We start from the raw sequence: 57311 nt of genomic DNA, 5'->3' as shown, positions 1-57311 counted from the left end.
CCATCGGGCGTCGACCACCGGGGCGCAACCCGACGAAGGTGGGGTCGTCCTCGATCCGTGCGGCCTCGTAGCCCTTGAAGACCGCTGGTGCCCGCGAGCCCGGCGGGCGGGCCTGCCACAGGTCGTGGCGGAGCGCGGCGAGGTCCGCCGCGGCGGCGTGCGCGTCGGGGAAGCGCAGCACTGTGTCGGCGCCGACCGCGCCGGCGGCGGTGTTGACCACGGCGGAGCCGATCGGCAGGGCCGCGGCGGCGTCGTTGAGCTGGTCGAGCACCCCACCACCGCCGGGCAGCGCCACCCGCAACGCGAACTGCCCGAAGATCGCCTCGGCCCGCCCGTAGAGGGCTTCGATGCCGGTCATGCTCTGGCTGGCCAGCACCAGGTGGATGCCGTACGAGCGGCCCTTGCGGGCCAGCTCCTCCAGCAGGTCGACGGACTCACGGGCAAGCGCGTCGTTGCCGGCGAGCAGCACGTGGAACTCGTCGATGACGGTCACGATGCGCGGCAGCGGATTGTCCCGGGGCAGGTCGGCGAGCTTGGTGACGCCGTGCCGTTTGAGTGCGGTGGCCCGGCGCTGCGCCTCCCGGCGCAGCTCGCGCAGCACGGCGAGGCCGTACTCGCGGTCGGACTCGATGCCGACGGCACGGGCGTGCGGGAGCCAGGACGGGTCCCGGCCGGTGGGCACGAACTCGGTGAAGCTCACGCCCTCCTTGAAGTCGAGCAGGTAGAGCTGCAACTCGGCCGGCGAGTAGCGGGCGGCCAGCCCGTAGAGGACGTCGAGCAGGAAGACGGTCTTGCCGGCGCCGGTGCGCCCGCCGACCAGCCAGTGCGGGGTGGCGTCGTCGAAGGCGAGCGTCAGCGCGGTGTCGAAGGAGGCACCGCCGCCGGCCCGGCCGATCACCGTCCGCAGACCGTTGCCGGCGGACTCGGCCCAGCGCCGTTCGGGCAGCAGGTCGGTGAAGGGCAACGCGTCGGCGCGACGGGTGGCGGTGCCGAGGTGCTCGGCGAGCGCGCGTACCGAGGCGGGCGGCGGGTCGCCGTCGAGCAGGACGGGTGCGGCGAGCCCGCTGCCGTCGGCGCTGAACGGGGTGCCGGGTGGGTCACCGACGTGCGCGTACCCCTGGTGGAGCCGGACCTCGGTGGTGCCGCCCAACGGCGGCACGGTCTCGCCGGGCTGCCGGGTCGGGTGGCCGGCGAGCAGCACGCACACGGCGGCGGCCGGGCCGGCGTGGGTGAGCGCGGCGAGCCGGGCCAGCTCGCGCGGCGGCGGCGCGGCGGTGGCGACCACCACCAGCAGGCGCCGGGCGGCGGGCTGACCGTGCTGTGCGGCGCGGGCGTGCTGCTCGGCGGCGTCCAGCAGCGCGGCCACCTCGGCCTCGCCGGTGGCCGGCGGATCGAGCACCCCGGCGTCGAGCAGTGGGCGCAGCGGGCCGAAGGTGGCGCCGAGCGCGGCGGTGTCGATGCCGGCGACGCGGACCTGACCCGGCGGCGCGGTGGCGACCAGCCGCAGCACCAGCGCCCGCAGCAGCCCGGCGACCTGCGGGTCCCGGGCGTCGGTGTCCAGGGCCAGGTGGTGGCCGCCGCCGAGCGGGACCAGCACCGGGAAGCTGCCGTCCGAGATGGACGCCTCGCCGATCCGCACCGTGGTCGGCTCGTCGGTCAGCGGTGTGACGCCCGGGGCGGGGGTGGCCAGGGCAGCGCCGAGGCGGGCGAGGCGGGTTACCAGGTCGTCGCCGCCGAGCGGCGCGGCGGCGGTCGGTGCCGCCCCCAGTGCGCTGCGGGCGGTGTCCAGATGCGCCCGAGCCGCCCGGTGGGAGTTGACCGCCTGCCCGTACGCCGACGCGAGCCTGCCCACCCTCTGCCCCCAACGCCACGGCCGCCTGGTCCCAGGAACCCTAACGGACACGACGGCACCCGGACAGTCCTGCGAGGACGTGTCACGCCGGACCGGTCAGGCGGGGCCGCACGCCGCCGGGCCGGTCGCGTCGGCCGCCCCGCAGCGGAACACCTCCACCGGCGCCCTCGCCACGTCGGGCACCTGCTCCACCCGCATCAGGGCCAGCCGCTTGTCGACCGGCTCCCCCGAGTCGGGCGTGAACCGGATCAGCCCGGCCACCCCCGGGTAGCCCTGCCCGGCGTTCTGCCGCAGCACCTCCGCGTGCACGCCCACCGGGTTGACCGAATCCGGCTCCCAGCGTTGCCGGGGGTCGGCGTGGTGCAGCCGGGCGGCGAGGCTCTCCACCGCACGGACCAGCATCATCGACGCGTCGTAGGCGAGGCTGACCCGCTCGCCGACCTGCTCCTCGGAGCCCGGTCGGCAGCGCGGCGGGTCGAGCAGGTCGTCGGCCTGGATCCAGGACAGGAAGCTGGCCCGCGCGTCGTCGCGCCGGTCCTGGGCGGCCCGCAGCGCCGCGCAGGTGGCCAGGGACGCCTTCGAGACGTACGTGACGGGCAGGTTGCCGGGGGCGGCGGCGCGCAGCCCCGGGTTGGCCATGTACCGGTTGGCCGAGTCGTCGGCGACGAGGTGTCGGGGCGGGTTGCCGCCGCACTCGCGCAGCGCCCGCAGGAAACCGTCGAACTCCGACCACCGACCGGCGTAGAAGAGCAGCCCGGAGTAGCCGCACTCGTCGGTCAGCCGCTGCCCGGTGCGCCACTCGTCGAGGCGGGTGATCCGGGGGCCGAACTGTTGTCGGAGCCCGTCGACGAGGGTGCCCACGTAGAGGTCCTCGGTGAGCGAGCTGCCCTCCAGGGTGGTGTAGAAGACGTGCGCCTCGTCTACCTTCAGCACCTGCTTGGCGTACGCGTCGACAAGCTTCACCTGATCCTTGTTCGGCGCGGAGATCTGAAGGTAGAGGCGGGAGTTGGCGTCCATCTTGTCGGCGGAGAGGGTGGGCGCCAGCACCGGCAGCCCGACCTGGTTCAGCTCACGCAGCGCGCTGGCGGTGCTGCTCCGGCTCTCCACCAGCCCGACCACCCCGAGCACCGTGGGGTCGTCCCGGGCCAGCTCGGCCAGCATCGCCACGGCCCGGTCGGCGTAGATCATCTGCCGGCCGCCGTTGGCCACCACTATCCGCAGCAGCGCGGCGCCGTCGGCGCCGGCCGACTCCTTCAGCAACGCGTACTGGGCGGTGGCCATGCCTTCGAGCTCCTCGCGCTCGGAGACGTACGACTCCTCGTCCGCGCGGGTCCGGTTGCCGGTGAGGGTGCCAAGGTAGACCAGGGTGAGGAAGGGCCGTCGTCGGTCGCTGCGCTGCCAGACCTCCTCGGCGGCGCGGTTCTGCGCGAAGATGCGCTCTTGGACGGTGCGCAGTCGATCCTGACCCGGGTCGTTGTTGAACACCTGCGCCGCGCTTTCGCTGTAGCCGACACACTCGCCGCTGCCGACCACCTCGACCGAGACCTGGCCGGTGAGCGAGGGGTGACAGCCCGGCCCCCAACGACTGGCCACCCACAGGCCGAGCGCCGCCACCAGCACCAGACACAGCGCCGCCGGCAGGAAGCGCCGCGACCACCACGGCGGGTCGGGCGCGGAGAACGGCCGCAGCCCGCCACGTGACGGTGGGCCGGTGTCGGTCTCGTCGGGACGCAACGCCACCAGCCAGGTGGCCGGGCGACGCAGCCGCCGCATCTCCGGCAGCGCAGCGGCCCACTCGTCGTACGCCTCGTCGGCCTCGGTCAACGGGTGCGGCTCGGGCAGGTCGGGTGGGGGTTGCCCGCCGGACGCGACGATCAGCAGCGGGTCGTTGCGGCCGGTCTCGGTGCGGACGTCGCCGATCAGGCGGACCAGTTCCCCGCCGACGTTGCCGGGGGCGACGTTGTCGATCAGCAGTGCCGGGTACGCGGTGCGCCGCCAGTCCGACGGACGCCACGCCCGACGCCGGTACGCCTGCCGCAGGTCCTCCAGGAACGCGTGCAGCAGCAGTTTGTTGACCTGGTCGGGTTGCTCCCCGTCACGCCAGCCCGCGGTGAGCCGCTCGGCGAAGCCGAGGAAGGTGACCGACTGCCGGGGCGCCAGGTACTGCTGGCGCATGAACCAGTTGTAGTGCCGCCCGAGCACCGGCACCCGACCGGAGACGGCAGCCCGGAAGACCACCCCCGGCACGGCGCGACGGACCAGCCAGAGCAGCACCTGCGAGACGATGCTGACCGCGTCGCCGCCGGAGGGCAACGCCTCCGGCGTACGCGGGCCCTTGCGGTCGCGCAGCCGGCGGACCAGGGCCGCGCGGCTGTCGTCGGCGTCGATGCCCAGGCTGAGGCTCTGCTGCATCAGCCAGTCGGCGAGCGGATAGTGCCGGAAGCGCAGTCGGGCGGCGCCGAAGGCCTCCAGGGAGAGCTGCCGGTGCAGCTCGCGTAGCAGTGCCGGCACGTCGCCGGCACCGGGTGGCGCGTCGGCGTCCAGCACGGCGTGCGGAACCCGCCGCCGGGGGCCCTGGCCGAGGAACCGGCGCAGCGGCACCATCAGATCCGCGGTGTCGGAGCGGACCAGCCACAGCAGCGGCAGCCGGCGGTCGCCGCGACGGGGGCGCCGCAGCAGCCGGGCGAGCAGCGCGAACAACTCCAACCCGCCGGGCGGCAGGCGTTCCCGGCCCGCGGTCGACTGCCGTTGGCCGATCAGCTCCCGCTTGGGCAACTCCGAGCGCCGCACGCGTCACCTCCGATCAACACAGTGTGACCTTGCGGCGCAAGGGGCGCCAGAGGCCAGCGACCGACCATGGGTGTGGCGGGCCGGCGACGTTCACAGTTGTCGATTAGGTTGGCGTTGCGAACACCCGATGGAGGGAGTCCACCCCGTGCGACGAGTCCTCACGGCGGCCACCACCGCCCTGACCCTCACCACCGCCGGCACCATGCTCGCCGGCACCCCCGGCCAGGCCGCCCCGGCGGCCTGGGGCCGTCCCGTCGTCTCCGCCGCGCCGCAACCCGGCGCGCCCGGACTCGGCGACAGCTACTTCCCCGACTACGGCAACGGCGGCTACGACGTCCAGCACTACGACGTCCGGCTGCGCTACGAACCGGCCACCGACCTACTCACCGGCACCACCACCATCCTCGCCACCGCCACCCAGGACCTCTCGACGTTCAACCTGGACTTCCTGCTCGACGTCGAGTCGGTCCGGGTAAACGGCTGGGCGGCGAGCACCAGCACCGCGGGGGCGCACGAGCTGGTGGTCACCCCGGCCCGCACGGTGACCCGGGGTCAGCAGCTCACCATCGTCGTGCGCTACTCCGGCGTTCCATCGGAGGCCCTGGTCAACGGCTACACCGGCTGGACGCGCACCGACGACGGCGCCCTCGCCGTCAACGAGCCCGAGTCGGCGTGGTGGTGGTTCCCGAGCAACGACCACCCGCTGGACAAGGCCACCTACGACATCTCGGTGTCGGTGCCCACCGGCGTCGAGGTGATCAGCAACGGCGTGCAGCCGAGGCCACCGATCGCCGAGGCCGGCAACCGCACCCGGTGGATCTGGCGGACCACCTCCCCCACGGCCACCTACCTGGCCTTCATGGCCATCGGCCAGTACGACATCGTCACCGACACCGCGCCGAGCGGCCAGCCGGTGATCAACGCGTACAGCACCTCGCTGGGCGCACTCGGTCCGGCGGCGCGGGCCAGCATCGAGCGGACCGCCGAGATCATCGACTGGGAGAGCGGGATCTTCGGCCCGTACCCGTTCGAGGCGCAGGGCGGCGTGGCCGGGCCGGTGGACGGCATCAGCTTCGCCCTGGAGACGCAGACCCGACCGGTCTACGGGCCGGGCTTCTGGCGACGCGGCGCCAACACGTACGTGGTGACGCACGAGCTGGCCCACCAGTGGTTCGGCGACTCGGTCTCGGTGGCCGACTGGCGCAACATCTGGCTCAACGAGGGCTTCGCCTCGTACGCCGAGTGGCTCTGGTCGGAGGAGCAGGGCGAGGGCACCGCCCAGGAGGTCTTCGACTTCACCTACGCCAGCTACCCGGCCGACGACGAGTTCTGGCAGGTGCTGCCCGGCGATCCGGGTGCCGCTCGGGTCTTCGACAACGCCGTCTACGACCGGGGGGCGATGACCCTGCACCAGCTGCGGCTGGCCGTCGGCGACGACGCGTTCTTCGAGATCCTGCCGACCTGGACCGCCGAGCACCGGTACGGCAACGGCACCATCGAGCAGTTCCAGGCCCTGGCCGAACGGATCTCCGGGCTGGACCTGGACGACCTCTTCACCACCTGGCTGTTCACCGCCGGCCGGCCCGACGTGGCCAGCGCCGCCCGTAAGGCCGCCCCGCCGACCGAGCCCAAGTCCTGGGCGAAGATCCGCGAGTCGCACCACCTGATGTCGCACTAGACCGCACCAACCCGCCTCCGCCCCCGCTTAGGTCGATCATGGAGTTGTGGTGCCTCGCACATCGGGCACTGGTGGACATTCCGCCCACCACAACTCCATGATCGACGGGGCCGGGCCCGGGGGGTCAGCGGTTCGCCGCCGGGGCGGCGGTGGCCAACTCCCTGAGCCGGACGCCGCCCGACCGGACCCCACCGGCCTCGGCGGGCGCGATGACACAGACCGCCCCGGTGGGCCGGACGATGCGGGCGGCCCGGAACGCCGCTCGTCGTACCGGATGGCGGGGCCGCGGCACGACCAGCGCGAGGGTCACCGCGCGGCTACCCTGCCGGTCCAGGGCGACGCCGGCCGCCGTCGTGGCGATCGCCGCGGTGGCTCCGGCGAGGACGAGCGTCTGCCGGGGGCCGGCGTGTTCGGCGAGCCAGCCGAGCAGCGGGGCACCGACCGCGGCGGAAACCGAGCCGGTGACCGCCAGGGCGGCGAGCACCCGGCCCCGCATCGCGCTGTCGGTGTCGAGTTGGGCGCGGGTGCCGACGGTGGTGTCGATGACCACCGCGGCGGCGGCGATCGGCAGGATCACCGCGGCGAAGCTCCAGGCGCCCGGTGCGAGGCCGGCGACGATCTGCAACCCGCTGGCGAGCAGGCCCGCGACGACGAGCGTCCGGTAGCCGAGGGAACGCCGCCGGGCCGCGACGAGCGCACCCACCACCGTTCCGACCGCGAACACGGTCGACAGCAGGCCGTACCCGGAGGCGCCGGCGTTCAGTGGGCCGTCGCTCATGGCGGCCATGGTCACCTGGTAGTTGCGGCCCAGGCTGCCGAGCACGAACGACAGGGCCAGCGCGAGGAGCAGCACCGGCTGCCCCCGCAGGTAGGCGAACCCGGCCCGGACACCGCCTCGGATCCGGCCGGCGTCCGGCACCGGGAGGCCGGGCACGGCCTGCGGGCGTACGGCGAACAGCGCCACCACCACGGCGGCGAAGCTGGCCGCGTTGATGCCGAACAGCAGGGCGGGGCCGACGGCGGCCACCACCACGGCACCGAGGCTCATGCCGAGGATGCGGCCGGCGGAGTTGGTGAGCGAACCGAGCGCTAGGGCGTTGCCCAGCGTCTCCCGGTCGACGAGGCTGGCGGTCCAGCGCCCCAGCACCGGGCCTTCGATCGCTGAGACGGCACCGGCGGCCAGGGAGATCGCGAAGATCACCGGCAGGCCGCCGACCCCGGTCAGGGCGACCGCCGCCAGTCCGGCGGCGAGCGCCGCGTGGGCACCCTGGGCGGCGATCAGCAACGGACGGGCCGGCAGCCGGTCGGCCAGCACACCGCCCCAGACGCTGAGCAGCAACGTGGGTGCCGCCTGGAGCAGCACGGCGAAGCCCATGGACGTCGCCGAACCGGTCTCCTTCAGGACGTACCAGTTGACCCCGAGGACCTGCATCCAGGTGCCGATGACGGAGACGAAGCCGGCGATCGCCCAGATCCGGTAGTCACGGTGGCGCAGCGCGGCGAAGGTGGCGCCTCTGGCCACGACGAACCTCCAGCGATCGGCAGCATGCTCATTCACACCGATCGCGGCGCGGTTCGGCAGCCGGCAAGTCTTGCCGGCCTAAACCTGTTTGCCCAGTTTTGTGAGTGGCTTCACCAGCGGGAATGTCCGGTCGGTGCGGCAGCAGACCTGCCCCACCGACCGGACGCCCGCACCTCAGCGAGCGGCGAGGGCCTGCGCGCCCGGGCCCACCGGGGCCGGCAACGTGCCGACACCGCCCAGATAGCCGTGAATGGCAGCGGCGGCCGCCCGCCCCTCGGCGATGGCCCAGACGATCAGCGACGCGCCCCGGTGCATGTCACCGGCCACGAACACGCCGTCCGCGTCGGTCTGCCAGTCGTCGCGGGCGTCGATGGCGCCCCGAGGGTTGCGGGCCACGCCGAACTGGGCCAACAGCGGCTGCTGCTCGGTGCCCTCGAAGCCGATCGCCAACAGCACCAGATCGGCCGGCAACTCCCGCTCGGAGCCCGGTACCACGGTGACGACCCGCCGGCCGTCGCGCTTCTCCACGGTCACCTCGGCGATCCGCACCGCCCGTACCTGGCCGGTGCCGTCGTCCACGAACTCCTGCACCGCCACGGCGAAGACCCGCTCGCCACCCTCCTCGTGCGCCGGGTAGCTACGCAGGACCCACGGCCAGGTCGGCCACGGGTCCCGTGCCTCGTCGCGCTCCTGCGGCGGCTGCGGGTACAGGTCGAGCTGGTGCACGCCCGCGGCGCCCTGGCGGTGCGCCACGCCGAGACAGTCAGCCGCCGTGTCACCGCCACCGATGATCACCACGTGCTTACCGGCCGCGTCGATCGGGGTGCCGTCCGGCAACACCGCCCGCGCCAGCCGACGCTCGCCGGTGGCCACCACGCCGGCCTGGTCGGTGGCCGCGGTGGCGACCGCGCGATTCGCCGCGACCAGGTGCGCCATCGCCTGGTGTACGCCCCGAAGCGCCCGCCCCGGGGTCTCCGGGGTGTCCCGGCCCTGCAACGCCCCAGCGGCCAGCAGCACCGCGTCGTGCTCGGCGCGCAACTGTTCGGCGGTGACGTCCACCCCGACGTTCACGCCGGTGCGGAAGCGCACCCCCTCGGCGGTGAGCTGCGCCAACCGGGCGTCGATGTGCCGCTTCTCCAACTTGAAGTCGGGGATGCCGTACCGGAGCAGGCCACCGATCGCGTCGTCGCGTTCGTACACCGTCACCGCGTGACCGGCGCGGGCCAGCTGCTGGGCGGCGGCGAGGCCGGCGGGCCCGGAGCCGACGACGGCGACCGAGCGGCCCGACGGCGCCGGCACCGGGCGGGGGGTGAACCCCCGCGCCGCGGCGGCGTCGGCGATCTCCACCTCGACCTGCTTGATGGTCACGGGTTGACCGCCGGAGATGCCGAGCACGCAGGCCGCCTCGCAGGGCGCCGGGCAGAGCCGGCCGGTGAACTCCGGGAAGTTGTTGGTGGCGTGCAGCGACTCCACCGCGGCGTCCCAGTTGCCGGTCCGCACCAGGTCGTTCCAGTCCGGGATGCGGTTGCCCAGCGGGCAGCCGTCGTGGCAGAACGGGATGCCGCAGTCCATGCATCGGGTGGCCTGCTCACGGACCAACTCCTCGCCGGCCGGCGGGTACACCTCCCGCCAGTCGCTGATCCGCACCGGCACCGGGCGGCGGGCCGGCAACCGCCGGTCGTAGCGCAGGAAACCGTTCGGGTCAGGCACGTGCCACCTCCTGGGCAGCCACCCGCGGGGCGGGCGGCACCGGCATCGCCGGCACAGCGGGCGCGGTCAGTTCTGTCATGACCGCGTCGTCGACGTCGCGGCCGGCTGCTTCGGCGGCCCGCATGATCTCCAGCACCCGGCGGTAGTCGCGGGGTACCACCGCGGTGAACTCGGCCACCGCCTCCGGCCACCGCTTGAGCAGCTCCTCGGCGACCGCCGACCCGGTCTCGGCCACGTGCCGTTGGACCAGCTCGTGCAACAGCGACTGCTCCTGCTCGCCCAGCGGCAACAGGTCGACCAGTTCCGCGTTGACCCGGGTCCGGTCCAGGTGGTGCACGTACGCCGTGCCGCCGGACATGCCGGCCGCGAAGTTCCGGCCGGTCGCGCCGAGCACCACCACCGTGCCGCCGGTCATGTACTCGCAGCCGTGGTCGCCGACACCCTCGACCACGGCGACCGCGCCGGAGTTACGCACCGCGAACCGCTCGCCCACCCGGCCGCGCAGGAAGACCTCGCCCGCCGTGGCCCCGTACAGGATGGTGTTGCCGGCGATGATCTGATCCTCGGCCCGCTGACCCGGCTCGGCGTCCGGGTCGAGGAACGGCGCGGCGGCGTCAGGGCGGACGATGAGCCGACCTCCGGAGAGGCCCTTGCCCACGTAGTCGTTGGCGTCGCCGTGCAGGCGCAGGGTAACCCCGCGCGGCAGGAACGCGCCGAACGACTGCCCAGCCGTGCCGTGCAGCACGAACTCGATGGTGTCCTCGGGAAGGCCGGCGCCACCGAAGCGACGGGTCACCTCACCGCCGAGCATCGCACCGACGCTGCGGTGCTCGTTGCGCACCGCCACCTCGACCCGCACCGGCGCCCCGTCCTCCAGAGCCGGACGGGCCAGTGCGATCAGCTCGTTGTCGAGTGCCTGCTCCAGGCCGTGATCCTGGGCGCGGACCCCGCGTCGGGCCGCGCCGGCGGGCAGCTCCGGCAGGTGCAGGACGGGCGCCAGGTCCAACCCGTTCGCCTTCCAGTGCGTCACCGCCGGGGCCACGTCGAGCAGCTCGGACTGCCCGATCGCCTCCTCGATCGACCGGAAGCCCAACTCGGCCAGGTAACCCCGGACCTCCTCGGCGAGGAAGAGGAAGAAGTTCTCCACGAACTCCGGCTTGCCGGTGAAGCGCTCCCGCAGCACCGGGTTCTGGGTGGCGATGCCGACCGGGCAGGTGTCCAGGTGGCAGACGCGCATCATCACGCAGCCCTCGACGATCAGCGGTGCGGTCGCGAAGCCGAACTCCTCCGCGCCGAGCAGCGCCGCGACCAGCACGTCCCGGCCGGTCTTGAGCTGGCCGTCGACCTGCACCGTGACCCGGTCGCGCAGCTTATTGAGCAACAGCGTCTGCTGCGCCTCGGCCAGCCCCAGCTCCCAGGGGGTGCCGGCGTGCTTGAGCGAGTTCAGCGGGGAGGCGCCCGTACCGCCGTCGTGGCCGGAGATCAGGATGACGTCCGCCTTGAGCTTCGCCACCCCGGCGGCGACGGTGCCGACGCCGACCTCGCTGACCAGCTTGACGTGCACCCGGGCCGCCGGGTTGACGCACTTCAGGTCGTGCACCAACTGGGCGAGGTCCTCGATGGAGTAGATGTCGTGGTGCGGCGGCGGGGAGATCAGACCCACGCCGGGGGTGGCGTGCCGGGTCCGGGCGATCCACGGCCAGACCTTGTTGCCGGGCAGCTGACCACCCTCGCCAGGCTTGGCACCCTGGGCCATCTTGATCTGGAGGTCGTCGGCGTTGACCAGGTATTCGCTTGTCACACCGAAGCGGCCGCTGGCGATCTGCTTGACCGCCGAACGACGGGCCGGGTCATGCAGCCGCTCGACGTCCTCGCCCCCCTCACCGGTGTTGGACTTGCCACCGAGGCGGTTCATGGCGATGGCGAGCGTCTCGTGCGCCTCCGCCGAGATCGACCCGTACGACATGGCGCCGGTGGCGAACCGCTTGACGATCTCGGTGGCCGGCTCGACCTCCTCGATCGGCACCGCCGGACGGACCCCGGTGCGCAGGGTGAACAGCCCGCGCAGCGAGCCGGCCTGCGCGGCGAGCGCGTCGACCTTGGCGGTGTACTGCCGGAAGACGTCGTACTGCCGGCTGCGGGTGGCGTGTTGCAGCAGGAAGACCGTCTCCGGGTTGAACAGGTGCAGCTCACCCTCGCGACGCCACTGGTACTCGCCACCGACCTCCAGCCGGTCGGAGGCGGCGGTGCCGGCCGGAGGCCAGGCCAGCGCGTGCCGGGCGGCCACCTCGGTGTGCACACCCGCGAGACCCACTCCGCCGATGCGGCTGGGGGTGCCCCGGAAGTAGCGCTCGACCAGCCGGCTGTCCAGGCCGACCGCCTCGAAGACCTGCGCACCGCAGTACGAGGAAACCGTCGAGATGCCCATCTTGGACATGATCTTCAGGACGCCCTTGCCGAGCGCCTTCGCGTAGTTGCGCACCGCCGCGGCGGGCTCCACCCCCGCCAACGTGCCCGTGGCGACCATGTCCTCGACCGACTCGAACGCCAGGTACGGGTTGACCGCCGCCGCGCCGTAGCCGATCAGCACCGCCGCGTGGTGCACCTCCCGGCAGTCGCCGGACTCCACGATCAACGCCGCCTGCGTACGCGTCTGCTCGCGGACCAGGTGCTGGTGCACGGCGGCGGTGAGCAGCAGCGACGGGATCGGCGCCAGGTCGGCGTTGGAGTCCCGGTCGGAGAGCACCAGGATCCGTACGCCGTCCTCGATCGCCTCGGAGACGTGCCGGCAGATCTCGGTCAGCCGTGCCTTGATCCCGGCGGCGCCCTCCCGGATCCGGTACAGCCCGGAGACCCGGACAGCCTTGAAGCCGGGCAGGTCGCCGTCCTCGTCGATGGAGAGGATCTTCGCCAGCTCGTCGTTGTCGATGATCGGGTGCGGGAGCACGATCTGCCGGCAGCTCGCGGCCCCCGGGTCGAGCAGGTTGCCCTCCGGCCCGATGGTCGACGCCAGGCTGGTCACCAACTCCTCGCGGATGGCGTCCAGTGGCGGGTTGGTGACCTGGGCGAAGAGTTGGTGGAAGTAGTCGTACAGCAGCCGCGGCCGGGTGGACAGCGGCGCGATCGGGGTGTCCGTACCCATCGAGCCGAGCGGCTCGGCGCCGGTGCGGGCCATCGGCCCGAGCAGGATCTTCAGCTCCTCCTGGGTGTAGCCGAAGGTCTGCTGCCGACGGCGCACCGAGTCGTGCGTGTAGACGGTGTGCTCGCGCGCCGGCAGGTCGTTCAGCTCGATCAGCCCGGCGTGCAGCCACTCGCCGTACGGCTGGGCGGCGGCCAACTCGGACTTGATCTCCTCGTCGTGCACGATCCGCCCGGCCACCGTGTCGACCAGGAACATCCGGCCCGGCTGGAGGCGCCCCTTGGCCACCACGTGCGCCGGGTCGAGGTCGAGCACGCCCGCCTCGGAGCCGAGCACCACGAGCCCGTCGTCGGTCTGCCACCAGCGCCCCGGACGCAGCCCGTTGCGGTCCAGCACCGCGCCGACGATCTCGCCGTCGGTGAAGGCCACCGACGCCGGACCGTCCCACGGCTCCATGAGACTGGCGTGGAAGCGGTAGAAGGCACGCTTCGCCGGGTCCATCCCCGGGTCGTTCTCCCAGGCCTCCGGGATCATCATGAGCACCGCGTGCGGCAGGCTCCGCCCGGCCAGGTGCAGCAACTCCAGGACCTCGTCGAAGTTCGCCGAGTCGGAGGCCGCGGGGGTGCAGACCGGGAAGACCCGCCGGATGTTGCCCGGCACGTTCGGCGAGCGCAGCAGCGCCTCGCGGGCCTGCATCCAGTTGCGGTTGCCCCGGATCGTGTTGATCTCGCCGTTGTGCGCGATGAACCGGTACGGGTGCGCCAGCGGCCAGGACGGGAAGGTGTTGGTGGAGAAGCGGGAGTGCACCAGCGCGATGGCGCTGTCCACCCGCTCGTCGCGCAGGTCCGGGTAGAACGCCGGCAACTGGTCGGGCGTGAGCATGCCCTTGTAGACCATGGTGCGGCTGGACAGCGACGGGAAGTACGCCGGAACACCCCGCTCGGCGGTCTCCCGTTCGGCCTGCTTACGCAGGCAGAACGCCACCCGGTCCAGCTCGATCCCGCGCAGCGGGGAGCCGGCCGGCCCGTCGGGTGCGTCGGTCAGTCGGTGCGCGGCCAGGAAGAGTTGCCGGACCCGGGGCATCGCCGCCAGGGCGGTCTCGCCCAGGTCACTCGGGTCGATCGGCACGTCCCGCCAGCCGAGCAGGTCGGCGCCCTCGACCAGCGCGTACTTCTCGATGACCCGTCGGGCACGCGCCTCGGCGGCATCGTCGTCCGGAAGGAAGACCAGCCCCGTGGCGTACTCGCCGGCCGGGGGAAGCGCGACGTCGGCTACCGCGCGCAGGAATGCGTCGGGCACCTGGATCATGATGCCGGCGCCGTCGCCGGTGTTCGGCTCCGCACCACGGGCGCCCCGGTGGTCCAGCCGACAGAGCGCGCCGAGCCCATTGGCGACGACCGAGTGCGAACGCCGGCCGTGCAGGTCCGCCACGAAGGCCACGCCGCAGGCGTCGTGCTCCTGCGCTGGGTCGTAGAGGCCCTGGGCGGACGGACGGGTGTGGGGCGTCGGGGACGCCTGCGGGCTGTGCGGGTGCGGCTGTTCTGTGTCCGCGTACGGCTGAGCCACCGGGCCTCCTGTCGTCACTCAGGTTGGATCATGGTGGGGACGACGTCGGCCCGTGGGTCTATTGAGTCTACGTTAGGGCCGGGGTCGCAGGGCCACCCGAGATTGATCACACCGTCCACTGGCTGGGACGTGTAGTCTCGCGCGGTGGATCCGCGACACAAGCACGTCTTCGACCGGTTGGAACGCTTCTACGACGCGGTGCCCCGCGACGTCGCCGGTGCGGAGGATCATGGCGGACTGGTGCTGTTCGTCCGCGAAGGCGCTGGCTGGCCGTTCTACGCCCGCCCCCGGATCGACGCCACCGAGCCGCCGTCGCTGGCCGACGTGACCTCGGTCCGCGAGCGCCAACGAAAGCTGGGCCTGCCGGAAGCCTTCGAGTGGGTGCACGAGACGACGCCAGAGCTGCTGGCGGTGGCCCGCTCGGCGGGGCTCAGCGTGCTGGAGGCGCCGCTGATGGTGCTCGACCCGAGCGCGCTGCCCGACCCGGCGACGCTCTCCGACGCGGCGGTGCGGGTGCTGGCAGCGGACTCCCCCGGCTTCGCCGCCGATGTCGCCGCCCGCCGTGCGGTGGCAGCGGTGTCGTTCGCCGCCGCCGGCACCGCGCCCGGCGAGGCCGGCCCGGCCGAACGCGACGCCGCCGTCACCGAACTCGAACTGGCCGCGCTCGACGAGGAGCGCGCCCGGATCGCCGACGGCCGACGGATCTCCGCGCTGGCCGGCACCCCGACCGAGGGCGCGCTGGCCAGCGGCATGGCGATGCGGGTGGACGACGTCGCGGAGATCGCCGGGGTGGCCACCCTGCCGTCCGCCCGGCGACGCGGGCTGGGCGCCGCGCTCACCGCCACCCTGGCCCGGGAGCTGCTGGCCGCCGGCACCGAGCTGGTCTTCCTCTCCGCGGGCAGCGAGGAGATCGCGCGGGTCTACCTGCGGGTCGGCTTCCGCCGGGTCGGCACCGCCTGCATCGCCGAACCCGCCGCCCTCATCCCCTGACCTGCCTCACTCCCCTCACCTGCCCCGGGGACCGGGGTCAGGTCGGGGGGCGCCACTGGGCGGCGGAGGCGACGGCGCTGGAGAGCAGTCGCGAGTTGATCGTGCCCAGTGCGGCGTCTCGGGCCCGCAGCGCCAACCGGCCCCGGGTCTGGAGCACCGCCGACATCCGCCGGGTCTGCCGGACCACGGTCGCGGCCCGGGGACGGCGCACCCGGTCGTACGCCTGGACGGCGTCGGGCAGCCGGGCCTCCCGCAGCAACGACGCGAGCGTGGCGGCGTCCTCGAACGCGAGGCAGGCGCCCTGCCCGAGGTGCGGCGGCATGGCGTGCGCCGCGTCACCGAGCAGCACCACCCCACCGGGCCCGACCGGAAAGCCGTACGCGCGGGGCAGCGGGCGTAGCTCGCGAACCTCCTGTTGGACCAGGTCGGTCGGGTCGGTGGCGTCGAGCAGCGCGCCGACCGGGGCGGGCCAGCCCGCGTACCAGCGGCGCAGCAGGGCGAGCTGGGTCTCCGGAGGCTCGGGGCGGGGCGCACCGGCGGCGGTGGCCACCCAGTAGATGCCACCCCGGGTGGACCCGCCCGAGGAACCGCGCTCGCCCAGCGACGCGGCCACGAACCGGTAACCCGCGCCGAGGATCTCGCCGGCCATTGGCTGGTCGTCGGGGAGTCGAGGCGCCTGGTACCAGGGAATGACAGCCCGCCAGGCGGCGCACCCGGAGCTGACCACCCGGGACTCGGGAGCGAGTTGGCGGCGGATGCCGCTGTCCGTGCCGTCGGCGGCGACCACCAGATCGGCCTCGATGGTGTGCCGCCCGTCGCTGACTCCCGGTCGCTCGCCCGGCTCGACGCGGACGTGGCGCACGGTCACTCCGGTACGCAGCTCGACCCGGTCACCGAGGCCGGCGATCAGCGCGTCGTGCAGATCCTCCCGGTGCACCACCACCGGCATCCGGTCGGCCGGGATGGGCCGGGGCTGCACGAGCCAGTGCCCGTCCGGGCGACGGACCCCGCCATCGGGCAACGGGGTGGCGATGGCGGCCAAGCCGGCGCCGAGGCCGAGGGCCTGTAGCGCGCGGACGCCGTTGGGCCAGAGCACCACGGCGGTCGGCTCGGGTCGGACCCGTTCGGCGCGTTCCAACAGGGTGACCTGCCAGCCGGAACGGGCCAGCGCGCCGGCCACCGCGAGGCCACCGACCCCTGCGCCGACCACCACCGCGCTTCGCATCGGTGCCGCCCCCGCTCAGCTGTCCCGGTCGGCGGGACGCACGCCGGTGGCGTCGGCCCGTTCGGTGCGAGCGGCGGACGGGTCGTCCGCAGGCTCGTCGTCGCTCGACGCGGGGTCGGTGGCTGCCACCTCGCCGGACTGCTCGCCGTCGGCCGGCCGGGTGTCGTCGTCGGGCGCCGGCGGTACGACGCCGGTGTCCTGCCAGGCGGCGTACTGCTCCTCGCTCACCACCCGGTAGCCCTCCGGCGCGGCGGCCCGCGCCGGGGTCTCCCGCTCGGAGAGGTCGACCTGGGACAGGTCGGACGTGGGCGGCGGAGTCGTCGTCGCCGCCGGGCCGAGCGGGATCAGGTAGTCCCGAGGGCCACGCACCCGGACGAAGTAGATGAGGGCGCCGAGGAAGACCAGGGCGGCGGTCCAGACGTTGAGACGGACGCCGAGGATCTGGTTGGCCTCGTCGGTGCGCATCAGCTCGATCCAGAACCGGCCGACGGTGTAACCCATCACGTAGAGCGCGAACGCACGGCCCCGGCCGAGCTTGAGCCGGCGGTCGACGATGAGCACCAGGGCCACGACGCCGAGGTTCCACAGCGCCTCGTAGAGGAAGGTGGGCTGGTAGAGACCCGGTTCGAGGATCGGCTGCCCGGCGTCGTCCCGGAGCGCGTGCCCGGGGTTGTCCGGGTCCATCCGGTGGATCTCCAGGCCCCACGGCAGGGTGGTCCGGCCACCGAAGAGTTCGTTGTTGAACCAGTTGCCGATGCGGCCGACCGCCTGGGCCAGCGGCAGCCCGGGGGCCAGCGCGTCGGCCACCACGCCGAACGGAATGCCGAGCTGTCGGGCCGCGATCCAGGCACCGACCGCGCCGCCGGCGACCGCGCCCCAGATGCCGAGACCGCCCTCCCAGATGGCGAACGCCTTCATCGGGTCCCCACCGGCGCCGAAGTACTTCTCCGGTGAGGTGACCACGTGGTAGATCCGGGCGCCGATGATGCCCGCGGGCACCGCCCAGACGGCGATGTCGAGCACCGCGCCCGGTGCGACGCCGCGCTGCCGCAGCCGGCGCTCCGTCACCCAGCAGGCCAGCACAATGCCGGCGATGATGCAGAGCGCGTAGGCCCGGATCGGCACCGGCCCGAGTTGCCAGACCGCGGTGCTGGGACTGGGCAGGGCCGCCTGGGGGGAGAGCGAGGCGAGGGTCACGGGTGCACACGCTACCGCTGCACACCCCCGCAGCGGCACCCCGGGCCGCTGGAGCGCGCATCCCGGTGACTTCTGGTTTGCACCGCCGTAGGCTCTTTGTCCATGAGCGCGCTCACCTGGGCGGTCGCCGCGGTCGTCACCGACGACACCGGTCGGGTGCTGCTCTGCCAGCAGGGCCGGGGTGCGCGCCGCTACGCGTTGCCCGGTGGGCGGTTGCGTCCGGCCGAGGGCCCGGTGCGGGCGGCCCTACGAGACATCCGCGCGGAGACAGGCTGGGACATCGAGCTGATCGACCTGGTCGGCGTCTACCACCTGAGTGGCCCTTCCGGGGAGGCCGCGGCCGGACGGGCCGGGCCGCTGCCCGACGTCCTCGTGCACGTGTTCCGGGCCCGCGCGGCCGGGGTCCGACCCGTCACCGACCCGCCGCCGGGCTGCCGGTTGTCCTGGCACTTCCCCGACACGCTGCCCGAGGTGGTCACCCCGCTCACCCGTGCCGCCGTCACCGACGCGACCGCCGGCCGCTCCGGCGTGCTCCGCGACGTCCCCCGGACGCCCGGCACCGCCGCCACCGCGCCACTGCCGGTGGCCCGCCCAGCCGGGGACGGCCGGCCGACGACCGCCCAGGACGCGCGGCGGCCGGGGACCAGTCACGACGGGCAGCGACCCACGGCCGGCCACGACACGCAGCGACCGCGAACCAGCCACGACGGGCAGCGGCCCGCGACCGGCCAGGACGGGCATCCGGGGGCGGGGCAGCCTCCGGAGCAACGCGGCGAGGCCGCTGATCCGTCCCTACACCCCTGACAGGCCGCAACCGTCCCGAGGTCCGTCGGGTGGTCTCGGACAGCCCTCGCCTGCCAAGCCACATGCGGTTAAGCGGTATGACTGTGAGTCATATTTATGACTCACAGTCATACCGCTCACCAGACATACATGTCCCGCGCGCTGCGCGGTGTTCGGCTCGGCCGGCCGCTGCGCCGGCACGAGCGCCGAGGGGTGAGCCGGCCGGGCCGGCGAGGACAGGGCCAGCGAGGACACGGCCGGCGGGCCGGACGCGGCGGACCGGACCCGGCGGGGACAGGATCGGCGGGGACGGGCTCAGCGGGTGGGGTTGCGGACGCCCTCGGCCAACTCGGCGCTGAGCGTGCGCAGGGCGGCCAGCCCGTCGGCCTCGGTGGACGCGTCGAGCACGCACCGGACCAGCGCGCTGCCCACGATCACCCCGTCGGCGTAACCGGCGACGGTGCCGGCCTGCGCGCCGGTGCCCACACCCAGGCCGACACCGATCGGCAAATCGGTGACCGCGCGGGCCCGGGAGACCAGCGTCGGGGCGGCGTCCGAGGTACGCGCCCGGGCACCGGTCACCCCCATCACGGCGGTCGCGTAGACGAAGCCGCGGCAGTGCCCCACCGTCATCGCCAGCCGGGCGTCGGTGGACGACGGCGAGACCAGGAACGTGCGGTCCAGCCCGTGCGCGTCCGAGGCGGCCAGCCACTCGTCGGCCTCCTCGGGGATGAGGTCCGGGGTGATCAGGCCGGTGCCGCCTGCGGAGGCGAGGTCACGGGCGAAGACGTCCACGCCGTACCGCTCGACCGGGTTCCAGTAGGTCATGGTGACCACCGGAGCGCCGGTGGCCGCCACCGCCTCGATGATGCGCATCGTGTCCGCGGTGCGTACGCCCCCGGCCAGCGCGATGTCACTGGCCCGCTGGATCACCGGCCCGTCCATCACCGGGTCGGAGTAGGGGATCTCCACCTCGATGACGTCGACACCGGCCTCGACCATGGCGGTCATCGCGGCGATGCTGCCCTCGACGGTGGGGAAACCGGCCGGCATGCAGCCGACCAGCAGTGCCCGTCCGTCGGCGCGGGCCTTGTCGAAGGCCACCCCGATCCGGCTCATCTCACCGCTCCTTGTCGAGGATGCCGAAGTAGTCGCCGGCGGTGTGCACGTCCTTGTCGCCCCGCCCGGAGAGGTTGACCACGATGGTGGGCTCCCGGCCCAGCTCCGCGGCGAGCTTCGGGGCCAGCGCGACGGTGCCGGCGAGCGCGTGTGCGCTCTCGATCGCCGGGATGATGCCCTCGGTGCGGCACAGCAACTCGAAGGCGGCCATCGCCTCGGCGTCGGTGACCGGCAGGTAGTTCGCCCGGCCGGTGTCGTGCAGCCACGCGTGCTCGGGCCCGACGCCGGGGTAGTCCAGGCCGGCCGAGATCGAGTGCGACTCCAGGGTCTGCCCGTCGGCGTCCTGGAGCACGAAGGTGCGGGTGCCGTGCAGCACACCGGCGGACCCGCCGGTGATGCTCGCCGCGTGCCGGCCGGTGGCCACCCCGTCGCCACCGGCTTCGAAGCCGTACAAACGCACGGCCTCGTCGCCCACGAACGCGTGGAAGATGCCGAGCGCGTTGGAGCCGCCGCCGACGCAGGCGGTGACGGCGTCCGGCAGCCCGCCGGTGAGGTCCAGGCACTGCTGGCGGGCCTCGTCACCGATGCCCCGGACGAAGTCGCGCACCATCGCCGGGAACGGGTGCGGGCCCGCGGCGGTGCCGATCAGGTAGTGCGTCTCGTCGACGTTCGCCACCCAGTCGCGCATCGCCTCGTTCATCGCGTCCTTGAGGGTGCGTGAACCGTTGGTGACCGGAATGACTGTCGCGCCGAGCATCCGCATCCGGGCCACGTTGAGCGCCTGCCGCTCGGTGTCGACCTGGCCCATGTAGACCACGCACTCCAGGTCGAACAGGGCGGCGGCGGTCGCGGTCGCGACACCGTGCTGCCCGGCGCCGGTTTCCGCGATCACCCGGGTCTTGCCCATCCGCTTGGTGAGCAGCGCCTGACCGAGCACGTTGCGCACCTTGTGCGCACCGGTGTGGTTGAGGTCCTCCCGCTTGAGCAGCACCCGCGCGCCGACCTTCGCGGAGAACCGCCGGGCCTCGTAGAGCAGCGACGGCGTGCCGGCGTAGTCGCGCAGCAGGGCGCCGAACTCGGCCCGGAAGGACTCGTCCTCCATCGCCGTACGCCACGCCCCGTCGAGCTCGTCCAGCGCGGCCACCAGGGCCTCGGGAACGAACCGACCGCCGAAGCGGCCGAAGTGGCCGGCGGAGTCGGGCTGCGGGCCGGCCACCGGGGCCAGCGCGTCGGCGCTCATCGGGAATCCTCTCGCTGGGACGTCAGACCGGCGCGGGGTCAGCGCACCGGCCGGGGCGTTGCCGGGTGGTTACCGGCGTTGACCAACTCGGCGACCGCCTCGCGGGGGCTCTTCTGGGTGACCAGGCCCTCGCCCACGAGGACCGCGTCGGCACCCGCGGAGGCGTACCGGATCAGGTCGTGCGGGCCACGAACGCCGGACTCGGCGATCTTGACGACGCTGCTGGGCAGGCCGGGCGCGATCCGCTCGAACACCGACCGGTCGACCTCCAGGGTACGCAGGTCACGGGCGTTGACCCCGATCACCTGCGCGCCGGCCTCCAGCGCGCGGTCGGCCTCTTCCTCGTCGTGCACCTCGACCAGAGCGGTCATGCCCAGCGACTCGATCCGCTCCAGCAGGCCCATCAGGACGTTCTGCTCGAGTGCGGCGACGATCAGCAGAACCAAATCGGCGCCGTGCGCGCGCGCCTCGTGGATCTGGTAGCTGGAGACCACGAAGTCCTTGCGCAGCACCGGCACGGTGACCGCGGCACGGACAGCCGCCAGGTCGTCCAGCGAACCGCCGAACCAGCGCCCCTCGGTCAGCACGCTGATCGCCCGCGCCCCGCCGGCCGCGTAGTCGACCGCGAGGTCGGCCGGATCGGCGATCTCGGCCAGCCGGCCCTTGGACGGCGACGAGCGCTTCACCTCGGCGATCACGGCGACGCCGGGCTTGCGCAGCGCCGCGTAGGCGTCCATGGGCGGTGGCGCCGCCGCTGCCAGTTCACGGATCCGCTCCAGCGGAACCTGCTCCTGGCGTCGGGCGACGTCTTCACGTACGCCAGCCAGGATCTCGTCGAGCACGCTTACGGACGCTGCCTGGCCGGCCTCGTCCCCCTCCGCGTGCGCATGCTCAGCAGTCACGAACGGACTCCCCTCTCCGGGCGTCATGGGCCGATGCTAGGGGCAGCCGACCGACGCCGAATGCCGGGGGTATGGCGCTGCTCACGAAAAGGGCTGCGGCATAATGGCCGACTTGCCGTGAACGGGTTGTCACGCAGCGCCACCTCCGGTATCGACCACCGTCACGCGGTATGGAGCCTGGCGGCCGCAGTCAGACCGGGCCGATCCATCGATCATGCCACCAGTTTCGAGTCCGCGCCCTCCGGCAACGACGCTGATCGATGTTGTGAGCAAGCTCAAGGCCGAACGGACGGTCCCTGGTCACGGCCGAGGCGAGACAGTTGACCGGGCGGTCACCGCGGCGAAACGTCGACCGGCGAGCATCGTCCTCGGGCAGACTCGATGGCGCGCCTGCCCCGACCGGAGCAACTCCTCGTGCGAGGTGACCATGAGCATTTCCGAGCCGCACACGATCGGACTGACCACCATCTCGCGGACGGTGGCGTCGCTCGCCGTGGGAGTGGTGCACACCGTGGAACGGGCCGTGGTGGGCGAGGGACGGATGCGGACGGCACGGGGCAACGCCTGGGAGGCGGTCTGCGCCGACCGGGCCCGCGCCGACCAGCGCGCCGAGCTGAACCGCCTGGTCGCCGAGCTGACCGCCGCCCGCGCCGCCAGCAGCCGCGCCCAGTGGGAGCGCCAGCCGGTCGGCTGACAGCTTGCCGACCGTCGCGTCACTCAGCCACCACGGCAACCGCCTCGGTCGGCCACCACGGCCGTTGCGTGAGTCGGCCACCGAGGCCGTTGCGTCAGTCGGTCACCGCGGCCGGCGGCGGCTGGCCCGGCAGGTACTTGCCGTTGCGTCAGTCGGTCGTCGGGTCCTCGCCCCGGTCCAGCGCGTCCCACGCCTCGGTGGTCCGCCGCCCCGCCAACGGCGTCGGTGGCCCGGCCGGGTCGCTCTGCGCCGACGAGGCCTCCGGAGCCGTCCGCGCCGGACGTTCGTACCGCGCCCCCATCGCCGGCCAGTCACCGCCCCGCACCGCCGTCCACCAGCCGCCCACGGCGGCCAGCAGTCCGCCGAGCAGGCACAACGCCGGCCACTGCCGGCTCACCGCGCCGCCGACGTCGGCCACCAGCCCGTACCCGCCGCCGGCCGCCACCGCCAGGCCTAGCACGCCGAGCAGCACCCCGAGCACCCGACGCAGGCGGCCCCGGGTGGCCAGCACCGCCCCACCCCCGGCCAGGGTCACCAGGGCCAACGCCGGCAGCCAGGGCAGCAGGCTCGCACCGCTGCGGGTGTCGCGCACCGGCGGCAGCGGGGCCGGACGGACCGTCAACTCGACCGACCAGCTGCGCGTCGCGGCCCACAGCGCCAGGCCCGCGCCGGCCAGGCAGAACAGCACGGCGTACGTCAACGCGCGCCGGCCGTTCACCGGGCCGGCCGGAGGGTTTCGGCGGCCGCGATCGCGGCCAGGACGGCCGCGGCCTTGTTCCGCGTCTCCTGGTCCTCGGCGGCCGGGTCCGAGTCGGCGACCACCCCCGCCCCGGCCTGCACGTAGGCGCGGCCATCGCGGATGAGCGCGGTCCGGATGGCGATCGCCATGTCCAGGTCGCCGCCGAAGCCGAAGTAGCCGACGGTGCCGCCGTAGAGGCCGCGGCGGACCGGCTCCAACTCCTCGATGATCTCCATGGCACGCACCTTGGGCGCCCCGGAGAGCGTGCCGGCCGGGAAGGTCGCGGCCAGCGCGTCGAAGGCGGTCTGGTCGTCACGCAGCGTGCCGGTGACGGTGGAGACGATGTGCATGACGTGGCTGTACCGCTCGATGGTGGCGAACTCGGGCACCTCCACGCTGCCGGGCTGACAGACCCGACCCAGGTCGTTGCGGCCGAGGTCGACAAGCATCACGTGCTCGGCCCGTTCCTTCGGGTCGGACAGCAGCTCGGCGGCGAGCGCGGCGTCGGCGGCGGGGGTGCCACCTCGGGGCCGGGTGCCGGCGATCGGGTGCAGCAACGCCCGGCGGCGCCCGTCCGCGGCCCCGGTGACCTTCAGGTGCGCCTCCGGGGACGAGCCGACGATGTCGAACCCGTCGAAGCGGAGTAGGTACATGTACGGGCTGGGGTTGCTGGTGCGCAGCACCCGGTAGACGTCCAGCGGGTCGGCGTGGGTCGTCCGCTCGAAGCGCTGGGAGAGCACGATCTGGAAGCACTCGCCGGCCCGGATCGCCTCCTTGGCCGCCTCCACCGCCTTCGGGTAACCGCCGTCGGGCGTACGGCAGAGCACCTCGCCGGCCGGCGGACGTTCGACGGTGGAGATCATCGGCGGGATGGGCCGCGACAAGGCCGTGGTCATCGCGTCCAACCGGCCCACCGCGTGGTGGTAGGCGGCGGCGACCTGCGGGGCGCGGTCCGGGGCGTCCAACGGTGGCAGCACCGCGTTGGCGACCAGGATCGCCGAGCCGTCGTAGTGGTCGAGCACCACCAGGTCGGTGGCGAGCATCATGCCCAGCTCCGGGACGCCCAGGTCGTCCTCGGTCAGCTCGGGCAACCGCTCGAAGCGCCGGATCAGGTCGTAGCCGAGGTAGCCGACCATGCCCCCGGTCAGCGGCGGCAGACCGTCGGACGGGTCCCCGACCGGGCCGGCCAGCGCCGCAACCGTCTCCCGCAGCATCCGCACCGGGTCACCCTCGGTGCTCAGCCCGGCCGGCGGCTGACCGAGCCAGGTCGCCACGCCGTCGCGTTCGATCAGGGTCGCGCTGCTGCGTACGCCGATGAACGAGTACCGCGACCAGGCCATGCCGGCCGAGCCGACGCCCTGCTCGGCCGATTCCAACAGGAAGGTGCCCGGTCCACCGGCCAGCTTGCGGTAGACCCCGACCGGGGTCTCCGCGTCGGCCAGCAGGCGCCGGGTGACCGGCACGACCCGCCAGTGGGCGGCCAGCTCGGTGAAGGTGGCCAGGTCGGGGCTGAGCGTGCCGTCGGTCATTGGTGTGCCTCCGTCCCCGTGACGGGAAGCTCGGTGAAGAAGCAGGTGCGGTGGCCGGTGTGGCAGGCCGCGCCGACCTGGTCGACGCTCACCAGCAGCGCGTCCCCGTCGCAGTCCAGGGCGACCGACCGCACGTACTGGTGGTGACCGGAGGTGGCGCCCTTGACCCAGTATTCGCGTCGGCTGCGCGACCAGTAGGTGGCCCGGCCGGTGGTGAGGGTGCGGTGCAACGCCTCGTCGTCCATCCAGGCGACCATCAGCACCTCACCGGAGTCGTGCGCACGCACCACGGCGGCGACCAGGCCATCGGCGCTGCGGCGCAGCCGGGCCGCGATGGCCGGGTCGAGCCGGGACGGGCGCGCCGGCGCGGGCGCGGCCAGCTCGTTCGGATCGCTGGGGACGCCGGTCACCGGCGGTTCAGGTACGGGCACAGTCGCCAATTCTCCCGCACGCGGCGCGGGCACCGCCGACCGCTCCCGCCAGGGCGACGGCGGAGGCCCCGAGGGCCGGGGCTGCGGCGAGAGTCGGGGCTGCAACGAGGGCCCGGACTGCGACGAGGGCCCGGACTGCGACGAGGGCCGGGGCTGCGGCGGGGGCCCGGCCGGCCGGGCCAGCTGCGCGACATAGCGGTCCAGCCGGCCGTCGACCAGGGCGGCGGCCAGGTCCGCGCCGGCCGTGTCGGCGATCTCCTCGGCGTACGGCCGGATCAACGGCAGCGTGCCGGCGACCAGCCGTACGGCGGCGGCCCAGAGCTGCCCGGTGGCGCCCGGACGCAGCCCGAGGCAGAGCAGCATGTCCGTCCGGTAGCCGGGCGGGGCCACCGGCAGTTCCAGGGCCGCCGCGAAGGCCGCCCGGCGGGAGTGGACCCGCACCGACGGGTTGGCCGGGCGCAGCACGGAGGGGCAGAGCCGCGCCAGGTCGGCGACGGCGAGCCGGACCCCGAGGCGGTCGCTGGCCGCGCGGGCGGCGGCGGCCTTACCCAGCGTGGCGATCATCTCTTCCAGTCGGGGTGGTTCGGCGGGCTGGCAGAGCACCGGAAGGTCGATCCGGGGCCGCCAGTGTGGGTCGGCCCAGAGCAGCCGCGCCGGCGCGGTGACCGGCAGCCCGAACGCCCAGTCGGCCGGTTCGCCGAGGCGGTCCACCCAGGACCGGACGTCGCGGGCGGCCACCGAGACGTGCGTGACCTGGCCTGCGGACTCCGCCAGGTAGGCCCGGCGGGCCGCGTACGGGGCGCCGCCCACCAACACGTCGAGGTCGACGTCGCTGTGTGCGGTGGCGGCGCGGCGGGCATGGCTGCCGCGCAACAGGATGCCGACGACCGGCCGCTCGGCGGCCTGCCGCAACCGCGCGGCCCAATCCTCAAGAAAACCGCTATCCGGTAACGGAGCGTGACCCACCGCGCCATCGTGCCGTACGTCCGATCGGCGCGCAATGCCCGATGGCGGACTTCGTGTCCGGTCCGGAGCCTACTGCCCGTTCTCGCGCTCCGCGCGATGGCCGCCAGCCGGACGTCGGCGCGGCGTTGCGCACGCCGCAGTATTTCATCTAGCGTTGAGTTCAACAGGTGATGAGTTTCTGTGGAGGTGCGTGATGGACGATGCGATAGCCGTCCGAGACCTGGTCGTCGACCGGGGTGGGCGGCGGGTGCTGGACGGCATCAGCTGCCGGGTCCCGCGCGGGGCGGTCACCGGGCTGCTCGGCCCCAGCGGCAGCGGCAAGACCACGTTCATGCGCGCCGTGGTCGGCGTGCAGCTGGTCAGCGGCGGGTCGGTCACCGTGCTCGGCCAACCGGCGGGCACCCCGGCGCTGCGGCACCGGGTGGGCTACCTGACCCAGGCGCCGAGCGTCTACGCGGACCTGACCGTGCGGGAGAACGCCCGCTACTTCGCGGCCCTGTACGGGCGTGGGCGCGTCGAGGCCGATCGGGCGATCAGCGATGTCGGGCTGGCCGAGGCCGCCGGTCAACTGGTCGGCACCCTCTCCGGCGGTCAACGCAGCCGAGCCTCGCTGGCGTGTGCCCTGGTCGGGGAGCCAGAGCTGGTCATCCTCGACGAGCCGACCGTCGGTCAGGACCCGGTGCTGCGGGCCGACCTGTGGGCCCGGTTCCACGCGATGGCCGCCGCCGGCACCACCCTGCTGGTGTCCAGCCACGTGATGGACGAGGCGGCGCGCTGCGACCGCCTGCTGCTGATCCGCCAGGGGCGGTTGATCGCCGACGACAGCCCGGCAGCGATCCGCGCCGCCGCCGGTGTGGACGACCTCGACGAGGCGTTCCTGCGGCTCATCCGGGCCGGCGAGGCCGCCTCCACCAGCACCGACGCGACAGCCGCACGGGAGACAGCATGAACCCGCGAATCCTCGCCGCCACCACCGGCCGCATCCTGCGTCAACTCCGGCACGACCGCCGAACCATCGCGCTGCTCGTGGTGGTGCCGGCCGTCCTGCTCACCCTGGTCTACTTCATGTACGCCGACCAGCCGACCCCGCCCGGCCAGCCGAGCACCTTCGACCGGATCGCGCTGGTGATGCTCGGCATCTTCCCCTTCGTGATCATGTTTCTGGTCACCAGCATCGCCATGCTGCGGGAACGCACCTCGGGCACGCTGGAGCGCCTGCTCACCACACCGCTGGGCAAGCTCGATCTGCTCTTCGGGTACGGCATCGCGTTCGGGCTTGCCGCCGCCGTGCAGGCCGCCGTGGCCGCCGCCGTGGCGTACTGGATCTTCGATCTGGACACCGCCGGCAGCATCGGGCTCGTACTCGGGATCGCCGTGCTCGACGCCGTGCTCGGCGTCGCCCTCGGGCTGCTGTGCAGTGCCTTCGCGCGCACCGAGTTCCAGGCAGTACAGTTCCTGCCAGTCGTGGTGGTCCCCCAACTGCTGCTCTGCGGGCTGTTCGTGGCCCGCGACCAGATGGCCGGCTGGCTCCAGGCGCTCAGTGACGCCTTCCCCCTGTCGTACGCCATCGAGGCGTTGCAGGAGGTCGGCGGCCACGCCGAGCCGACCGGCCGGATGTGGCGCGACGTCGCGGTGGTGCTCGGCGCTGTGGTGCTGGCGCTGGTGCTCGCGGCGGCCACCCTGCGTCGACGCAGCGGCTGACCGCCGGCCCTGGGGTCGGCGGCCAGCGCGGCAGCCGACCCCGTGGTGGGCCGGGCCACGACGGGCCCAGGTGGACGAACGAAGGGCGGCGATGACGCGGCGGACCGGCCGGCGACCCGGCAAACCGGGCACCCGGGAGGCGATTCTCGACGCGGCGCGGACGGCGTTCGCCGAACGTGGCTTCGACGCCGCCTCGATCCGGGCCATCGCCGGCACGGCGGAGGTCGACCCGGCACTGGTGCACCACTACTTCGGCAGCAAGGACCAGCTCTTCCTGGCCGCCATGAACTTTCCGGTTGACCCTGGTCAGCTGGTGCCGCAGGTGCTCGCCGGTGACCGGGACGCCGTCGGCGAGCGGATGGTGCGCATCTTCCTCGGAGTCTGGGACTCTCCGGCCGGCAGCGCGGGGGTGGCCCTGTTGCGCTCGGCGGTCAGCAACGAGTGGACCGCCCGGCTGCTACGCGAGTTCATCACCACACAGGTGCTGCGCCGGGTGCTCGAAAACTTCGACGTCGACCCGGCCGAACTACCGCTGCGGGGCTCCCTGGTGGCCACCCAGATGATCGGCCTGGCCATGATGCGGCACGTGGTGCGCCTGGAGCCGGTCGCCTCGGCGGACCCGGAAACTCTGGCCGCGGCGGTCGGTCCGACCATCCAGCGTTACATCACCGGTCCGCTGCCGAGCTGACCCGACAGCCCGGCCGACCCTGCGTGCCTGCTCAGCCTGGCGGACGGGCGTCGGCCGTGAGGCGCAGCGGCGGCAGCAGCCGCGGCAGCTCGGCCGGGTCGGCCACCGGGCCCGGGAAGGCCAGCCGGACCCGACGCCGGGCACCGGGTTGGCCGAGGGCGACCACCAGCCCGTAGCGGTCGATGCGCACCACCCGGGGCGGCCCGTCCGGGGTCTGCGCGGTCAACCCGAGCTGCCGGCGCAGGTACTCCGTCACCTCGGCGCCGTGGCACTCGGCGAGGTCGGCGAGCAGGCGGCCCTCGACCGGGTGCACCGGGTCCGGCTCGGCCTCGGCGTACTCCACCGGGTCGATCCGCCGCACGACGCCGGCCCGCTCCCAGCGGACCTCGACCACCTCGAAGCGGAACAGCCGGAACCGGGTGCCCAGGTCGAGCAGGTCGCCGGTGGGCTCCACCGCGGCGAAGTCGACAGCCGCGTGGCGGGCCTCGTCGCCGCGCAGCTCGGCCGCCCAGCCGGACACCCAGGCGCGACCCAGGCCGGGCGCGCCGGCAGCGGGCGGCAGGTCGAGCACGTCGAGCACCACCGCGACGTCGCTGCCTCCGGCGGCCGGTTGCAGGGCGGCGGCCAGGTAGCTGGCCACCGGCACCAGCAGCAGCACCCGCCCGTCCGCGTCGGTGACGTGCCGGGCGTGGTGCGGGCCCGGCCGGTGGGCCAGGTGCACGAGACCGGGCAGGCGGCCGGCGACGAGGGTACGGACGATCTCGGCGGAGTTGGGCCGCATGGGCGCGACCTCCTTCAAAGGTTAGGCTTACCTAACCCGGAGCCTAGAGCACCCGCCCGCCGGCGTCCACCACACCGCCGCACCTCACCGGGTCTGCTCCAGCCAGGAGGCGTAGAGCAGGCCGTACACCGAGTCGGCGTCGCGGACCAGCTCGTCGTGCGGGCCGCGTTGGACCACCCGACCCCGGTCCACCACGATCACCTCGTCGGCGGCCTGGGCCGTGGAGAGCCGGTGGGCGATCGCGAGCGTGGTCCGACCTCGGGTGACCGCGTCCAGCGTGCGCTGCAACCGCACCTCGGTCGCCGGGTCCACCGCGCTGGTCGCCTCGTCGAGCACCAGCAGGTCCGGGTCGGCCACGTACGCGCGGGCCAACGCGACAAGCTGCCGCTCGCCGACGCTGAGCGCCTCGCCGCGTTCGCCGACCGGGGTGTCCAGGCCCGCCGGCAGACCCTCCAGCCAGTCCGACAGGCCCAGCTCGGTGAAGGCGGCGCTCAACTGCTCGTCGGTCAGCTCCGGCCGAGCGAACCGGACGTTGTCCCCCACCGTCGCGTCGAAGAGGAACCCGTCCTGCGGCACCATCACCACGCGCGAGCGCAGCGAGTCGAACCGGACGTCCGTCAGCGGCACCCCGGACAGCAGCACCGCCCCGGCCGACGGGTCCATCAAACGGGTCAGCAACTTCGCGAAGGTGGTCTTGCCGCTGCCGGTCTCACCGACCACCGCCACCCGGCTCTTCGCCGGGATCTCCAGGTCGATGTCGTGCAGCACCGGCGGACCACCCGGGTAGGCGAACCGCACACCGGCGAACCGGATGTCCAGTGGCCCGCCCGGCAGCTGCCGCCCCTGCTCGCCCGGGTCGGCCACGTCCGGAGCGACGTCCAGCACGTCCAGCACCCGACGCCAGCCGGCGATCGCGTTCTGCGCCTCGTTGAGCACCTCGGTGGCGATCTGCACCGGCTGGATGAAGAGCGTCACCAGGAACAGGAACGCGGTCAGCTGGCCGATCGACAGCGTGCCGTCCACCCCCAACAGCACGCCGAGCACCACCACGCCGGCCAGCGCCAGCCCGGCCGCCAACTCCCCCACCGAGCTGCCCACGATGCTGATCCGGATCGCCCGCTGCTGCGCCAGCCGCTGCCGGTCGATCGCCTCGTCCAGCCGCCGCTCGGTGCGCCCGGCGATCCCGTACGCCCGGATCACCGGTGCGCCCACCACGCTCTCGCCGATCGCGCCGAGCAGCGTCCCGGTGCGCTGGCGCACCGTCGCGTACGCCGTGCCGAGGCGGCGTTGCAACTGCCGGATCACGAACACCGCCGGCAGGAACGCGGCCAACACCACAAGGGTCAACTGCCAGGAGTACGCCAGCATGACGGCGGTGGTGACCACCAGCTGACCGAGGTTGACCAGCAGGATCACCCCGCCCCACTGGAGGAACTGGGTGATCTGGTCGACGTCGCTGGTCACCCGCGAGACCAGCGAACCCCGCCGCTCGGACTGCTGGTGCAACATCGACAGGTCGTGCACGTGCCGGAACGCCCGGGTCCGGACGTTGGCCAGCGCCGTCTCGCTGACCGTGAACAGCCGGCGCATCATCAGGTAGCCGCAGATCGTGGTGATCGTCAGGATCGCCGCGGTGACCGCCACCACCGACCAGACCACGTTCAGATTCAGACCACCGACGAGGCCCCGGTCGATGCCCTGCTGCACGGCGACCGGCACGGCAACCCGACCGACCATGTAGACCAACGCCAGGGCCAACGTGCCGGCCAGGCCGGTCCGTAGCTCCGGCGAGAGCGCCAGGCCCCGACGCAGGGTCTGCCAGGTCGTCTCCTCCCGAGCCTCCTGCGTGTCACTCGTTTCCGTAGACGTCATCGGTCCACCTCGATTTCCAGGCCCGACGGCAGCGGCGCCACGTCGTCGCCGTACGAACTCTCCTGCGCACGCTCGACCTCGGCCTGCTCGTACGCGGTGACCAGGTCGACGTACCCGGGCACGGTGGCCAACAACTCGCTGTGGGTGCCCCGGGCGATCACCCGTCCCTGCTCCACGTAGATGACCTCGTCGGCGAGCGCGATGGTGGCCCGGCGGTACGCCACCACCAGGATCGACGCGGCCGGAACCCCCGCCTGGGCGGTCGACGACCGCAGCCCTGCCAGGATGGCCGCCTCCACTCGAGGATCGACCGCGCTTGTCGCGTCGTCGAGCACCAGCAGGCGCGGTCGACCGGCCAGCGCGCGGGCCAGGGTGAGCCGTTGGCGCTGGCCGCCGGAGAGCGAGGTGCCCCGCTCGCCGACCATGGTGTCCAGACCATCGGGCAGCGCGGCGACGAAACCGTCCGCCTCGGCCAGCCGCAGCGCCGCCCAGACCACCTCGTCGTCGACACCGGGCCGGTCGAGGGCGATGTTGGCGCGGACCGTGTCGTCGAAGATGAAGGGCACCTGGGCGACCAGGGCGACCGTGCCGGCCAGCGACGCGGAGGTCAGCTCGCGCACGTCCACGCCGTCCAGGAGCACCGTGCCGGAGTCCGGGTCGACGAGGCGCACCGCCAGCGAGGCGATGGTGGACTTGCCGGCACCGGTGGGCCCCACCAGGGCCACCGTCCGGCCGGACGGCACCGTGAAGCCGACCTCGCCGAGGACCTGCGCGCCGGGCGGGTGCGCCTCGGCCGGCGGGTAGGAGTAGTGCACGTCGTCGAAGGTGAGGGTGGCCGGGCCGGCGCCGGCCGGGTCGAGCACCCGCTGCCCGTACGGCATCTCGCCGGTGGCGTCGAGCACCCGGCGGACCCGGTCCCAGCCGGCGACGCTGCGCGGCAGCTCGGCCAGCACCCAACCGATGGCCCGCACCGGAAAGGCCAGCACGGTGAAGAGGAAGGCCACACTTACCAGCTCGGTCACGCTGATCGCGCCCTGGCGCAGCCGGAACGCCCCGACCACCAGCACAGCGAGGGTGCCGAGGCTGGGCAGCGTCTCCAGCAGCGGGTCGAAGATGCCGCGCAGCCGGCCGACCGCGATCAGCGAGTCGCGCAGCTCACCGGCGCGGCCCGCGAACCGGGCGGTCTCCTGGGCCTCGCGGCCCATCGTCTTGACCACCAGGGCGCCGTCGAAGCTCTCGTGGGCGATGCCGCTGACCTCGGCGCGCAGCCGCTGCGCCCGGGCCTGGCGGGGGGCCATCCGGCGGGAGTAGACGACGTTGAGCGCGAACAGCGCGGGAAAGACCGCGAGGCCGACCAGGGCGAGCGCCCAGTCGGTGGCGAAGAGCGACACGATCGCGCCGACCAGCATCACCAACGTGCCGACGGCGAACGGCAGCGGCGCGATCGGGTACCAGGCCGCCTCCACGTCGGAGTTGGCGTTGGAGAGCAGGGTGCCGGTGGAGTTGCGGTGGTGCCAGGACAGCGGCAGCTCCAGGTAGCGGCGGGTGACCCTGCGGCGGTAGGAGGCCTGGAGGCGGTACTGCATGTAGCCGGCGCCGAGCCGACGGCCGAAGATGCCGGCCACCCGCAGCACGCTGATCCCGAACAACGCGGTCGCGGCCAGCGCCAGGGTGCCGGCGCCCACCTCGCCGCGTTCGATGGCCGGGAGCGCCACCTCTCCGATGACCGACCCGACGACCCGGGCGCTGACAATGATCATCCCGCCGAAGAGCACGCTGCCGACGACCGCCACCGCGAAAATCCGCGGCTGCTCACGGATGGCCTGCCGCAGGACCCCCAGCCCTCGACTGAGAACGTCCCGACTTGTCTTGCTCGCCACACTCTCCCCCGCCGTAAGCCGCAATTATCTCCCTCATCCTTACCGGTCAGGGCCAGCACCGCCGACCCTGACTGGATATGTCGACCATCACGTACCGGACGGCGGCGTGCCGCCGGCGCCGACGGGTGTCCGCCGTCGCGCGCCGACCGGCCACCGGGCCTACGATCGGGCCATGCCGCGGTACGCCCGAGCCGAGCGCGAGGCGCTGGCCGATCTTCTGCTGGCCCTCGGGCCGGCCGCCCCGACGATCAACGAGGGCTGGGCGACCCGTGATCTCGCCGCGCATCTGGTGCTGCGGGAGCGCCGTCCGGACGCGGCGGGTGGGATCGTGCTGCCACCGCTGCGCGGCTACGCCGAGCGGGTCCGCCGGCGACTCGCCGCACAGCCCTACCCCGAACTGGTGGCGCAGGTGCGGCGACCGCCGCTGTGGAGCCCCGTCAGCAACCCGGTGACCGACGAGCTGGCCAACACGATGGAGTTCTTCATCCATCACGAGGACGTCCGACGGGCCGGCTCCGGGTGGCAGCCGCGCGATCTGCCCACCGGCCTGCAGAGCGCGCTCTGGAAACGTGCGACCCCGATTGCCCGGCTGGCACTGCGCCGGTTTCCGGCGGACCTCTACGTGCAGGCGCCCGGCCACGGTGAGGTCTCCGTCGGTCGCGGCGGCGAGCCGCTGCGCCTGGTCGGCGCCCCGGCCGAGCTGGTGCTGTTCTTCTCCGGCCGGCAACGGGTGGCCCGGGTCCAGCTGAGCGGTTCGGCGGAGGCGGCCCGGCGACTGCGCGCCGCCGACCTGGGCATGTGACTCTGTGTGCGTAAACGGTCACGGGATAGCTGTGGAGTTTCCCACACCCAGCGAAACATACTGATACCTCCTCCCGTACGCTTCACCGCGCCGCTCCGCGCCGAGCGGCACGAAGTGGGGGCGCACTGTGCGGGACTTCGCGATTTCGGCGCTGCGGGAACCCCCGTTTCCCACGGGCCGCCATCGGGCCACGGAACAGGTGGCGAGTGAGAGCATCGAGTGGGCGCGCACGTTCGGGCTGGTCGATTCCAGCCAACGAGTGCGCCGCCTGGAACGGGCCGATGCCGCCGGGCTGGCCGGTCGCGCCTGCCCGGACGGCTCGACGGAGGGGCTGCGGCTGCTCACCGACCTGATCAGCTGGCTCTTCGTGATGGACGACGCCTGCGACGAGGACGGCCTCGGCGCCGACCCGGTCCGAATGGGCCCGGCGATCAGCACCCTGCTCGACGTGCTGGACCGGTGCGGTGACCCGGACGTCGTACCGCCCGCCGTCGGGCCACTGGGTGACGCGCTGCACGACCTCTGCCGCCGGACCCGGCTGCACGACCACGCGGGGCTGCTGCTGCGCTTCGTCAGCCAGATGCGGGAGTACCTGCTGGCGCTGCTCTGGGAGGCGGGCAACCGGGAACGTCGGCGCGTACCGGAGGTGGCGGAGTACATGCAACTGCGCCGGCACATCGGCGGCGTGCATCCCTGCCTCACCCTGACCGACCTGGCGTCGACACGGCCCTCCGGGCCGACCCAGCGCGCCGACCCGGGGCTGGTCGCCCTGGACCTGCTGGCGGTGGACCTGGTCTGCTGGTGCAACGACCTCTTCTCCTACGGCAAGGAGAGCCAGGCCGACCCGGACGCACACAATCTGGTCACGGTGATCGCCCAGGACAGCAACGCGGACGAGGCGACCGCGCTGCGGAGTGCGGCACACCGGTTCAACCAGGGCTTGGCGACGTACCTGGACGCGGAGGAGGCACTCCGCGCCGCCGGCGACGACCGGATCCGCGACGCGTTGGTCGCCCGGCGCAACTGGGTCCGGGCCACCTACGACTGGTCAGTGGTGGCTGCCCGGTACGCCTGATCGACCGTACCGGTTGGTGGGATGGGACGGCCGGACGATCACCGGGGCTAGCCGATGCACGCCGACAGGCAATACTCTTCGGTAACCATCATGACGTGACGACCGTCACGCCACCACCCCCGAAGGCGGCTACAGCGATGGCTCTCGATGTACCGTACCGCTCCATCCCGGACATGTTTCTCAAGCGCGTGGCGGCCACCCCCGACCGGAACGCGTTCGCGTCCCCGAACCCCGACGACTCGGGGCCGGTCTGGCTGACCTGGGCGCAGGTCGGCCAACGTGCCAAGGCGGTCGCCGCCGGCCTGCACGGCCTGGGCGTCGGCCAGGAGGACCCGGTCGCGATCCTCGCCAACACCCGGCTGGAGTGGGTGATCGCCGACCTCGGCATCATGTGCGCCGGCGGCGCGACCACCACCGTCTACCCGACCACCGAGCCGGCCGACGCGACGTACATCATCGCCGACTCCGGGTCGAAGGTGCTGTTCGCGGAGAACCCGGCCCAGGCGGCGAAGATCGCCGGGGCGACCCTGCCCGCGCTCACCCATGTGGTGCTCCTCGACGGCGCCGTCGACCCGACCGCCGCGATTCCGCAGTTGACGCTCGCCGAGCTGGAGGAGCGCGGCGCGCAGGCGCTGGCCGCCGAGCCGGAGCTGATCGACATGCTGGTGGCCGGCATCGGCCCGGACCACCTGGCCACCCTGATCTACACCTCCGGCACCACCGGCCAACCCAAGGGCGTCGAGCTGCTGCACGGCGGCTGGTGCTGGGAGGCCGTGGCGCAGGCGGAGGTCGGGCTGCTGCGCGACGACGACCTGCAGTACCTGTGGCTGCCGCTGGCCCACTCGTTCGGCAAGACCCTGCTCTGCGGCGCCATCCACGTCGGCCTGCCCACCTACGTCGACGGGCGGGTGGACAAGCTCGTCGACCTCCTCTCGGTCATTCGTCCGACGCTGATGTGCGGCGCTCCTCGGGTGTTCGAGAAGGTCTACAACAAGGCCGTGACCACCGCGCAGGGCGCCGGCGGCGCGAAGGCGAAGATCTTCGGCTGGGCGGTTGGCGTCGGCAAGGAGAAGGTCACCCTGGAGCAGGCCGGCAAGCCGGTGCCGGCCGGGCTGAAGCTGCGTTACGGGCTGGCCGAGAAGTTGGTGTTCAGCAAGCTCCAGGCCCGCCTGGGCGGCCGGATGCGGGTGCTGGTGTCCGGCGCCGCGCCGCTCAGCCCGGAGATCGCCACCTTCTTCGCCGCCGCGAACCTGCCGATCTCCGAGGGCTACGGCCTGACCGAGACCAGCGCCGGCAACTTCGTCAACCCCCCGGCCGGGCTGCGGATCGGCACGGTGGGCCGGGCGATGGGCGACCTGGAGTGCAAGATCGACACCGACGGGGAGATCCTGGTGCGGGGTCGGCCGGTGATGCGCGGCTACCACAACCTGCCGGAGGAGACCGCCGCCTCGTTCACCGAGGACGGCTTCTTCCGGACCGGTGACATCGGCACCCTCGACGAGCAGGGCTACCTCCGCATCACCGACCGCAAGAAGGACCTGGTCAAGACCTCGGGCGGCAAGTACATCGCGCCGTCGCACATCGAGGGCATGTTCAAGGCCATCTGCCCGTACACCTCGCAGGCGGTCGTCGTCGGTCAGGCCCGCAACTTCTGCACGATGCTGGTCACGCTGGACCCGGACGCGATCCGGGGCTGGGTCGCCGGCGGTCCGCTGGAGGGGCGCAGCTACACCGAGATCGTCGCGTCGGCGGAGGCCCAGACGATGGTCGAGGAGTACGTCGCCCAGCTCAACGCCAAGCTCAACCGCTGGGAGACCATCAAGAAGGTGGCCATCCTGCCGCGCGACCTGACCATCGAGGACGGCGAGATCACCCCGTCGTTGAAGATCAAGCGGCGTGGTGTGGAGAGCAACTTCGCCGCCGAGATCGACAAGATGTACGCCGGCACCCTCGCCGAGCTCTGACGCGTCGCCGGTGGCCCCGTACCCCGCTCGGGTGCGGGGCCACCGGCGTTCGTGGCCGAGGGGCCTCAGGCGATGACGGCCGGCTCGCGCCACCGCTGGCGGCCGGCCCGGTCCAGGTCGTAGCGGACCGCGGCGATCCGTCCGACCGCCTCCACGAGGTCCGCCGCGGGCAGGGTGAACGGCAGCCGCAGGAAACGCTCCAGGGTGCCGTCCAGGCCGAACCGGGGGCCGGGCGCCAGCCGTACACCGACCTCCTCCGCGGCTCGGGCCAGCGCGCTCGAGACCGGGCCGTCCAGCTCGGCCCAGAGCGTCACGCCACCCCGGGGCACGGTCACCCGCCACTCCGGCAGTCGGTGCGCCAGCGCGCCGAGCAGGGCGTCCCGCTGGACGGCCAACTGGACGCGACGGTCGGCGACGATGGCCTCGGCGTCGGCGAGCAGGTGCACCGCGACCAGTTGGTCCAACACGGGGCTGGCCATGTCGACCCCGACCCGCACGGCGGCCAGCCGCTGCACCTGCGGCGCGGACGCGCGCACCCAGCCGATCCGCAGGCCACCCCAGTAGGGCTTGCTCATCCCCCCGATGCTGACCACCCGGCTGTGCCGGTCGTAGGTGGCGACCGGGGGTGGCACCTCGGTGCCGTCCATCGACAGGTCCACGAAGGACTCGTCGATGATCAGGTCGGTGCCGACCGCGTGCGCGGCGGCCACCACGCGCTCGCGCAGCGAGGCGGGCATCAGGTGCCCCGTCGGGTTCTGGAACTCCGGAATCAGGTAGGCCAGCTTGGGCCGGGTCTGCCGGAGACTGCCCAGCAGCAGGTCGGGCTCCCAGCCGGCGTCGGCGGCCAGACCGTGGGTGGTGATCCGGGCCCGCCGGCCGGCCAGCGCGGCGAGGGCGTTGGGGTAGGTCGGGGACTCGACCAGCACGGTGCCGCCCGGGGCCAGGGCGAGCCGCAGCACCAGATCCAGTGCGTGCTGGGTGCCGCTGGTGACCATGATCTGGTCGGCCGAGGTGGGCAGACCCCGGGCGGTGTACGCGTCGGCCACCGCCTCGCGCAGCTCGATGATGCCGGTCGGGTGGTATCCGGCTCCGCTCAGGTAGCGGGGCAGGTCCTCGGTGGCGGCCCGGGCGGCCGACAGCAGTTGCGGCGGGGCAGCCAGCGCGGCGACGCCGAGGTCGAGCATCTCCCGGTCGTCCAGCGGGGTCCACAGGCCGGTGCTGGCCACCCGGTGGTTGCCGGGCAGCATCGTCCAGCTGCCGGCACCCCGACGGCTGGCCAGGTGCCCGGTCTCGCGTAGCTGGCGGTAGGCGGCGGTGACCGTGGTCCGGCTGATCCGCAGCGCCTCGGCCAGCTCCCGTTCGGCCGGCAGTCGGACGCCCAGCGGCAGCCGGCCGTCGGCGAGCAGCCCGCGCACCGTGCCGGCCAGAGCGGCGTAGTCGGGGCTGCGGCGGCGGCCCGGCAGGGCATGCCACTGCCCGAGCAGACGGGCCAATTGGACGCCGCGCACCTGCCCGGTCATAGCCACTCCTCGGATATTGGCTTCTTCCTCGACGAGGATTGGCACCTAGGGTGGCATGCATGGCACTGCTTGGCAATCTGCGGCACCGGCCGGTTCGACGGTTGGTCCAGCTCTACCTCGGGCTCGCGCTCTACGGCGTCAGCATGGCCCTGATGATCCGCTCCCACCTGGGCCTCGACCCGTGGGACGTGTTCCACCAAGGCCTCTCCGAGCTGACCGGGCTCTCCTTCGGCACGGTCACCATCGGCGTCGGCGCGCTGGTCCTGCTGCTCTGGATCCCGCTGCGGCAGCGGCCCGGCCTCGGCACGGTCAGCAACGTCGTGGTGATCGGCCTGGTCGTGGACGCCACCCTGGCCCTGCTGCCCGCGGGTGGCCCGCTCAGCGTCCGGATCGCGATGCTGGTCACCGGGATCGTCGCCAACGGCGCCGCCACCGCCCTCTACCTCGGCGCCCGGTTGGGGCCCGGCCCCCGCGACGGCCTGATGACCGGGTACGTGGCCCGCCGGCCCGGCCGGTCGGTCCGGCTGGTGCGCACCGTCATCGAGGTCACCGTGCTGGCGCTGGGCTGGCTGCTCGGCGGCACGGTCGGCGTGGGCACCGTCGCGTACGCGTTGGCCATCGGCCCGTTGGCCCAGTTCTTCATCCCGCTGTTCGCCGTGCCGGAGGGCACCACACCCGACAGCGCCGCGCCCCCGCCGGGTAGCCCCGCGCCGGCCACCCCGGCCGGCTGAACCCTCACCGACCGTCCGCGGACCGGTACGTGGCGGTGGTGCCGCGTACCGGTTGGAGGGTGGGTGTTCCCTTCCGCGACGCGCGCCGTCATCATCTCTGCATGGGGGAGAACGGTTGGCGCTGGAACGACGCCTGGATCTTCGTGTCGCTCGTCATCGCGAGCGGGGCCGGACGGCACCGTCGGTCGGCGACAAGTCGACGGCCGGAGGGCGTCCGCCTGACCGACGTGCTCTCCACCGCCGACCACCTCAACCACGCGATCCCGCAGCGGCACGAGGTGGAGGCCGCGGTGCAGCGGCTGGTCGGCGCCGGGCTGGTCAGCGTCGCCGACGGCTGGTTCCGGATCACCGCCGAGGGTGAGCAGCTGTGGCGTACCCGCCCTCGCGCGGGTGTGGCGACCATGGTGGACACCGTCCAGGGTGTGCTGACCCGCCGGCACGCGCCCGGCAGCGCAGACTGGATCCTGGACGAGGCCGACCACGCGGCTGCCGTCCAGGAGTACGCGGTCCGTTCGATCCCCACCCCGCGTCGGTCACCGGAGGGGCACTCCGGCGAGCGCTGACCGGCTCAGCGCACCGGGTGGCCGCCGAGGCGCAGCGCGTCCTTGACCTCGGCGACGGTCAGCTCACCGAAGTGGAAGACGCTGGCGGCGAGCACCGCGTCCGCGCCGGCGCCGATCGCGGGCGGAAAGTGGGCCACCTCGCCGGCGCCCCCACTTGCCACCACCGGCACGTCCACCACCGCTCGCACCGCGGCGATCAACTCCAGGTCGAAGCCCGCCTTGGTGCCGTCGGCGTCCATCGAGTTGAGCAGGATCTCGCCCGCGCCCAGCTCGGCGCCCCGGTGTGCCCACCACACGGCGTCGATGCCGGTGCCGCGCCGACCCCCGTGCGTGGTCACCTCGAAGCCACTGGGCGTGCCGCCGTTCGGCGACCGACGCACGTCGAGGGAGAGCACGAGCACCTGCCGGCCGAAGCGGTCGGCGATCTCGGCGATCAGCTCCGGACGGGCGATGGCGGCGGTGTTCACGCCGACCTTGTCCGCCCCGGCGCGCAAGAGCGTGTCCACGTCGGCGACCTGCCGGACCCCACCGCCGACGGTCAGCGGGATGAACACCGACTCGGCGGTGCGGCGCACCACGTCGAGCATGGTGCCCCGGTCGCTGGAGGACGCGGTGACGTCGAGGAAGGTCAGCTCGTCCGCGCCGGCCCGGTCGTACGCGGCGGCCAGCTCCACCGGGTCGCCGGCGTCGCGCAGGTCGAGGAAGTTGATTCCCTTGACCACCCGTCCGGCGTCCACGTCCAGACAGGGGATCACCCGTACCGCCACCGTCATGCCGCGAGCCTATCCTCCACACGCGCGACGGCGGCCGACCCGATCGGGTCGGCCGCCATGCACGAGGTCTACGTCACACCTTGACGAGCATCTTGCCGAGGTTGTCGCCGCGCAGCACGCCGATGAACGCCTCCGGGGCGTTCTCGATGCCGTCCACGATCGTCTCGTCGTAGGACAGCGTGCCCTCCCGTAGCCAGCCGGCGACGTCGCGCACGAACGCCGCCCGCACGTCGTTGTGGTCGTTGACCAGGAAGCCGCGCAGGGTGAGCCGCTTACCGATGACCAGCGCCAGGTTGCGCGGAGCGGCCGGTGGTTCGGTGGCGTTGTACTGCCCGATCATGCCGCAGATGGCGACCCGACCGTGCAGGTTCATGGCCGAGATCGCCGCCTCCAGGTGGTCGCCGCCGACGTTGTCGAAGTAGACGTCGACGCCGTCCGGGGCGGCCGCCCGCAGCGACTCGCGGACCCCGTCGTGGTAGTCGAAGGCGGCGTCGAAGCCCAGCGCCCGCAGCCGCTCGACCTTGGCCGGCGAGCCGGCGCTGCCGACCACCCGGCCGGCGCCCTTGAGCTTGGCGATCTGACCGACCAGGCTGCCGACCGCGCCGGCCGCGGCGGAGACGAAGACCGTCTCGCCGGGCTTCATCGCGGCCACCTTTAGCAGCCCGGCGTACGCGGTCAACCCGGTCATGCCGAGGACGCTCAGGTACGCGCTGACCGGGGCGACGCTCGGGTCGACCGGACGGGCCGCGGCGGCGTCGAGCAGCGCGTACTCCCGCCAGCCCAGCCCGTGCAGGACGGTGGACCCAACGGCGATGCCCTCCGCCTCGCTGGCCACCACCTCGCCGATCGCGGCACCGTCGAGCGGCGCGTCGAGCGCGTACGGCGCCACGTACGACTTGACGTCGTTCATCCGTCCGCGCATGTACGGGTCGACGGACATGTACTGGTTGCGGACCACGATCTGGCCCGGTCCGGGCGTCGGAACCTCGGTCTCGACGAGCCGGAAGGTGTCTTCGGTGGGCCAACCCTGGGGGCGGCTGGCCAGGTGGATCTCGCGGTTGCTGGTCATGGGGTGGTCGTCCTCTCGTCCGCGGGTGGGGCCTGGGGCCGCGAGGTCACGCGGGCAGGGTCTCGCGGACGGTCAGGGTCACGTCGACGTTGCCACGGGTGGCGTTGGAGTACGGGCAGACCTGGTGGGCCTGCTCGACGATCTGCTCGGCGACCTCGCGGGACGCGGCGGGCAGGTCGACGACGAGTTGCACGGCGAGCCCGAAGCCGCCGCTGCCGTTCGGGCCGATGCCCACCTCGGCGCCGACCACGGAACCGGTCACGTCGGCCTTGGCCCGACGGGCCACCAGCCGCAGCGCGCTGTGGAAGCAGGCCGCGTAACCGGCGGCGAAGAGCTGCTCGGGGTTGGCCCCGCCGCCGGCGCCGCCCATCTCCTTCGGCACGGCCAGGTCGAGCGCGAACGTGCCGTCGGAGGTCTCGACGTGGCCGTCCCGGCCGTCGCCGCTGGCGGTCGCGGACGCGGTGTAGAGCACCTGCATGATGGTCACTGCTCCTTCTGTCGGTGGATGGTGTCGGTGACCCGGGTGAGGGTGTCGCGCAGCGCGACGAGCTCGCCGAAGCCCAGGCCGGTGGCCTGCGCGATCCGCAGCGGGACGTCGCAGAGCCGCTCCCGCAGCGCCCGACCCTGCTCGGTGAGGCCCACCTCGACCCGCCGTTCGTCGCGGGCCGACCGCCGGCGCACCACCAGGCCCGCCCCCTCCAGCCGCTTGAGCAGCGGGGAGAGCGTGCCGGAGTCCAGCCGCAGCTCGGCGCCCAACTCGGACACCGTGGGGGCGTCGTCGGGACGCTCCCAGAGCACCAGCAGCGCCAGGTACTGCGGGTAGGTCAACCCGACCTCGTCGAGGATCGGCCGGTAGACGTCGGTCAGTGCGCGCGACGCGGCGTAGAGCGCGAAGCACACCTGCCGGCGCAGCACCAGGTCATCGGTCACCGCTGAACCGTAGCCCACAATTAAGTTGTGCACAACTTATCGGGCCGCGAGCCGGCCGGCAGGCCCTCCGGGCGCGTACCTCAGCGGTCGCCGAGGTACGCCTCCAACTCCACCTCGACCAGATGCTCCGGGTCCAGCAGACCGGCCACCACCACCAGGGTCGCCGCCGGCCGGACCGCACCGAAGACCGCGTTGTGCGCCCGGCCCACCTCGTCGGCGTGCAACCGGTCCGTCACGTACATCCTGGTCCGGACCACGTCGCCCGGCTCCGCACCCACCTCGGCGAGCGCGGCCAGGCCGATCCGCAGCGCCTGCGCGGTCTGCGCCGCCGCGTCACCGACGTGCACCACCCGGCCGCCCACCGTCGCCGTGCAACCGGCCGTCCAGGCCCGCTCACCAGCCCGAACCACCCGGGAGTATCCGTAACGCTGCTCCCACGGGCCACCCGACCCCAGCCGGGTCGTCGTCACGCCTCGGCCAGCGTCCGCAGCGCCTCGGCCACCGTGAAGGCACCCGCGTAGAGCGCCTTGCCGGCGATCACGCCCTCCACCCCGGCCGACTCCAGGGTCGCCAACGCCCGCAGGTCGTCCAGCGTGGACACCCCACCGGAGGCGATCACCGGCCGGTCGGTACGGGCACACACCTCGCGCAGCAGATCCAGGTTCGGCCCGCGCATCGTGCCGTCCTTGGTGATGTCGGTGACCACGTACCGGCTCGCGCCCGCCTTGTCCAGCCGCTCCAGCACCTCGTACAGGTCACCGCCGTCGCGGGTCCAACCCCGCGCCGACAGGGTGTGCCCCCGCACGTCCAGCCCGATGGCCACCCGGTCGCCGTACTCCGCCACCACCCGGTCACACCAGACCGGGTCCTCCAGGGCGGCCGTCCCGATGTTCACCCGGGCCGCCCCGGTGCCCAGCGCCGCGCGCAGCGACTCGTCATCACGGATGCCCCCGGAGAGCTCCACCTTCACGTCCAACTGGCGCACCACCTCCGCGAGCAGGTGCGCGTTGGTGCCCCGACCGAACGCCGCGTCCAGGTCGACCAGGTGGATCCACTCGGCGCCGTCCTGCTGCCAGGCCAGCGCCGCGTCCAGCGGCTCGCCGTAGATGCTCTCGCTTCCGACGGCGCCCTGCACGAGCCGGACGGCCCGGCCGTCGGCGACATCCACGGCGGGTAACAGGGTGAGGCTCAAGGTCTTCTCCTCGATCAGGTACGACGGTCCAGGGCGATCACGACGATCGCCGGCAGTACGAGCAGCAAAAGCACGATCAGCGCGATACGCAGCGCCAGGTTGTCGACGAACGTCCAGATCAGGATCAACGCCGCCCCGGTGAGCAGCACGATCGCGGCCCGCTCACCCCGGGTGTGCCGAGCCAGCCGCCCGGAGCGACCCCGCCGCAACCGCGGCGTCAACCCGCGGACCACCGCGCGACGGCGCTGCCGGCGAGCGACCTGGCGCTGCCGGACCGCCCGCTCCCGGGCCTGCTCCGCCTCCCGCTCCGCCCGTCGGCGGGCGCGCTCCCGGCTCACCGCGACGCCCGCCGGCCGGGCACCGCGCGACGGCGCTCAGCCACCGCTGGGCAACGTGGCGAGCCAGTTGCGCAGCAACGCGGCACCGGTGTCGGCGGACTTCTCCGGGTGGAACTGGGCCGCCGACAACGAGCCACGCTCCACCGCCGCGACGAAATCCGTATCGTGGTGGGCGGTGGTCACCGTGGCACCGGCAGCGGCCAGCGCCGCCGGGTCACCCATCGCGTACGAGTGGACGAAGTAGAACCGGCTCTGCTCCGGCAACCCGGCGAACAGCACCGATCCCCGGGGCGCCCGGACCGTGTTCCAGCCCATGTGCGGCAGCCGGGTGGCGGCCAGCCGGGTCACCCCGCCGGGCAGCAGCCCCAGCCCCTTGGTCACCACGCCGTGCTCGTCGCCGTGCTCGAAGAGCACCTGCATGCCCACGCAGATGCCGAGCACCGGTCGGCCGGCAGCCACCCGTTCGGCGATCACCGGGCCGGCGCCCAGCGCCTCGATCCCCGCCATGCAGGCCGCGTACGCGCCCACACCCGGCACCACCAGACCGTCGGCGGCAGCCGCCGCGGCCAGGTCGTCGGTCACCCGCACGTCCGCTCCGGCGGCGGCCAGCGCCCGCTCCGCCGAGCGCAGGTTGCCCGAGCCGTAGTCGAGCACCACCACGTGACTCATGTCGTCACCCCGATCACCCGTTATCCGGCAGCAGCCGCAGCACCCCGGCGACCGTGGCGAGCACCGCGAGCGCCGCGGTGATCAGCACGGCGGCCTTCGGCGCGCCCTGCCGGTAGAGCGACCAGGTGCCACCCACCAGCACCCCGGCCAGGATCAGCAACAACGTCGGCAACGCAGCACCCATCAGAGCAGCCTTCCCATCGCGACTGCGGGGCTCCGCTGCGCTGCACCCCTCGCGCTCATCAGAGCGCGCCCTTCGTGCTCGGGATCGCGCCAGCGGAACGCGGGTCGATCGAGGTGGCCTCGCGCAACGCGCGGGAGACCGCCTTGAACTGCGCCTCCACAACGTGGTGCGCGTCCGGGTGGCCACCCGGACGGGCCGCCCGCAGCACGTCGACGTGCAGCGTGACCCTGGCCGCCTGGCCGAAGGACTCCCAGATGTGCCGGGTCATGCTTGTCGCGTACACCGGCCCGATGTACGGCGCGAGCACCGGCTCGTCGTGCACCACGTACGGCCGACCGGAGAGGTCCACCGCGGCCCGGACCAGCACCTCGTCCATCGGCACGGTCGCCGAGCCGTACCGCCGGATGCCTGCCTTGTCGCCCAGCGCCTGGTCGAACGCCGCGCCCAGGGCGAGCGCGGTGTCCTCGATCGTGTGGTGCGCGTCGATCTCCAGGTCACCCACGGTGCGCACGGTCAGGTCGAAGCCGCCGTGCCGGGCGATCTGGTGCAGCATGTGGTCGTAGAAGCCGACGCCGGTGCTGATCTCGGCGGCGCCGGTGCCGTCGAGATCCATCTCGACGAGGACCTTGGTCTCCTTGGTGATCCGCTCCACCCGGGCGGTCCGACTCATTGCGAAGTCTCCATTGCAGAAAGGAAGGCGTCGGTCTCGGCGGCGGTGCCGGCGGTCACCCGCAGCCAGCCGGGCAGGCCGACGTCACGGACCAGCACCCCCTGCGCCAGCAGGGCGTTCCAGACGATGGTCTGGTCGCCGCCCACCTCGAAGAGCACGAAGTTCGCGTCGCTGTCGGCGACCCGCAACCCCCGCTCGCGCAGCGTCGCCACGATCCGGTCCCGCTGCACCATGATCGCGCTCACCGTACCGAGAAGGGCATCGCGGTGAGCCACCGCCGCTCGTGCGGCGGCCTGGGTGAGCGCGGAGAGATGGTACGGCAAACGGACGAGCTGCACCGCCCGGACCACCGCCGGGTCGGCGGCCAGGTAACCCAGCCGGCCGCCGGCGAAGCCGAACGCCTTGCTCATCGTCCGGGTGACCACCAGCCGCGGGTGGCCGGGCAGCACCGCCAGAGCGCTGACCGTCCCGGGTCGGGCGAACTCGGCGTACGCCTCGTCGACGACCACCATGCCGGGCGCGACGTCGAGCACCGCGGCGATCACCGCCGGGTCCAGTGCGGTGCCGGTGGGGTTGTTCGGTGAGCAGAGGAAGACCACGTCCGGCCGGTGCTCGCGGACCTGGGCGACCGCCTCCTCGGCGGTCAACCCGAAGTCGACGCCGCGCGCGGCGGGCACCCACCGGGTGCCGGTGCCGAGGGCCAGCAGCGGGTGCATCGAGTACGCCGGAACGAAGCCGAGCGCGCTGCGCCCCGGCCCGCCGAACGCCTGCAACAGCTGCTGCTGGATCTCGTTGGAGCCGTTGGCCGCCCACACCTGCTCGACGGTGAGCCCGTGCCCGAGATATTCGGCCAGGTCGGCGCGGAGCGCCACCGCGTCCCGGTCCGGGTAGCGGTTCAGCTCGCGCAGCTCGGCCGCGAGCGCCTTGCCGATCGCCTCGGCCACCGGCTCCGGCACCGGGTGGGAGTTCTCGTTGGTGTTGAGCCGCACCGGCACGTCCAGCTGCGGCGCCCCGTACGGCGACAGCCCGCGCAGGTCGGCCCGGATCGGCAGATCGTCCAGGCTGGTCACGCCGAAGCTCCCGGAAAGCGGGCCTGGACCGCCTGGCCGTGCGCGGGCAGGTCCTCCACGTTGGCCAGGGTGACCACGTGCGGGGCCACGTCGCGCAGCGCGGCCTCGGTGTATTCGATCAGGTGCACGCCGCGCAGGAAGGACTGCACGGACAGGCCCGAGGAGTGCCGGGAACAACCGCCGGTGGGCAGCACGTGGTTGGAGCCGGCGCAGTAGTCGCCGAGCGACACCGGCGACCAGGCGCCCACGAAGATCGCCCCGGCGTTGCGGACCCGCAGCGCCCACTCCCGGGCGTCGACCGTCTGGATCTCCAGGTGCTCCGCCGCGTACGCGTCGACGACCCGCAGCCCCGCCTCGAGGTCGTCGACCAGGACCACACCGCTCTGCTCACCGGTCAGCGCCGTGGTGACCCGCTCGGTGTGCTTGGTCGCCGGCACCTGCCGGGCCAGCTCCGCCTCGACCGCCTCGACCAACGCCACCGACGGGGTGACCAGCACGCTCGCGGCGAGCGGGTCGTGCTCGGCCTGACTGATCAGGTCGGCGGCCACGTGCGCCGGGTCGGCCGTGTCGTCGGCCAGGATGGCGATCTCGGTCGGCCCGGCCTCGGCGTCGATGCCGACCACGCCGCGCAACAGCCGCTTGGCGGCGGTCACCCAGATGTTGCCGGGGCCGGTGATCAGGTCGACGGGGTCGCAGCGCAACTCACCCGCCGGGTCCACCGCCGCGCCGTACGCCAGCATCGCCACCGCCTGGGCCCCGCCCACGGCGTACACCTCGTCGACGCCGAGCAGCGCGCACGCGGCGAGCACCCGGGGGTCGGGCAGGCCCCCGTTGTCCTTCTGCGGCGGGCTGACCACCACCAGCGAGCGCACCCCGGCCGCCTGGGCGGGCACCACGTTCATCACCACTGTCGACGGGTACATCGCCAGGCCACCGGGCACGTAGAGGCCGACCCGGTCGACCGGCAGCCACCGCTCGGTGACCGTGCCGCCGGGCACCACCTTCGTGGTGTGGTCGGTGCGCCGCTGGTCGGCGTGCACCCGACGGGCCCGGGCGATGGACTCCAGCAGCGCGGCGCGCACCGCCGGGTCGAGCACCCCTTCGGCCTCGGTGATCGCCTCGACCGGCACCCGCAGCACCTCCGGGGAGATGCCGTCGAACCGTTCGCTCGCCTCCCGGATCGCCGGGTACCCATGCTCACGGACCGCCTCCACCAGGGGCCGGATGCGCTCGACGGCGACGGACACGTCGAGCTGGGCACGGGGCAGCAGGCGGCGCGGGTCACCGAGACCGTCGCGCAGGTCGATCCGATTCAGCACTCTTGCGAGTCTAGGCGGCCGGCCCGACGTCCACCCGAGCCGCCCGTCCGCCGGGACGGTGAGCCGGGCCACGCCCCGGAGGGCGAGATTGGTTAGGCTCGACCATGTGACCGCACGGCTGCCGGTGTTCCCGCTCGCAACGGTGCTCTTTCCCGGGTTGGTGCTGCCGTTGCACATCTTCGAGGAGCGCTACCGGGCGCTGGTCCGACACCTGGTCGACCTGCCCGAGGGTGCCCCGCGTGAGTTCGGCGTGGTGGCCATCCAGGCCGGCTGGGAGGTCTCGCCCGCCGGTCCCGGGGGCCGGGCGATGCCGGGCGTCGGCGAGGTGACGCTGCACGAGGTGGGCTGCACCGCCGAGCTGCGCCAGGTGACCGAGTTGGCCGATGGCGGTTTCGACATCGTCACGGTCGGCCGCCGCCGGTTCCGGATCGCCGAGGTCGACGACAGCGCCGAGCCCTACCTCACCGCCGACGTCGAGTGGCTGCCCGACCCGGGCGGCCCGGACGAGGTGGCCGACCTGCTGGCCGCCCGGGTGATCGCGGTGTTCCGGCAGTACCTCGGCCTGATCCGCTCCGACCCGGAGGAGATCTCCGAGCAGTTGCCGGAGGACCCGACGGTGCTCTCGCACCTGGTGGCGGCGACCGCGGCGCTGACCGTCGACGACCGGCAGCGGCTGCTGGCGATCGACGACACCGCCTCCCGGCTCCGCGCCGAGCTGCGGTTGCTCAACCGCGAGGCGGCTCTGCTGCGTCAGGTGCGGGCGGTTCCGGTTCCGCTGGCGGAGCTGGCGTCCCCGCCGACACCCAACTGAACTCCCCCGGTTCGGGCTCCGGGCGCAGCCCCGGCCACCGCGACCAGCCGGCCAACAGGGTGTACATGACCGCCGCCCCGAACGCCGGCAGCAGCAGGTTGCCGTGCGGCACCGGCAGCACGCCGAGCAGCCAGTCCACCCCACCGGCGCGCAGGTCGGCGGGTTTGCTGAAGGCCTGCCCGGCCGGGGCGGTCGCCAGCAACCGGTCGAAGGTGGCCAGGCCGATCCGTCGCCCCACCTGCCAGGCCACCGGCGCGGCGGCCAGAGCGCCGAGCACGGCGGCGAGCAGCCCGACCGGGCCGCGCCGCCGACGCAGCACGAACCACAGGGCGAGCGCCACGAGCAGCCCGAAGGCGAGCCCGAGCAGGCTGAACCAGCCGTCGGCGGCGATCGGCTGCTCCGGTTGCGGCTCGGCGTAGATCGCCCCCTCGGCGGTCTTGAGCACCGGAGTGTCCGGCGCGAGCGCGGCCCAGAGCAGCCCGAGCGGGACACCCAGCGCGGCCAGCGCGAGCACGGCGCCCAGCACCGTCGCCACGGCACGCAGCGGACGGCGCGGTTCGTCGAACCGAAGCTCCAGCGAGCTCTGGTACGCCGCCGAGGCCGGCAGCTGGCTCGGGCCGAACCCGTCCGGCGCGTCCGACGGGTCGACCGCCGGCGGTTTCGCGTCCGGCGTGCGGGGTGGCGCGGGTTGGTCGGCCTCGTCGACGGGCCGCTCAGGGTCGGGGTTGTCCGGGCTCACCCGATGATCCTCTCAGGCCCGGTGCGAGGCCGGGGCTCCGGTGGCGGCAGACCAGCTCACCGGGCGAACGGCTCCACCATCATCGCGGCGGCCCGCAGCCACGCCTGCCGGGTCTCCGGCTGGAGCTGGTGGTACTCGATCGACGACCCGGTCTCCAGAGCCGGGTCGTACGGCACGACGGCCACGCCTCGGGTACGGGTGGCGAAGTGCCGCTCCAGGTCGTCCTGGAGAGCCGAGCGACCCGGGGTCGGGCAGGAGATGAGGGTGATCGCGTTGTCCGCCAACTCGCCCATGCCCTCCTCGTGCAGCAGGTCGAGCATCCAGTCCGCGCTGAACGCCGCGTCCTCGCGGGGCACGGTGGTCACCACCAGCTGGTCGGCGGCCTGCATCACCGTGCGCCAGTTGGGGCTCTCCACGTTGTTGCCGGTGTCCACGCAGACCACGTCGTGGGTGCGCCGCAGCAACTCCAGCACCCGTCGCACGGTGAACTGGTCCAGTCGCTGGGCGAAGCGCGGGCTCTCCTCGCCGGCCAGCACGTCGTACGAGCCGTCGGAGGCGTGCCGCAGGTAGTCGTCCAGCCGGTCCAGCAGGGTCGCGTCCTCCAGGATCTCGATCTGGGCCAGGTCGCTGATCAGGTGCCGGATCGTCCGGGCGTGCCGGGCGCTGCCGGCGCGCAGGCCGAGGGTGCCGCGCAGCTCGTTGTCGTCCCAGGCCAGCACGCCCTTGCCGCGGACGCTGCCGATCGTCGCCGCGGCGAGCACGGTGGCGGTCGTCTTGTGCACCCCGCCCTTGGGGTTGGCGAAGGCGAGAACCCGGGGCGTGCCCAGGTCCCGTTGGAGCACCCCGTTGGCGCGCTCCTGCTCCTGGTCGACGGCCGGTGGCCGCCACTCGATCCGGGCCGGGTAGGCACGTTCGGCGATCGCCGAGCCGACCGCCGGGGCGGGTGGCGGCGGGACGGGAGGGGCGACCGGCGCGGCGACCGGCGGTGGGGCGACCGGCGGCGGAGCAACCGGCGCGGCGGCGATCGGTGGGGGCGGCGGCACGGTCGCCGGGTAGCCGGTCTCCGGCTGGTAGCCGGTCTCCAGCAGGGCGTACCGCGACTCCACCGGCGGGTCGCCCGCCCGGTAGCCGTTGTCCAGCAAGGCGTAGCGCGACGGGACCGGGTCGGGGCCGCGCGACGGCGGCTCGGGCTCGGCCCGGTACGTCGGCTCGGCCCGGTAGTCCGGTTCGGCCCGGTAGCCCGGCGTGGCGCGGTAGTCCGGCTCGGCCCGATAGCCCGGCTCCGCCCGATAGCCCGGCTCGGCCCGATAGCCCGGCTCGGCCCGGTAGCCGGGCTCCGGCTCGGCCCGGTAGCCGGGCTCGGCACGGTAGTCCGGCTGCTCGGTCCGGTACGCCGGCTCGGCGCGGTAGTCCGGCTCGGCCCGATAGCCCGGCTCGGTCCGGTACGCGGGCTCGGCGCGGTAGTCCGGCTCCGCACGGTACGTGGGCTCGGCCCGGTAGGCGGGGTCTACCCGGTAGGTCGCCTCGGCCCGGTAACCAGGCTCCGCGCCGTACGACAGGTCGGCCGGATGCCCGATGGCGGGTGCCCGCCCGGCGTAGCCGTTGGGGGCCGCACGCCGTGGCAGCGGGTCCGGCGACGGCTCCTCGCCGCGCCGTTCCGGCTCGGTCTGTTCCGCGCCGCGACCGCCCAGCCGGGCACGGTCCAACAACGCGCGCCACCGCGGCGCTGGTTCGGCCGGCCGGCCCCAGCCGGTCTCACTGCCCTCCACGGCCCGCCCTCCCAGCGCCATCGATCTCTGTCTGACAGGCTACGAACCCAACCCTATTCGGACCACACCTCAGAACGCACACCAGCCGACCCAGATCACGACGACGGCGGCGGCGACGACTGCTCGGCGACGGCGGCGTCCGGCGAGGTGGTGACGCTCGACGGCGTCGACTCGGCGGGCTCCGGCTCCGACGGTTCGGGTGACGGAATCGTCACGACCGGTGCGGGTTCCGACGATTCGCCCACGGGGGTCGAGGGCGCCGCCGCGCTGTTGGCCGGCGCCGGCAGCTCGGCCGGGATCGGCGCTGGACTCGGCCCGGTGTCGGCCGGCGGACGCACCACGTCACGCTGCTCGGGCAGGGGCGGCGTGAAGACCGTGCGGTCCAGTCGGTACACCTCGGGGGCGGGGTCGACCGCCCGCACATCCGGCCGTGCCGCGACCCCGCGCAGCGCCACCGGTGTCGCGCGAACCACCGCCGCGTAGACGCAGGCGCAGCCGGTGCCGTACGCGACCGCCTCGGCGGCGGCCACCTCGGCGCCGCTGGCGTACTGTTCCCGCAGCTCCCGCTCGCCCACCCCGTCGCCGTCGACCGCGGCGGCCCGGGCCCGGTAGTCGGCGGCCTCGGCCTCCTTGCGGGCCGCCACCTGTGCCATACCGGCGACCACGTCGTCGGGCACCCGCAGCGCGGGGATCTTGACGATCTCGGTCTGCCGACCGGGCAGCGGAACCCGCCCGAAGACGGTCGAGACCCCGACGTCGCCGAGCACCGTCGCCAGCCGCTGCGGTGGCAGGTACGCGTCGAGCGTCACCAGCGCGTACGTCCCGCCCTCGGCGGCCGGGGCGGACGCGGGCAGCGCGGCCAGGTCGGCCGCGGCCGACCGCAGGTAGCCGGGGACGGAGTCGCCGTCGGCAACGCCGACCCGGGTCACCTCGCCGACCGTCCGGTCGCCGACCGGAGTGTCGTCGACCGCCCAGACGGCGGTGCCCAACACCGCCGCCGCGGAGAGCACCGCGGCCCAGCTGAGCACGCCGGAGCGCGGCGACCGGTCGCCCAGCCGGGCCACGGCCCGGGTCAGCGGCGGCAGCAGCCGTTGGTCCAGCTGCCGCAGCAGGTTGCCGGCGCGCACGGGCGGGATCCCCTCTGTGGATCGGTGTCGGGCGGTCGCCGCTCAGTCACGCAGGATCTGGAGCGCACGGTCCAGGTCGTCAGGGTAGTCGCTGACGAACCGGACCTCGTCCCCCGTTCGGGGGTGCAAAAAGCTCAGTTCGCGGGCGTGCAGCCACTGTCGGGCCAGGCCGAGACGGGCCGAGAGGGTGGGATCGGCCCCGTAGGTGAGGTCACCCACGCAGGGGTGCCGCAGGGTGGAGAAGTGCACCCGGATCTGGTGGGTCCGGCCGGTCTCCAGCCGGACGTCGACCAGACTCGCCGCCGGGAACGCCTCCAGCGTGTCGTAGTGGGTGATGCTCGGCTTGCCGCCGGAGACCACCGCCCAGCGGTAGTCGTGGGTGGGGTGTCTGTCGATCGGCGCGTCGACGGTGCCCCGCAGCGGGTCCAGGTGGCCCTGCACCACCGCGTGGTAGCCCTTGTCGACCTCGCGGTACTTGAAGGCCCGCTTCAACGCCGTGTACGCCTGCTCGCTCTTGGCCACCACCATGATCCCGGTGGTGCCCACGTCGAGCCGGTGCACCACGCCCTGGCGCTCGGCGGCGCCGCTGGTGGAGATGCGGTGCCCGATCGCGGCGAGCGCGCCGATCACCGTCGGCCCGGTCCACCCGGGGCTGGGGTGCGCGGCCACCCCCACCGGCTTGTCGACCACGACGATGTCGTCGTCGGCGTAGACCACCCGCAGGCCGGGCACCGCCTGCGGCACCACGGTCGGCGGTGCGACCGGGGCGGGCAGGGTGACGTCCAGCCAGGAGCCGGCCTTGACCTTGTGCGAGTTGGGTCGGGCGGCGCCGTCGACCAGGGCGTCTCCGGCGTCGACCAGGGCCGCGGCGGCGGTGCGGGAGAGCCCGAACAGGCGGGACACGGCCTGGTCCAGGCGCATGCCGTCGAGGCCGTCCGGAACCGGAAGGGAACGGTGGTCGCCGCCAGCGGCGAACGCGGAGGTCATGCCCGCTCCCGCTGCTCGGCGCCCGGTGCGGCGTCCGCGGTGGCCGGGTCGCCGTCGCGCCCCGCCCGCCGGCCGTCACGCTGGCGGCCGGTCAGCTCCAACAGGACGGCCAGCAGCACGCCGCAGACCAGCGAGCTGTCGGCCAGGTTGAACACCGGCCAGACCTGACCGTACGGGTCGAAGAGGCTGATCATGTCGACCACGTGCCCGTGGAAGGGGGACGGCGCCCGGAAGATCCGGTCGACGAGGTTGCCCAACGCGCCACCGAGCACCAGGCCGAGGGAGATCGCCCAGGGCAGCGAGCGCAGGCGCAGTGCCATCCAGACGATCCAGCCGACCACACCGATGGTGATCAGCGGGAAGACCCAGGTGTGGTCGGAGCCGATGCTCCAGGCCGCGCCGCTGTTGCGGGTCAGGCTCAGGTAGACGAACCCGCCGAGCAGGCGGACCGGCTCCCGGTCGGTCAGCGCGGCCAGCGCGAGGTGCTTGGTGACCAGGTCGGCCAGCAGGGCCACCAGGGCGACTCCGGCGAGAATCGCGACGGCCCGGGGCCGGCGGGTGCCGCCGCCCGGGTCGGTGCGGCCGGGTTCGGCGGACGGTACTGCGGTCATTCGCTCCCCATCGACAGTCTTGGCGGTGATCGCTCACCGTCTCATCGCCGCCGGGGAACGGACCTCAGCGCCGCTCCTCCAGCTGCTTGCACGTCACACACTGGGTGGCCGACGGGAAGGCGGCGAGGCGCTCGACCGGGATCGGGTTGCCGCACCGCTCGCACCAGCCGTAACCACCCTCGTCGAGGCGCTCCAGAGCGCGCTCCACCTGCGTGATCCGTTCCAGAATGCTGTTGGCGAGAGAGATCTCCTGCTCCCGCTCGAGCGTCTTGGTGCCCGTGTCGGCCTGGTCGTCCCCGGCCGAGTCGGTCAGCCGATCGCGCTGCAGCTCGGTGATCTCACTCAGCGTCTGATCGTACTCGGCACGAAGCTCGTCCCGCCGCGCCGCCAGCGCCGCCCGGATCTTCTCGGTCTCCGCGCTGCTGCGGGTGGCCTTGGCCACCGGCTTGCGCCCGGCGGTCCTGGTGTCGGATGGCTTCGCCATGGGTCGCTCCCTCGGCCGGGGAACCGCGCGGTCCGCGGCGCCTGGGTCAGGGGGCGCCGACCACGGCGTCCCCTATGTACGAAAAGGGGCGCGCAGCGACGATTGGCCGCGCACTCCGGAGGTTGGCAAGAATACGGAACGTACAGGCGTCCGACAACGTGCCGCACCGTCGCACCGTTTAACAGCCCCTAGCCCTGCCTAACTGGGGCAAAGGGAACGCTAGCAGATCAATTGACCACCTCATCCCCGTACTCACCAAACCATCGGGCCAGACGACCCCGCCGACTGACCGCCCGCAACCGACGTTCCGCGGCGTCCCGCACCCCGGCGGTCGCCACGATCAGCAGACTGTCGCCGGTCTTCAACCGGGTGTCCGGTGCGGGCACGAATCCCACGCCGTCGCGCAGCACCAGGGTCACCGACGCGCCCAGCGGGAGCCGCAGCTCGTCGACGTGCACGCCCGCCAGTCGCGAGCCGGGCGGCACCTCCACCTGGAGCAGGTCCGCCCGCATCCGCTCCAGCGGCGCGGTCTCCACGTGGATCTCGGTGGCCTCGGCCGGCGCGGTCACCCGCAGCCGGCGGGCGAACGGCCCCAGCGTCCCGGTCTGCACCAACGTGAAGATCACCACCAGCACGAAGACCACGTCGAAGAGCCGCTCCGCGCCGGGCACCCGTTCGGAGAGCGGAATGGTGGCCAGCACGATCGGCACCGCACCGCGCAGCCCGGCCCAGGACAGGAACGCCTGTTCTCGAAGGCCCACCCGGAACGGCACCGCCGAGACGGCCACCGACAGCGGCCGGGCCAGGAGCACCAGGGCCAGCCCGGCGACCACCGCGGGCAGCACCGCCGCGTCCAGCCGGCCCGGCGAGGCCAGCAACCCGAGCAGCACGAACAACCCGATCTGGGCCAGCCAGGCCAGCCCGTCCGCGAAGCCGAGAATCGCCTGCCGGTGCGACAGGCGGGCATTGCCCAGCAGCACCCCGGCCACGTAGACGGCGAGGAAGCCCGAGGCGTGCAGAACCGCACCCGCGGCGTACGCGAGCACGGTGATGCCCACCGCGGCGATCGGGTAGAGCCCGGCCGACGGCAGCGCCGCCCGGCGCAGCGCCCAGGTGCCGGCGACGCCCGCGGCCACGCCCACCGCCGCACCGACGCCCAGCTCGTAACAGACCAGCGCGACCTCGTACCACCACGGGTGCGACAAGCTCTGGTGGGACAGCAGCACCACCAGCAGCACCACCGGGGCGTCGTTCATCCCCGACTCGGCCTCCAGGGTCGCCACCAGCCGGGGCGGCAACCGCAGCCGGCGCAGGGTGGCGAAGACGGCCGCCGCGTCGGTGGACGAGAGCACCGCGCCGTAGAGCAGGGCCAGCCGCCAGTCCAGCCCCAGCAGCAGGTGCACGGCGACGCCGACCACCACGATGCTGACGATCACCCCGACCGTGGAGAGCGCGGAGGCCAGCCCGAGCACCGGGCGCAGCGTGGTCCACCGGGCGGTGAGGCCGCCCTCCGCGATGATCACGATCAGCGCGCAGAAGCCGAGGGTCCGGGTCAGCTCGACGTCGTCGAAACGGATGCCCAACCCGCTCTCGCCGATCGCCACGCCCAAGGCCAGGTAGACCAGGAGGCTGGGCACGCCGAGCCGGGTGGAGAGTCGCACCGCGCCGACCGCGACCAGCAGCACGGCCGCGCCGAGCAGCAGCGCGATGTCCAGCCCGGGCGTCACGGCTGCCTTGCCTGGGCTGTCCTCACTCGGCGGATCCGTCGCGCAGGCGGCGCAGCACCTCGGGTAGCTCCGGGCCGGGCCGATCGACGAGGAAGAGCTTGTCCCGGCTGGCCGCGCCGGTACGCAGGGACACCGCCGCCGGTCGGACGCCCAACGCGCCGGCCAACGCCCGGCGGGCCGCCTCGGTGGCCCGACCGTCGACGGCCGGGTCGTGGACCGCGATCACGAGGGCGGGCCCGTGCGGGCCGTCGAAGCGGCCACCCACCCGATCCCGTGAGGCGCCGGGCTTCACCCGTACCGCCACGGTGAGCGTGTCCTGCGCGGGCACCGGCACCGCTTCAGATCGGCCGGGCGTCGGCGAGGAGAGCGGTCGCCGGCGCGCAGTGCGCGCACGGGGTGAAGCCGAGTTCCACGGCCTCGGCGACCGGCAACGTCTCGGGCTGCCAGCCAACCAGATGGGGGCAGCTGTCGAGGTGGTAGCGGGGGCGGCCGTCGACCACCTCGACGGCGTCGAGCAACTGCGCCACCCGGGCCGCCTCGGCGGCCGTGATCTGCTGGGCGGCAGGCTCGTCGACCACCGGCACCGCGCGGTCGAACACGTCGTCGGTCGACACCGCGACCGGCGACGCCGGGCTGACGGGCCGGGCCCGCGAGGGCGCCTCGTCCGCCGCACTCACGTATGGCGACGCCTCGTCGACGGGCGGCGGGTGGAACGGTGCCGCGTCGTCGACGCGCGAGTCGAACGGTGACGTTTTGTCGATCGGCGGCACATGGTCGACCGGCGGACCGGGTGGTTGCCGCCACCCGGTGCCGCCGGTACCAAACGTCGTGGGCACGTGCTGGACCGGCACCTCCGGCTCGACCAGCGGCGGCCCGTACGCGACACCCGGCGTGGCCTGGCTGGCCGTGCGGGGTGCGTCAGGGTGCTGCCGGTCGGTCCGGCCGGGATCCGCCATGGCGCGGTTGGCGGCTGCCTGGCGGGCGCCCACCACCAACGCCACGGCGGCCAGCAGACTGGCCGCGATGGAGATGACCAACAAGAAGCTGGAGCCACCGGCCAGGCCGAGCACCAGTAGCACCACCGCGACGAGGATGAGCAGAAGACTTGCGACTATCACGGCTCACCCCCGCCGCGTCGAACCGTCCAGGCGGGGCCGGCGACCGTCACCATTGGCGGACAGCGATCGCCGGCC

Annotated in this window: 51 protein-coding genes and 1 pseudogene (1 of these 52 running past the window's edge); 13 read left to right on the top strand and 39 right to left on the bottom strand. The window is 73.4% G+C overall.

Going from position 1 to position 57311, the window contains the following annotated elements; translation table 11 throughout:
* On the bottom strand, window positions 1-1852 hold the 5' portion of the coding sequence (locus tag ACIBD9_RS21085; protein ID WP_396719970.1) for an FtsK/SpoIIIE domain-containing protein. Its footprint begins 695 nt before the window's first position; only the first 1852 of its 2547 coding nucleotides appear in the window; its start codon is at window positions 1850-1852; its stop codon lies off the left edge, out of view.
* A gap of 96 nt (window positions 1853-1948) precedes the next feature.
* Window positions 1949-4642: a hypothetical protein gene (locus ACIBD9_RS21080; protein WP_396719968.1), complete on the bottom strand. Its 2694-nt coding sequence runs from the start codon at window positions 4640-4642 to the stop codon at window positions 1949-1951.
* Window positions 4643-4769: 127 nt separating this feature from the next.
* Here ACIBD9_RS21080 and ACIBD9_RS21075 point away from each other — a divergent pair, with 127 nt between their 5' ends.
* A complete protein-coding gene (locus ACIBD9_RS21075) occupies window positions 4770-6320 on the top strand; it encodes a M1 family metallopeptidase (protein WP_396719966.1) in 1551 nt (516 codons plus the stop codon).
* 124 nt (window positions 6321-6444) lie between these two features.
* Here ACIBD9_RS21075 and ACIBD9_RS21070 read toward each other — a convergent pair whose 3' ends face one another.
* The 3 genes from ACIBD9_RS21070 to gltB all read right to left on the bottom strand — a co-directional run bounded on the left by ACIBD9_RS21070 (window position 6445) and on the right by gltB (window position 14257).
* A complete protein-coding gene (locus ACIBD9_RS21070; RefSeq protein WP_396719964.1) occupies window positions 6445-7842 on the bottom strand; it encodes an MFS transporter in 1398 nt (465 codons plus the stop codon).
* Between the two features lie 174 nt (window positions 7843-8016).
* Complete coding sequence (locus ACIBD9_RS21065) at window positions 8017-9489, bottom strand: glutamate synthase subunit beta (protein WP_396720111.1); 1473 nt, start codon at window positions 9487-9489, stop codon at window positions 8017-8019.
* 55 nt (window positions 9490-9544) lie between these two features.
* Entirely contained in the window at window positions 9545-14257 is a 4713-nt protein-coding gene (gene gltB / locus ACIBD9_RS21060) for a glutamate synthase large subunit (RefSeq protein ID WP_396719962.1), read from the bottom strand.
* A 144-nt stretch (window positions 14258-14401) separates the two neighbouring features.
* Here gltB and ACIBD9_RS21055 point away from each other — a divergent pair, with 144 nt between their 5' ends.
* Window positions 14402-15247, top strand: a complete 846-nt coding sequence (locus tag ACIBD9_RS21055; RefSeq protein ID WP_396719960.1) for a GNAT family N-acetyltransferase — start codon at window positions 14402-14404, stop codon at window positions 15245-15247.
* A 37-nt stretch (window positions 15248-15284) separates the two neighbouring features.
* Here ACIBD9_RS21055 and ACIBD9_RS21050 read toward each other — a convergent pair whose 3' ends face one another.
* Entirely contained in the window at window positions 15285-16472 is a 1188-nt protein-coding gene (locus ACIBD9_RS21050) for an FAD-dependent oxidoreductase (protein ID WP_396719958.1), read from the bottom strand.
* 15 nt (window positions 16473-16487) lie between these two features.
* On the bottom strand, window positions 16488-17669 hold the full coding sequence (gene lgt, locus ACIBD9_RS21045; protein WP_396719956.1) for a prolipoprotein diacylglyceryl transferase: 1182 nt from the start codon (window positions 17667-17669) through the stop codon (window positions 16488-16490).
* Window positions 17670-17771: 102 nt separating this feature from the next.
* Here lgt and ACIBD9_RS21040 point away from each other — a divergent pair, with 102 nt between their 5' ends.
* The gene (locus ACIBD9_RS21040) at window positions 17772-18473 is read left to right on the top strand and encodes an NUDIX hydrolase (protein ID WP_396719954.1); all 702 of its coding nucleotides are present in this window, start codon (window positions 17772-17774) and stop codon (window positions 18471-18473) included.
* Window positions 18474-18767: 294 nt separating this feature from the next.
* On the opposite strand, the gene trpA is transcribed toward ACIBD9_RS21040, so the two are convergent.
* The 3 genes from trpA to trpC are packed head-to-tail and all read right to left on the bottom strand — an operon-like array spanning window position 18768 to window position 21653.
* On the bottom strand, window positions 18768-19571 hold the full coding sequence (gene trpA, locus ACIBD9_RS21035) for a tryptophan synthase subunit alpha (protein WP_387176274.1): 804 nt from the start codon (window positions 19569-19571) through the stop codon (window positions 18768-18770).
* Between the two features lies 1 nt (window position 19572).
* Window positions 19573-20811, bottom strand: coding sequence for a tryptophan synthase subunit beta (gene trpB, locus ACIBD9_RS21030; RefSeq protein WP_396719951.1), 1239 nt, complete (start codon window positions 20809-20811; stop codon window positions 19573-19575).
* Between the two features lie 38 nt (window positions 20812-20849).
* The gene (gene trpC / locus ACIBD9_RS21025) at window positions 20850-21653 is read right to left on the bottom strand and encodes an indole-3-glycerol phosphate synthase TrpC (RefSeq protein WP_030334428.1); all 804 of its coding nucleotides are present in this window, start codon (window positions 21651-21653) and stop codon (window positions 20850-20852) included.
* A 487-nt stretch (window positions 21654-22140) separates the two neighbouring features.
* On the opposite strand from trpC, the gene ACIBD9_RS21020 reads away from it, so the two are divergent.
* Window positions 22141-22407 carry a hypothetical protein gene (locus ACIBD9_RS21020; RefSeq protein ID WP_396719949.1) on the top strand — a complete coding sequence of 89 codons (267 nt, stop codon included), beginning with the start codon at window positions 22141-22143 and terminating at the stop codon, window positions 22405-22407.
* Window positions 22408-22555: 148 nt separating this feature from the next.
* Here the strand turns inward: ACIBD9_RS21020 and ACIBD9_RS21015 are convergent, their stop codons facing one another.
* The 4 genes and pseudogenes from ACIBD9_RS21015 to ACIBD9_RS21000 form a co-directional block, all read right to left on the bottom strand.
* Window positions 22556-23125, bottom strand: a complete 570-nt coding sequence (locus ACIBD9_RS21015; protein WP_396719947.1) for a Trp biosynthesis-associated membrane protein — start codon at window positions 23123-23125, stop codon at window positions 22556-22558.
* Window positions 23122-24675, bottom strand: a complete 1554-nt coding sequence (locus ACIBD9_RS21010; protein ID WP_387176266.1) for an anthranilate synthase component I — start codon at window positions 24673-24675, stop codon at window positions 23122-23124. The genes ACIBD9_RS21015 and ACIBD9_RS21010 overlap by 4 nt, the downstream gene beginning before the upstream one ends.
* Window positions 24672-25106, bottom strand: a complete 435-nt coding sequence (hisI, locus tag ACIBD9_RS21005) for a phosphoribosyl-AMP cyclohydrolase (RefSeq protein WP_396720109.1) — start codon at window positions 25104-25106, stop codon at window positions 24672-24674. The genes ACIBD9_RS21010 and hisI overlap by 4 nt, the downstream gene beginning before the upstream one ends.
* A 279-nt stretch (window positions 25107-25385) precedes the next feature.
* Window positions 25386-25670: pseudogene (locus ACIBD9_RS21000) on the bottom strand (phosphoribosyl-AMP cyclohydrolase); the annotation flags it as partial.
* A gap of 595 nt (window positions 25671-26265) precedes the next feature.
* On the opposite strand from ACIBD9_RS21000, the gene ACIBD9_RS20995 reads away from it, so the two are divergent.
* From ACIBD9_RS20995 to ACIBD9_RS20985, 3 genes are all read left to right on the top strand, one after another.
* The gene (locus ACIBD9_RS20995) at window positions 26266-27021 is read left to right on the top strand and encodes an ABC transporter ATP-binding protein (RefSeq protein WP_396719945.1); all 756 of its coding nucleotides are present in this window, start codon (window positions 26266-26268) and stop codon (window positions 27019-27021) included.
* Window positions 27018-27773 (top strand): ABC transporter permease, encoded by a 756-nt coding sequence (locus tag ACIBD9_RS20990; protein ID WP_396719943.1) that lies wholly within the window; start codon window positions 27018-27020, stop codon window positions 27771-27773. Before ACIBD9_RS20995 ends, ACIBD9_RS20990 begins: the two co-directional genes overlap by 4 nt.
* A gap of 91 nt (window positions 27774-27864) precedes the next feature.
* Window positions 27865-28461, top strand: a complete 597-nt coding sequence (locus ACIBD9_RS20985) for a TetR family transcriptional regulator (protein WP_387176260.1) — start codon at window positions 27865-27867, stop codon at window positions 28459-28461.
* A gap of 31 nt (window positions 28462-28492) precedes the next feature.
* Here ACIBD9_RS20985 and ACIBD9_RS20980 read toward each other — a convergent pair whose 3' ends face one another.
* The 3 genes from ACIBD9_RS20980 to ACIBD9_RS20970 all read right to left on the bottom strand — a co-directional run bounded on the left by ACIBD9_RS20980 (window position 28493) and on the right by ACIBD9_RS20970 (window position 32994).
* Entirely contained in the window at window positions 28493-29242 is a 750-nt protein-coding gene (locus ACIBD9_RS20980; protein WP_396719941.1) for a DUF2470 domain-containing protein, read from the bottom strand.
* An 84-nt stretch (window positions 29243-29326) separates the two neighbouring features.
* Complete coding sequence (locus ACIBD9_RS20975; RefSeq protein ID WP_396719939.1) at window positions 29327-31114, bottom strand: ABC transporter ATP-binding protein; 1788 nt, start codon at window positions 31112-31114, stop codon at window positions 29327-29329.
* Window positions 31111-32994 carry an ABC transporter ATP-binding protein gene (locus ACIBD9_RS20970; protein WP_396719937.1) on the bottom strand — a complete coding sequence of 628 codons (1884 nt, stop codon included), beginning with the start codon at window positions 32992-32994 and terminating at the stop codon, window positions 31111-31113. Before ACIBD9_RS20970 ends, ACIBD9_RS20975 begins: the two co-directional genes overlap by 4 nt.
* 172 nt (window positions 32995-33166) lie before the next feature.
* Between ACIBD9_RS20970 and ACIBD9_RS20965 the strand changes: the two genes are divergently transcribed.
* The 3 genes from ACIBD9_RS20965 to ACIBD9_RS20955 all read left to right on the top strand — a co-directional run bounded on the left by ACIBD9_RS20965 (window position 33167) and on the right by ACIBD9_RS20955 (window position 36835).
* Complete coding sequence (locus ACIBD9_RS20965) at window positions 33167-33796, top strand: TIGR03085 family metal-binding protein (RefSeq protein WP_396719935.1); 630 nt, start codon at window positions 33167-33169, stop codon at window positions 33794-33796.
* A 199-nt stretch (window positions 33797-33995) separates the two neighbouring features.
* Window positions 33996-34871 (top strand): terpene synthase, encoded by an 876-nt coding sequence (locus tag ACIBD9_RS20960; protein WP_396719933.1) that lies wholly within the window; start codon window positions 33996-33998, stop codon window positions 34869-34871.
* A 137-nt stretch (window positions 34872-35008) separates the two neighbouring features.
* The gene (locus tag ACIBD9_RS20955; protein ID WP_396719931.1) at window positions 35009-36835 is read left to right on the top strand and encodes an AMP-dependent synthetase/ligase; all 1827 of its coding nucleotides are present in this window, start codon (window positions 35009-35011) and stop codon (window positions 36833-36835) included.
* A gap of 65 nt (window positions 36836-36900) precedes the next feature.
* On the opposite strand, the gene ACIBD9_RS20950 is transcribed toward ACIBD9_RS20955, so the two are convergent.
* The gene (locus tag ACIBD9_RS20950) at window positions 36901-38355 is read right to left on the bottom strand and encodes a PLP-dependent aminotransferase family protein (protein ID WP_396719929.1); all 1455 of its coding nucleotides are present in this window, start codon (window positions 38353-38355) and stop codon (window positions 36901-36903) included.
* A 59-nt stretch (window positions 38356-38414) separates the two neighbouring features.
* Here ACIBD9_RS20950 and ACIBD9_RS20945 point away from each other — a divergent pair, with 59 nt between their 5' ends.
* Window positions 38415-39086, top strand: coding sequence for a YitT family protein (locus ACIBD9_RS20945; RefSeq protein WP_396719927.1), 672 nt, complete (start codon window positions 38415-38417; stop codon window positions 39084-39086).
* A gap of 101 nt (window positions 39087-39187) precedes the next feature.
* Window positions 39188-39649: a hypothetical protein gene (locus tag ACIBD9_RS20940; protein ID WP_091407765.1), complete on the top strand. Its 462-nt coding sequence runs from the start codon at window positions 39188-39190 to the stop codon at window positions 39647-39649.
* Between the two features lie 5 nt (window positions 39650-39654).
* Here the strand turns inward: ACIBD9_RS20940 and hisF are convergent, their stop codons facing one another.
* The 12 genes from hisF to hisD form a co-directional block, all read right to left on the bottom strand.
* Window positions 39655-40422, bottom strand: a complete 768-nt coding sequence (gene hisF / locus ACIBD9_RS20935; protein ID WP_396719925.1) for an imidazole glycerol phosphate synthase subunit HisF — start codon at window positions 40420-40422, stop codon at window positions 39655-39657.
* A gap of 73 nt (window positions 40423-40495) precedes the next feature.
* A complete protein-coding gene (locus tag ACIBD9_RS20930; protein ID WP_396719923.1) occupies window positions 40496-41491 on the bottom strand; it encodes an NADP-dependent oxidoreductase in 996 nt (331 codons plus the stop codon).
* Window positions 41492-41537: 46 nt separating this feature from the next.
* Window positions 41538-41969 carry an organic hydroperoxide resistance protein gene (locus tag ACIBD9_RS20925; protein ID WP_396720107.1) on the bottom strand — a complete coding sequence of 144 codons (432 nt, stop codon included), beginning with the start codon at window positions 41967-41969 and terminating at the stop codon, window positions 41538-41540.
* Window positions 41970-41974: 5 nt separating this feature from the next.
* Window positions 41975-42421 carry a MarR family transcriptional regulator gene (locus ACIBD9_RS20920; protein WP_238661684.1) on the bottom strand — a complete coding sequence of 149 codons (447 nt, stop codon included), beginning with the start codon at window positions 42419-42421 and terminating at the stop codon, window positions 41975-41977.
* Between the two features lie 80 nt (window positions 42422-42501).
* Window positions 42502-42891 carry a RidA family protein gene (locus ACIBD9_RS20915; RefSeq protein WP_396719921.1) on the bottom strand — a complete coding sequence of 130 codons (390 nt, stop codon included), beginning with the start codon at window positions 42889-42891 and terminating at the stop codon, window positions 42502-42504.
* A complete protein-coding gene (gene priA, locus ACIBD9_RS20910; RefSeq protein WP_238661682.1) occupies window positions 42888-43613 on the bottom strand; it encodes a bifunctional 1-(5-phosphoribosyl)-5-((5-phosphoribosylamino)methylideneamino)imidazole-4-carboxamide isomerase/phosphoribosylanthranilate isomerase PriA in 726 nt (241 codons plus the stop codon). Before priA ends, ACIBD9_RS20915 begins: the two co-directional genes overlap by 4 nt.
* 14 nt (window positions 43614-43627) lie before the next feature.
* Complete coding sequence (locus tag ACIBD9_RS20905) at window positions 43628-43951, bottom strand: hypothetical protein (protein WP_355423004.1); 324 nt, start codon at window positions 43949-43951, stop codon at window positions 43628-43630.
* A 36-nt stretch (window positions 43952-43987) separates the two neighbouring features.
* The gene (gene hisH / locus ACIBD9_RS20900; RefSeq protein ID WP_396719918.1) at window positions 43988-44620 is read right to left on the bottom strand and encodes an imidazole glycerol phosphate synthase subunit HisH; all 633 of its coding nucleotides are present in this window, start codon (window positions 44618-44620) and stop codon (window positions 43988-43990) included.
* A gap of 13 nt (window positions 44621-44633) precedes the next feature.
* Complete coding sequence (locus ACIBD9_RS20895; protein WP_354945317.1) at window positions 44634-44804, bottom strand: hypothetical protein; 171 nt, start codon at window positions 44802-44804, stop codon at window positions 44634-44636.
* 58 nt (window positions 44805-44862) lie between these two features.
* Window positions 44863-45474 (bottom strand): imidazoleglycerol-phosphate dehydratase HisB, encoded by a 612-nt coding sequence (hisB, locus tag ACIBD9_RS20890; protein ID WP_396719916.1) that lies wholly within the window; start codon window positions 45472-45474, stop codon window positions 44863-44865.
* On the bottom strand, window positions 45471-46544 hold the full coding sequence (locus tag ACIBD9_RS20885) for a histidinol-phosphate transaminase (protein WP_396719914.1): 1074 nt from the start codon (window positions 46542-46544) through the stop codon (window positions 45471-45473). The genes hisB and ACIBD9_RS20885 overlap by 4 nt, the downstream gene beginning before the upstream one ends.
* Complete coding sequence (hisD, locus tag ACIBD9_RS20880; RefSeq protein ID WP_396719912.1) at window positions 46541-47863, bottom strand: histidinol dehydrogenase; 1323 nt, start codon at window positions 47861-47863, stop codon at window positions 46541-46543. The genes ACIBD9_RS20885 and hisD overlap by 4 nt, the downstream gene beginning before the upstream one ends.
* Before the next feature lie 106 nt (window positions 47864-47969).
* Here hisD and ACIBD9_RS20875 point away from each other — a divergent pair, with 106 nt between their 5' ends.
* On the top strand, window positions 47970-48674 hold the full coding sequence (locus ACIBD9_RS20875; protein WP_396719910.1) for an LON peptidase substrate-binding domain-containing protein: 705 nt from the start codon (window positions 47970-47972) through the stop codon (window positions 48672-48674).
* On the opposite strand, the gene ACIBD9_RS20870 is transcribed toward ACIBD9_RS20875, so the two are convergent.
* From ACIBD9_RS20870 to ACIBD9_RS20830, 9 genes are all read right to left on the bottom strand, one after another.
* Window positions 48589-49413, bottom strand: a complete 825-nt coding sequence (locus ACIBD9_RS20870; RefSeq protein WP_396719908.1) for a DUF2567 domain-containing protein — start codon at window positions 49411-49413, stop codon at window positions 48589-48591. The genes ACIBD9_RS20875 and ACIBD9_RS20870 overlap by 86 nt on opposite strands.
* Before the next feature lie 56 nt (window positions 49414-49469).
* The gene (locus ACIBD9_RS20865) at window positions 49470-51203 is read right to left on the bottom strand and encodes an AAA family ATPase (RefSeq protein WP_396719906.1); all 1734 of its coding nucleotides are present in this window, start codon (window positions 51201-51203) and stop codon (window positions 49470-49472) included.
* A 74-nt stretch (window positions 51204-51277) separates the two neighbouring features.
* Window positions 51278-52309, bottom strand: a complete 1032-nt coding sequence (locus ACIBD9_RS20860) for a hypothetical protein (protein WP_396719904.1) — start codon at window positions 52307-52309, stop codon at window positions 51278-51280.
* 42 nt (window positions 52310-52351) lie between these two features.
* Window positions 52352-53296, bottom strand: coding sequence for an RluA family pseudouridine synthase (locus ACIBD9_RS20855; protein WP_124854348.1), 945 nt, complete (start codon window positions 53294-53296; stop codon window positions 52352-52354).
* On the bottom strand, window positions 53293-53907 hold the full coding sequence (gene lspA / locus ACIBD9_RS20850; RefSeq protein WP_396719902.1) for a signal peptidase II: 615 nt from the start codon (window positions 53905-53907) through the stop codon (window positions 53293-53295). The genes ACIBD9_RS20855 and lspA overlap by 4 nt, the downstream gene beginning before the upstream one ends.
* Before the next feature lie 64 nt (window positions 53908-53971).
* Entirely contained in the window at window positions 53972-54391 is a 420-nt protein-coding gene (locus ACIBD9_RS20845) for a TraR/DksA C4-type zinc finger protein (protein WP_238660711.1), read from the bottom strand.
* A gap of 227 nt (window positions 54392-54618) precedes the next feature.
* Window positions 54619-56118, bottom strand: coding sequence for a potassium/proton antiporter (locus tag ACIBD9_RS20840; RefSeq protein ID WP_396719900.1), 1500 nt, complete (start codon window positions 56116-56118; stop codon window positions 54619-54621).
* 22 nt (window positions 56119-56140) lie between these two features.
* Entirely contained in the window at window positions 56141-56452 is a 312-nt protein-coding gene (locus tag ACIBD9_RS20835) for a DUF167 domain-containing protein (RefSeq protein WP_396719898.1), read from the bottom strand.
* 4 nt (window positions 56453-56456) lie between these two features.
* Complete coding sequence (locus ACIBD9_RS20830; RefSeq protein WP_396719896.1) at window positions 56457-57236, bottom strand: hypothetical protein; 780 nt, start codon at window positions 57234-57236, stop codon at window positions 56457-56459.
* Window positions 57237-57311: the final 75 nt, after the last annotated feature.

It is taken from the genome of Micromonospora sp. NPDC050784 (assembly GCF_044456765.1).
GTDB classification, from domain to species: domain Bacteria; phylum Actinomycetota; class Actinomycetes; order Mycobacteriales; family Micromonosporaceae; genus Micromonospora; species Micromonospora foliorum.
Note: the sequence above shows the minus strand (reverse complement) of the source record. Positions and strands in the feature narration are given on the sequence as shown.

Coding starts and splice junctions, on each gene's coding strand:
- ACIBD9_RS21075 (WP_396719966.1), top strand. CDS start 4,770: ATGGAGGGAGTCCACCCCGTGCGACGAGTCCTCACGGCGGCCACCACC.
- trpB (WP_396719951.1), bottom strand. CDS start 20,811: ATGAGCGCCGACGCGCTGGCCCCGGTGGCCGGCCCGCAGCCCGACTCC.
- hisH (WP_396719918.1), bottom strand. CDS start 44,620: ATGAGTCACGTGGTGGTGCTCGACTACGGCTCGGGCAACCTGCGCTCG.
- trpA (WP_387176274.1), bottom strand. CDS start 19,571: ATGAGCCGGATCGGGGTGGCCTTCGACAAGGCCCGCGCCGACGGACGG.
- ACIBD9_RS20995 (WP_396719945.1), top strand. CDS start 26,266: ATGGACGATGCGATAGCCGTCCGAGACCTGGTCGTCGACCGGGGTGGG.
- ACIBD9_RS20930 (WP_396719923.1), bottom strand. CDS start 41,491: ATGACCAGCAACCGCGAGATCCACCTGGCCAGCCGCCCCCAGGGTTGG.
- hisB (WP_396719916.1), bottom strand. CDS start 45,474: ATGAGTCGGACCGCCCGGGTGGAGCGGATCACCAAGGAGACCAAGGTC.
- ACIBD9_RS20975 (WP_396719939.1), bottom strand. CDS start 31,114: ATGACGTCTACGGAAACGAGTGACACGCAGGAGGCTCGGGAGGAGACG.
- ACIBD9_RS21010 (WP_387176266.1), bottom strand. CDS start 24,675: ATGACCGACGGCACGCTCAGCCCCGACCTGGCCACCTTCACCGAGCTG.
- ACIBD9_RS20940 (WP_091407765.1), top strand. CDS start 39,188: ATGGGGGAGAACGGTTGGCGCTGGAACGACGCCTGGATCTTCGTGTCG.
- ACIBD9_RS20965 (WP_396719935.1), top strand. CDS start 33,167: ATGCCGCGGTACGCCCGAGCCGAGCGCGAGGCGCTGGCCGATCTTCTG.
- ACIBD9_RS20925 (WP_396720107.1), bottom strand. CDS start 41,969: ATGCAGGTGCTCTACACCGCGTCCGCGACCGCCAGCGGCGACGGCCGG.
- ACIBD9_RS21050 (WP_396719958.1), bottom strand. CDS start 16,472: ATGCGAAGCGCGGTGGTGGTCGGCGCAGGGGTCGGTGGCCTCGCGGTG.
- hisF (WP_396719925.1), bottom strand. CDS start 40,422: ATGACGGTGGCGGTACGGGTGATCCCCTGTCTGGACGTGGACGCCGGA.
- ACIBD9_RS20865 (WP_396719906.1), bottom strand. CDS start 51,203: ATGGCGCTGGGAGGGCGGGCCGTGGAGGGCAGTGAGACCGGCTGGGGC.
- ACIBD9_RS20980 (WP_396719941.1), bottom strand. CDS start 29,242: ATGCGGCCCAACTCCGCCGAGATCGTCCGTACCCTCGTCGCCGGCCGC.
- ACIBD9_RS21040 (WP_396719954.1), top strand. CDS start 17,772: ATGAGCGCGCTCACCTGGGCGGTCGCCGCGGTCGTCACCGACGACACC.
- ACIBD9_RS20855 (WP_124854348.1), bottom strand. CDS start 53,296: ATGACCTCCGCGTTCGCCGCTGGCGGCGACCACCGTTCCCTTCCGGTT.
- ACIBD9_RS20845 (WP_238660711.1), bottom strand. CDS start 54,391: ATGGCGAAGCCATCCGACACCAGGACCGCCGGGCGCAAGCCGGTGGCC.
- ACIBD9_RS20950 (WP_396719929.1), bottom strand. CDS start 38,355: ATGACCGGGCAGGTGCGCGGCGTCCAATTGGCCCGTCTGCTCGGGCAG.
- ACIBD9_RS20945 (WP_396719927.1), top strand. CDS start 38,415: ATGGCACTGCTTGGCAATCTGCGGCACCGGCCGGTTCGACGGTTGGTC.
- ACIBD9_RS20990 (WP_396719943.1), top strand. CDS start 27,018: ATGAACCCGCGAATCCTCGCCGCCACCACCGGCCGCATCCTGCGTCAA.
- ACIBD9_RS20955 (WP_396719931.1), top strand. CDS start 35,009: ATGGCTCTCGATGTACCGTACCGCTCCATCCCGGACATGTTTCTCAAG.
- ACIBD9_RS20985 (WP_387176260.1), top strand. CDS start 27,865: ATGACGCGGCGGACCGGCCGGCGACCCGGCAAACCGGGCACCCGGGAG.
- ACIBD9_RS21020 (WP_396719949.1), top strand. CDS start 22,141: ATGAGCATTTCCGAGCCGCACACGATCGGACTGACCACCATCTCGCGG.
- ACIBD9_RS20895 (WP_354945317.1), bottom strand. CDS start 44,804: ATGGGTGCTGCGTTGCCGACGTTGTTGCTGATCCTGGCCGGGGTGCTG.
- lspA (WP_396719902.1), bottom strand. CDS start 53,907: ATGACCGCAGTACCGTCCGCCGAACCCGGCCGCACCGACCCGGGCGGC.